At 72.6% G+C, this 56,261-nt stretch carries 55 protein-coding genes, 1 pseudogene and 1 riboswitch (1 of these 57 cut by a window edge); of the genes and pseudogenes, 32 read left to right on the top strand and 24 right to left on the bottom strand.

The features are described from left to right. From ACFSHS_RS21870 to uvrB, 3 genes are all read right to left on the bottom strand, one after another. Positions 1–135: the 5' end (the start) of a TerC family protein gene (locus ACFSHS_RS21870; RefSeq protein WP_376880835.1), read on the bottom strand. The gene continues 960 nt to the left of window position 1, outside the view; the window shows 135 of its 1,095 coding nt (coding positions 1–135); it begins with the start codon at positions 133–135; its stop codon lies off the left edge, out of view. Positions 136–384: 249 nt separating this feature from the next. Then, entirely contained in the window at positions 385–810 is a 426-nt protein-coding gene (locus tag ACFSHS_RS21865; protein ID WP_376880832.1) for an MmcQ/YjbR family DNA-binding protein, read from the bottom strand. An 84-nt stretch (positions 811–894) separates the two neighbouring features. Then, positions 895–3,012, bottom strand: a complete 2,118-nt coding sequence (gene uvrB / locus ACFSHS_RS21860) for an excinuclease ABC subunit UvrB (RefSeq protein WP_376880830.1) — start codon at positions 3,010–3,012, stop codon at positions 895–897. A 581-nt stretch (positions 3,013–3,593) separates the two neighbouring features. On the opposite strand from uvrB, the gene glgX reads away from it, so the two are divergent. The 3 genes from glgX (at position 3,594) to ACFSHS_RS21845 (ending at position 9,102) form a co-directional block, all read left to right on the top strand. Next, a complete protein-coding gene (gene glgX, locus ACFSHS_RS21855; RefSeq protein ID WP_376880827.1) occupies positions 3,594–5,705 on the top strand; it encodes a glycogen debranching protein GlgX in 2,112 nt (703 codons plus the stop codon). After that, positions 5,702–8,047, top strand: coding sequence for a malto-oligosyltrehalose synthase (gene treY / locus ACFSHS_RS21850; RefSeq protein ID WP_376880825.1), 2,346 nt, complete (start codon positions 5,702–5,704; stop codon positions 8,045–8,047). The genes glgX and treY overlap by 4 nt, the downstream gene beginning before the upstream one ends. Before the next feature lie 291 nt (positions 8,048–8,338). Next, positions 8,339–8,502: riboswitch (cyclic di-AMP (ydaO/yuaA leader) on the top strand. Positions 8,503–8,505: 3 nt separating this feature from the next. Then, positions 8,506–9,102, top strand: a complete 597-nt coding sequence (locus tag ACFSHS_RS21845) for a transglycosylase family protein (protein ID WP_376880822.1) — start codon at positions 8,506–8,508, stop codon at positions 9,100–9,102. Positions 9,103–9,209: 107 nt separating this feature from the next. Here ACFSHS_RS21845 and ACFSHS_RS21840 read toward each other — a convergent pair whose 3' ends face one another. The 3 genes from ACFSHS_RS21840 to ACFSHS_RS21830 are packed head-to-tail and all read right to left on the bottom strand — an operon-like array spanning position 9,210 to position 12,186. After that, positions 9,210–10,433, bottom strand: a complete 1,224-nt coding sequence (locus ACFSHS_RS21840) for an ABC transporter permease (protein ID WP_376880819.1) — start codon at positions 10,431–10,433, stop codon at positions 9,210–9,212. Next, positions 10,430–11,158 carry an ABC transporter ATP-binding protein gene (locus ACFSHS_RS21835; RefSeq protein WP_376880817.1) on the bottom strand — a complete coding sequence of 243 codons (729 nt, stop codon included), beginning with the start codon at positions 11,156–11,158 and terminating at the stop codon, positions 10,430–10,432. The genes ACFSHS_RS21840 and ACFSHS_RS21835 overlap by 4 nt, the downstream gene beginning before the upstream one ends. Next, positions 11,155–12,186: an efflux RND transporter periplasmic adaptor subunit gene (locus tag ACFSHS_RS21830; RefSeq protein WP_376880814.1), complete on the bottom strand. Its 1,032-nt coding sequence runs from the start codon at positions 12,184–12,186 to the stop codon at positions 11,155–11,157. The genes ACFSHS_RS21835 and ACFSHS_RS21830 overlap by 4 nt, the downstream gene beginning before the upstream one ends. A gap of 198 nt (positions 12,187–12,384) precedes the next feature. Here ACFSHS_RS21830 and treZ point away from each other — a divergent pair, with 198 nt between their 5' ends. Both treZ and ACFSHS_RS21820 read left to right on the top strand, forming a co-directional pair. Then, positions 12,385–14,139: a malto-oligosyltrehalose trehalohydrolase gene (gene treZ, locus ACFSHS_RS21825; RefSeq protein WP_376880812.1), complete on the top strand. Its 1,755-nt coding sequence runs from the start codon at positions 12,385–12,387 to the stop codon at positions 14,137–14,139. Position 14,140: 1 nt separating this feature from the next. Next, the gene (locus tag ACFSHS_RS21820) at positions 14,141–14,866 is read left to right on the top strand and encodes a dihydrofolate reductase family protein (protein ID WP_376880810.1); all 726 of its coding nucleotides are present in this window, start codon (positions 14,141–14,143) and stop codon (positions 14,864–14,866) included. Here the strand turns inward: ACFSHS_RS21820 and ACFSHS_RS21815 are convergent. Continuing rightward, positions 14,863–15,189 carry a GYD domain-containing protein gene (locus ACFSHS_RS21815; RefSeq protein ID WP_376880807.1) on the bottom strand — a complete coding sequence of 109 codons (327 nt, stop codon included), beginning with the start codon at positions 15,187–15,189 and terminating at the stop codon, positions 14,863–14,865. The genes ACFSHS_RS21820 and ACFSHS_RS21815 overlap by 4 nt on opposite strands. Before the next feature lie 205 nt (positions 15,190–15,394). On the opposite strand from ACFSHS_RS21815, the gene ACFSHS_RS21810 reads away from it, so the two are divergent. From ACFSHS_RS21810 to ACFSHS_RS21800, 3 genes are read left to right on the top strand one after another with little or no spacing between them, the layout of a single operon-like run. Continuing rightward, entirely contained in the window at positions 15,395–16,492 is a 1,098-nt protein-coding gene (locus ACFSHS_RS21810; RefSeq protein WP_376880805.1) for an ATP-dependent DNA ligase, read from the top strand. Between the two features lie 40 nt (positions 16,493–16,532). Next, positions 16,533–18,092 (top strand): alpha/beta hydrolase, encoded by a 1,560-nt coding sequence (locus tag ACFSHS_RS21805; protein WP_376880803.1) that lies wholly within the window; start codon positions 16,533–16,535, stop codon positions 18,090–18,092. 49 nt (positions 18,093–18,141) lie between these two features. Further along, positions 18,142–19,209 (top strand): DNA polymerase domain-containing protein, encoded by a 1,068-nt coding sequence (locus ACFSHS_RS21800; protein WP_376880801.1) that lies wholly within the window; start codon positions 18,142–18,144, stop codon positions 19,207–19,209. A 313-nt stretch (positions 19,210–19,522) separates the two neighbouring features. Here the strand turns inward: ACFSHS_RS21800 and ACFSHS_RS21795 are convergent, their stop codons facing one another. Next, positions 19,523–20,959: an MFS transporter gene (locus tag ACFSHS_RS21795; protein WP_376880798.1), complete on the bottom strand. Its 1,437-nt coding sequence runs from the start codon at positions 20,957–20,959 to the stop codon at positions 19,523–19,525. A 105-nt stretch (positions 20,960–21,064) separates the two neighbouring features. On the opposite strand from ACFSHS_RS21795, the gene ACFSHS_RS21790 reads away from it, so the two are divergent. From ACFSHS_RS21790 to ACFSHS_RS21765, 6 genes are all read left to right on the top strand, one after another. Then, positions 21,065–21,298 carry a zinc ribbon domain-containing protein gene (locus ACFSHS_RS21790; protein WP_376880795.1) on the top strand — a complete coding sequence of 78 codons (234 nt, stop codon included), beginning with the start codon at positions 21,065–21,067 and terminating at the stop codon, positions 21,296–21,298. Positions 21,299–21,357: 59 nt separating this feature from the next. Continuing rightward, on the top strand, positions 21,358–22,098 hold the full coding sequence (locus ACFSHS_RS21785) for an AmiS/UreI family transporter (protein WP_376880793.1): 741 nt from the start codon (positions 21,358–21,360) through the stop codon (positions 22,096–22,098). 54 nt (positions 22,099–22,152) lie between these two features. Further along, positions 22,153–23,406, top strand: coding sequence for a formamidase (fmdA, locus tag ACFSHS_RS21780; protein ID WP_376880790.1), 1,254 nt, complete (start codon positions 22,153–22,155; stop codon positions 23,404–23,406). A gap of 131 nt (positions 23,407–23,537) precedes the next feature. Continuing rightward, positions 23,538–24,797 carry a formamidase gene (gene fmdA, locus ACFSHS_RS21775; RefSeq protein ID WP_376880787.1) on the top strand — a complete coding sequence of 420 codons (1,260 nt, stop codon included), beginning with the start codon at positions 23,538–23,540 and terminating at the stop codon, positions 24,795–24,797. Positions 24,798–24,857: 60 nt separating this feature from the next. Further along, on the top strand, positions 24,858–25,130 hold the full coding sequence (locus ACFSHS_RS21770; RefSeq protein WP_376880785.1) for an FmdB family zinc ribbon protein: 273 nt from the start codon (positions 24,858–24,860) through the stop codon (positions 25,128–25,130). A 146-nt stretch (positions 25,131–25,276) separates the two neighbouring features. Next, positions 25,277–26,311: an alpha/beta fold hydrolase gene (locus tag ACFSHS_RS21765; RefSeq protein ID WP_376880782.1), complete on the top strand. Its 1,035-nt coding sequence runs from the start codon at positions 25,277–25,279 to the stop codon at positions 26,309–26,311. Between the two features lie 68 nt (positions 26,312–26,379). Here the strand turns inward: ACFSHS_RS21765 and ACFSHS_RS21760 are convergent, their stop codons facing one another. Next, positions 26,380–26,946 (bottom strand): DUF190 domain-containing protein, encoded by a 567-nt coding sequence (locus tag ACFSHS_RS21760; protein WP_376880779.1) that lies wholly within the window; start codon positions 26,944–26,946, stop codon positions 26,380–26,382. Between ACFSHS_RS21760 and ACFSHS_RS21755 the strand changes: the two genes are divergently transcribed. Next, entirely contained in the window at positions 26,891–27,166 is a 276-nt protein-coding gene (locus tag ACFSHS_RS21755; RefSeq protein WP_376881156.1) for a hypothetical protein, read from the top strand. The two genes, ACFSHS_RS21760 and ACFSHS_RS21755, sit on opposite strands and share 56 nt — an antisense overlap. 17 nt (positions 27,167–27,183) lie before the next feature. On the opposite strand, the gene ACFSHS_RS21750 is transcribed toward ACFSHS_RS21755, so the two are convergent. The 7 genes and pseudogenes from ACFSHS_RS21750 to ACFSHS_RS21720 form a co-directional block, all read right to left on the bottom strand. Further along, positions 27,184–29,910 (bottom strand): tyrosinase family protein, encoded by a 2,727-nt coding sequence (locus ACFSHS_RS21750; RefSeq protein WP_376881148.1) that lies wholly within the window; start codon positions 29,908–29,910, stop codon positions 27,184–27,186. After that, positions 29,910–30,164: a hypothetical protein gene (locus ACFSHS_RS21745; protein WP_376880777.1), complete on the bottom strand. Its 255-nt coding sequence runs from the start codon at positions 30,162–30,164 to the stop codon at positions 29,910–29,912. The genes ACFSHS_RS21750 and ACFSHS_RS21745 overlap by 1 nt, the downstream gene beginning before the upstream one ends. Before the next feature lie 565 nt (positions 30,165–30,729). Beyond that, the gene (locus tag ACFSHS_RS21740; protein WP_376880775.1) at positions 30,730–30,978 is read right to left on the bottom strand and encodes a hypothetical protein; all 249 of its coding nucleotides are present in this window, start codon (positions 30,976–30,978) and stop codon (positions 30,730–30,732) included. Between the two features lie 25 nt (positions 30,979–31,003). After that, complete coding sequence (locus tag ACFSHS_RS21735) at positions 31,004–32,344, bottom strand: FUSC family protein (RefSeq protein ID WP_376880772.1); 1,341 nt, start codon at positions 32,342–32,344, stop codon at positions 31,004–31,006. A gap of 28 nt (positions 32,345–32,372) precedes the next feature. Next, the gene (locus ACFSHS_RS21730; protein WP_376880770.1) at positions 32,373–33,887 is read right to left on the bottom strand and encodes an aldehyde dehydrogenase (NADP(+)); all 1,515 of its coding nucleotides are present in this window, start codon (positions 33,885–33,887) and stop codon (positions 32,373–32,375) included. A 48-nt stretch (positions 33,888–33,935) separates the two neighbouring features. Then, on the bottom strand, positions 33,936–34,058 hold the full coding sequence (locus ACFSHS_RS21725; RefSeq protein WP_376881153.1) for a hypothetical protein: 123 nt from the start codon (positions 34,056–34,058) through the stop codon (positions 33,936–33,938). 28 nt (positions 34,059–34,086) lie between these two features. Then, positions 34,087–34,287, bottom strand: a pseudogene (locus ACFSHS_RS21720) (ester cyclase); the annotation flags it as partial. 11 nt (positions 34,288–34,298) lie between these two features. On the opposite strand from ACFSHS_RS21720, the gene ACFSHS_RS21715 reads away from it, so the two are divergent. The 8 genes from ACFSHS_RS21715 (at position 34,299) to ACFSHS_RS21680 (ending at position 41,667) form a co-directional block, all read left to right on the top strand. Beyond that, on the top strand, positions 34,299–34,460 hold the full coding sequence (locus tag ACFSHS_RS21715; protein WP_376880767.1) for an IclR family transcriptional regulator domain-containing protein: 162 nt from the start codon (positions 34,299–34,301) through the stop codon (positions 34,458–34,460). A gap of 24 nt (positions 34,461–34,484) precedes the next feature. Then, positions 34,485–34,640 carry a hypothetical protein gene (locus ACFSHS_RS21710; RefSeq protein WP_376880764.1) on the top strand — a complete coding sequence of 52 codons (156 nt, stop codon included), beginning with the start codon at positions 34,485–34,487 and terminating at the stop codon, positions 34,638–34,640. Between the two features lie 927 nt (positions 34,641–35,567). Beyond that, entirely contained in the window at positions 35,568–35,852 is a 285-nt protein-coding gene (locus ACFSHS_RS21705) for a hypothetical protein (protein ID WP_376880762.1), read from the top strand. A gap of 841 nt (positions 35,853–36,693) precedes the next feature. Next, complete coding sequence (locus ACFSHS_RS21700; protein WP_376880760.1) at positions 36,694–37,020, top strand: hypothetical protein; 327 nt, start codon at positions 36,694–36,696, stop codon at positions 37,018–37,020. Positions 37,021–37,130: 110 nt separating this feature from the next. Further along, on the top strand, positions 37,131–38,087 hold the full coding sequence (locus ACFSHS_RS21695) for a hypothetical protein (protein ID WP_376880757.1): 957 nt from the start codon (positions 37,131–37,133) through the stop codon (positions 38,085–38,087). A 431-nt stretch (positions 38,088–38,518) separates the two neighbouring features. Then, positions 38,519–38,959 carry a heavy metal-responsive transcriptional regulator gene (locus tag ACFSHS_RS21690; protein ID WP_376880755.1) on the top strand — a complete coding sequence of 147 codons (441 nt, stop codon included), beginning with the start codon at positions 38,519–38,521 and terminating at the stop codon, positions 38,957–38,959. 365 nt (positions 38,960–39,324) lie between these two features. Beyond that, positions 39,325–41,205 (top strand): hypothetical protein, encoded by a 1,881-nt coding sequence (locus ACFSHS_RS21685; RefSeq protein ID WP_376880752.1) that lies wholly within the window; start codon positions 39,325–39,327, stop codon positions 41,203–41,205. A gap of 63 nt (positions 41,206–41,268) precedes the next feature. Further along, positions 41,269–41,667, top strand: coding sequence for a hypothetical protein (locus ACFSHS_RS21680; protein ID WP_376880749.1), 399 nt, complete (start codon positions 41,269–41,271; stop codon positions 41,665–41,667). Here the strand turns inward: ACFSHS_RS21680 and ACFSHS_RS21675 are convergent, their stop codons facing one another. Next, a complete protein-coding gene (locus tag ACFSHS_RS21675; RefSeq protein WP_376880747.1) occupies positions 41,668–41,907 on the bottom strand; it encodes a hypothetical protein in 240 nt (79 codons plus the stop codon). 11 nt (positions 41,908–41,918) lie between these two features. Here ACFSHS_RS21675 and ACFSHS_RS21670 point away from each other — a divergent pair, with 11 nt between their 5' ends. Beyond that, complete coding sequence (locus ACFSHS_RS21670) at positions 41,919–42,221, top strand: YciI family protein (protein ID WP_376881146.1); 303 nt, start codon at positions 41,919–41,921, stop codon at positions 42,219–42,221. A gap of 1,172 nt (positions 42,222–43,393) precedes the next feature. Next, positions 43,394–43,597 (top strand): cold-shock protein, encoded by a 204-nt coding sequence (locus ACFSHS_RS21665; RefSeq protein ID WP_040339721.1) that lies wholly within the window; start codon positions 43,394–43,396, stop codon positions 43,595–43,597. Between the two features lie 110 nt (positions 43,598–43,707). Here the strand turns inward: ACFSHS_RS21665 and ACFSHS_RS21660 are convergent, their stop codons facing one another. Next, entirely contained in the window at positions 43,708–44,187 is a 480-nt protein-coding gene (locus ACFSHS_RS21660) for a hypothetical protein (protein ID WP_376880744.1), read from the bottom strand. Positions 44,188–44,238: 51 nt separating this feature from the next. Here ACFSHS_RS21660 and msrB point away from each other — a divergent pair, with 51 nt between their 5' ends. Beyond that, positions 44,239–44,658, top strand: coding sequence for a peptide-methionine (R)-S-oxide reductase MsrB (msrB, locus tag ACFSHS_RS21655; protein ID WP_376880742.1), 420 nt, complete (start codon positions 44,239–44,241; stop codon positions 44,656–44,658). Between the two features lie 93 nt (positions 44,659–44,751). Here msrB and hemQ read toward each other — a convergent pair whose 3' ends face one another. Both hemQ and ACFSHS_RS21645 read right to left on the bottom strand, forming a co-directional pair. After that, positions 44,752–45,471: a hydrogen peroxide-dependent heme synthase gene (gene hemQ / locus ACFSHS_RS21650; RefSeq protein WP_376880739.1), complete on the bottom strand. Its 720-nt coding sequence runs from the start codon at positions 45,469–45,471 to the stop codon at positions 44,752–44,754. Then, positions 45,468–45,989 carry a winged helix-turn-helix transcriptional regulator gene (locus ACFSHS_RS21645; protein WP_376880736.1) on the bottom strand — a complete coding sequence of 174 codons (522 nt, stop codon included), beginning with the start codon at positions 45,987–45,989 and terminating at the stop codon, positions 45,468–45,470. The genes hemQ and ACFSHS_RS21645 overlap by 4 nt, the downstream gene beginning before the upstream one ends. A gap of 26 nt (positions 45,990–46,015) precedes the next feature. Between ACFSHS_RS21645 and ACFSHS_RS21640 the strand changes: the two genes are divergently transcribed. After that, complete coding sequence (locus ACFSHS_RS21640; protein ID WP_376880734.1) at positions 46,016–46,576, top strand: nuclear transport factor 2 family protein; 561 nt, start codon at positions 46,016–46,018, stop codon at positions 46,574–46,576. A gap of 248 nt (positions 46,577–46,824) precedes the next feature. On the opposite strand, the gene hemG is transcribed toward ACFSHS_RS21640, so the two are convergent. Both hemG and hemE read right to left on the bottom strand, forming a co-directional pair. Then, positions 46,825–48,198, bottom strand: coding sequence for a protoporphyrinogen oxidase (gene hemG / locus ACFSHS_RS21635; protein ID WP_376880731.1), 1,374 nt, complete (start codon positions 48,196–48,198; stop codon positions 46,825–46,827). Then, a complete protein-coding gene (gene hemE, locus ACFSHS_RS21630) occupies positions 48,195–49,307 on the bottom strand; it encodes a uroporphyrinogen decarboxylase (protein ID WP_376880729.1) in 1,113 nt (370 codons plus the stop codon). Before hemE ends, hemG begins: the two co-directional genes overlap by 4 nt. A 116-nt stretch (positions 49,308–49,423) precedes the next feature. On the opposite strand from hemE, the gene ACFSHS_RS21625 reads away from it, so the two are divergent. The 5 genes from ACFSHS_RS21625 to ACFSHS_RS21605 all read left to right on the top strand — a co-directional run bounded on the left by ACFSHS_RS21625 (position 49,424) and on the right by ACFSHS_RS21605 (position 54,055). Then, the gene (locus ACFSHS_RS21625; RefSeq protein ID WP_376880726.1) at positions 49,424–50,065 is read left to right on the top strand and encodes a DUF3000 domain-containing protein; all 642 of its coding nucleotides are present in this window, start codon (positions 49,424–49,426) and stop codon (positions 50,063–50,065) included. A gap of 192 nt (positions 50,066–50,257) precedes the next feature. Beyond that, positions 50,258–51,445 (top strand): HRDC domain-containing protein, encoded by a 1,188-nt coding sequence (locus tag ACFSHS_RS21620; protein ID WP_376880724.1) that lies wholly within the window; start codon positions 50,258–50,260, stop codon positions 51,443–51,445. A gap of 123 nt (positions 51,446–51,568) precedes the next feature. Further along, the gene (locus ACFSHS_RS21615) at positions 51,569–52,123 is read left to right on the top strand and encodes a SigE family RNA polymerase sigma factor (protein ID WP_376880722.1); all 555 of its coding nucleotides are present in this window, start codon (positions 51,569–51,571) and stop codon (positions 52,121–52,123) included. Continuing rightward, positions 52,120–53,607, top strand: a complete 1,488-nt coding sequence (locus tag ACFSHS_RS21610; protein WP_376880719.1) for a hypothetical protein — start codon at positions 52,120–52,122, stop codon at positions 53,605–53,607. The genes ACFSHS_RS21615 and ACFSHS_RS21610 overlap by 4 nt, the downstream gene beginning before the upstream one ends. After that, positions 53,600–54,055, top strand: coding sequence for a hypothetical protein (locus tag ACFSHS_RS21605; RefSeq protein WP_376880716.1), 456 nt, complete (start codon positions 53,600–53,602; stop codon positions 54,053–54,055). The genes ACFSHS_RS21610 and ACFSHS_RS21605 overlap by 8 nt, the downstream gene beginning before the upstream one ends. 70 nt (positions 54,056–54,125) lie before the next feature. On the opposite strand, the gene ACFSHS_RS21600 is transcribed toward ACFSHS_RS21605, so the two are convergent. Both ACFSHS_RS21600 and ACFSHS_RS21595 read right to left on the bottom strand, forming a co-directional pair. Continuing rightward, on the bottom strand, positions 54,126–55,412 hold the full coding sequence (locus tag ACFSHS_RS21600) for a sugar ABC transporter permease (protein WP_376880714.1): 1,287 nt from the start codon (positions 55,410–55,412) through the stop codon (positions 54,126–54,128). 4 nt (positions 55,413–55,416) lie between these two features. Continuing rightward, positions 55,417–56,261: ATP-binding cassette domain-containing protein (locus ACFSHS_RS21595; protein ID WP_465252834.1), on the bottom strand; the 845-nt coding region annotated here is incomplete at its 5' end.

Genomic DNA, 56,261 nt, shown 5'->3' with positions numbered 1-56,261 from the left:
GTAGACCGCTGACCAGACCGCGGACTCACGCAGCGACGGGGCGTGCGGCGTGCGCACGTGCCCCACGAGATCGAAGAGGAGCATCCCGACGATCGCACCGATCGTGAGAGCCCAAACCCAGAAGGGGACGTCCAATGCAAACCTCCGGATGACTGGCGAATACGTCAGCTCCGGAGGTCTCTCCCGCCGCCCCTCGTAGGACGACCGACAGCACCGGGGGCCGCTCGGGCCCCGTAGTGACGACGCTGCCGCTGGGGATACTCCCCTCCAGCGAGACCCGGTTCGACGCAGGCGACATCGGCTGCGGGTGACCCGGGTTCGTCGCGACAACGTATCAGGCGGCGCCGGTGTTCCGGTTCGCGCGGGGAGACCGTGGGCGGGTCGTCAGCTCCCCCGGACGCCTGCGGGTCGACGGCTCCTGGGCAGTGCGGCCACGGCGGCGTCGTAGGAGGCGTCGATGAGGTCGCGGACCTCGTCGTCGGGGACCGGGCCGGTCCAGTCGACGGTGTTCCAGCCGTAGCGGCCGACGTAGTGGCTGATGGTGACGACGCCGGGATAGCGGTTCCGCCACTCGGCGGCCTCGGTGGCGTCGCGGCCGCACTTCACGCTGACCGTGCCGCCCCCCAGGCCGATGAAGGCGAATCCCTTCCCGCCGACCTTGGCGACCAGTTCTCCCTCACCCCAGGGGTAGGTCTCCTCAGCCCCGGGCTTGCCGAGGCAGTAGGCGATCAGTTCGTCCCGGTCCATGCCCACCCCTCCCCGGTCGATCATCGGCACGTGGCGGGGTGACACGCCGACGACCGGCACCACCCGCCGATGATCGACTCCAGGCGCGGGGCGCGTCCAGACGGCGGCGAACGGAGGGGACGCGCGTGACCGCGACCTGGGGTGGCCCTACGCGTGCGCCGCGTCCAGCTGGCGGAGCTCCTTCTTCAGTTCGCTGAGCTCGTCGCGCAGCCGGGCGGCGACCTCGAACTGCAGCTCCCGGGCGGCCGCGAGCATCTGCTCGTTCATCTGCGTGATGAGGTCGGCCAGCTCGTTGCGCGGCAGACCCTGGACGTCGATCCCCCCGGCCTTGGCGCCCGCCTTCTTCGACGAGAGCCCCGGCACGGGTGACTTGCCGCGGGACTGCTGCCGGCCCGAGCCGCCGATCAGCTCCACGGACTCGGCGTCCTCGGCCTCGCGGTAGATGCCGTCGAGGATGTCGACGATCTTCTTCCGCAGCGGCTGGGGATCGACGCCCCGCTCCTTGTTGTAGGCGATCTGCTTCTCCCGCCGCCGGTTGGTCTCCTCGATCGCCTGCGCCATCGAGGGGGTGATCTTGTCGGCGTACATGTGCACCTGGCCGGAGACGTTGCGCGCGGCCCGGCCGATCGTCTGGATGAGCGAGGTCCCGGAGCGGAGGAAGCCCTCCTTGTCGGCGTCGAGGATGGCGACGAGGGAGACCTCGGGCAGGTCCAGGCCCTCGCGCAGCAGGTTGATGCCGACCAGGACGTCGTACTCCCCCTGCCGCAGTTCGCGCAGCAGCTCCACCCGGCGGAGGGTGTCGACCTCCGAGTGCAGGTACCGCACCTTGATGCCGAGCTCGAGCAGGTAGTCGGTGAGGTCCTCGGCCATCTTCTTGGTCAGCGTGGTGACCAGGATCCGCTCGTCCTTCTCCGTGCGGAGGCGGATCTCGTGGACCAGGTCGTCGATCTGCCCCTTGGTCGGCTTGACCACCACCTCGGGGTCGACCAGGCCGGTGGGCCGGATGACCTGCTCGACGAACTCACCGCCGGTGCGCCCCAGCTCGTAGTTCCCCGGCGTGGCCGACAGGTAGACGGTTTGGCCGATGCGGTCGGTGAACTCCTCCCACTTGAGCGGCCGGTTGTCCATGGCGGAGGGGAGCCGGAAGCCGTGCTCGACCAGCGTCCGCTTGCGGCTCATGTCGCCCTCGTACATCCCGCCGATCTGCGGCACGGTCACGTGCGACTCGTCGATGACCAGGAGGAAGTCGTCGGGGAAGTAGTCGAGCAGGCAGGCGCCGGCCGTGCCGGGGGCCCGGCCGTCGATGTGCCTCGAGTAGTTCTCGATGCCGGAGCAGAAGCCGACCTGGCGCATCATCTCGATGTCGTAGGTCGTGCGCATGCGCAGCCGCTGCGCCTCGAGCAGCTTGCCCTGCTTCTCGAGCTCCGCGAGCCGCTCCTCCAGCTCGGCCTCGATGCTCGTGATCGCCCGCTCCATGCGGTCGGGCCCCGCGACGTAGTGGCTGGCCGGGAAGACGAACAGCTCCTGGACCTCCCGGACGACCTCACCGGTCAGCGGGTGCAGGTAGTACAGCCGCTCCACCTCGTCGCCGAACATCTCGATCCGGACGGCGAGCTCCTCGTAGACCGGGAACACCTCGATCGTGTCGCCCCGGACCCGGAAGGTGCCCCGGGTGAAGGACAGGTCGTTGCGGGTGTACTGCTCGGTCACCAGGGTGCGCAGCAGCTCGTCGCGGTCGCGCTCCTCCCCCACCGAGATCTTCAGCGCACGGTCGACGTACTCCTGCGGTGTGCCCAGGCCGTAGATGCAGGAGACCGTGGCGACCACGACGACGTCCCGCCGGGTGAGGAGGGAGTTGGTCGCCGAGTGCCGCAGCCGCTCGACCTCCTCGTTGATCGAGGAGTCCTTCTCGATGTAGGTGTCGGTCTGCGGGACGTAGGCCTCGGGCTGGTAGTAGTCGTAGTAGGAGACGAAGTACTCGACGGCGTTGTCGGGCAGGAGCTCGCGGAACTCGTTGGCCAGCTGGGCGGCGAGTGTCTTGTTCGGCGCCATGACCAGCGTGGGGCGCTGCACCTGCTCGATCAGCCACGCCGTCGTCGCCGACTTGCCGGTGCCGGTGGCGCCGAGGAGGACGACGTCCTTCTCCCCCGCGTTGACCTTCTCGGCCAGCTGGCGGATCGCGGCCGGCTGGTCGCCCGAGGGCTCGAAGTCGCTGACGACGCGGAACTGCCCCTGGGTGGGCCGGATGTCGGTGGTCGCGCGCACGGCACGACGGTACGACGCGGGTGTGACAGAACGGGCCGGAGCAGCCGCTGCGCCCGCTGGTGCGCCCCGGGCGATCGGGACGCGTCGGCTACTTGTCCTCACCACCGCGCGCCCCTAGCGTGCCGGGTCGCAGGAGCGGTTCTCCCGGGGACCAGCGCCACCCGCACGTCGACGGGCGAGGTCGGACCCCGGGTCACGGCGTCCGGCCCTCCGTGGTCGTCGACCGTGGCCGCCCGGCGCCGAGACCGCCGCCGCGGCCCTCGCCGGACCTGCGCACGACGCCCCCCGCGGCCCGCCCGGGGGGCGTCGTCGTCCCCGGGCTCACGGACGGACCGGTGCCCCGGACATCCGGTACCGGTCCCCGGGTCGATACCGCCCGGCCGCCCTTCTGCCGCGGCAGCGCGGCCGGCGTCCGGACTCACACCCGACGCAGGTGTGCGGAAGGCTGCGGAGGGGCACTCGACGCACCGCCCACCCCGCACGCCTTTTCCGCACCACCCGAGAACCGGCCCCGCGCCGACCGTGCGCGGGGTCCACCGGCCCTCGACCGAACGGGGGCCTTAGCAGGAGGAACACGCAGCATGACCCAGGTATGGCCCGGCAGCGCCTACCCCCTCGGGGCCACGTACGACGGCACCGGCACGAACTTCGCGATCTTCAGCGAGGTCGCCGAGAAGGTCGAGCTGTGCCTCTTCGACGACGACGGCAACGAGGAGCGCATCCGCCTCCCCGAGATGGACGGCTACGTCTGGCACGCCTTCCTGCCCGGGATCCATCCCGGCCAGCGTTACGGCTTCCGCGTCCACGGGCCCTACGACCCGTCGCAGGGCCTGCGCTGCAACCCGAACAAGCTGCTCCTCGACCCGTACGCCAAGGCGATCGACGGCCAGATCGACTGGGACCAGTCGGTCTTCGGCTACGACTTCGAGACCAAGGAGCGCAACGACGAGGACTCGGCGCCGCACATGCCGAAGTCCGTGGTGGTCAACCCGTACTTCGACTGGGGCGTCGACCGCCCGCCGAAGACGCCGTACAACAAGACGGTCATCTACGAGGCCCACGTCAAGGGCCTGACCATGACCAACCCGCGCATCCCGGAGGAGCTGCGGGGCACCTACGCCGGCGTCGCGCACCCGGCGACGATCGAGTACCTGCAGGAGCTCGGCATCACCGCCATCGAGCTGCTGCCCGTGCACCAGTTCGTCCAGGACGACACGCTGCAGCAGAAGGGTCTGCGCAACTACTGGGGCTACAACACGATCGGCTTCTTCGCCCCGCACAACGAGTACGCCAGCAACACGACGGCCGGGCAGCACGTGCAGGAGTTCAAGGGCATGGTCCGGGCCCTGCACGAGGCGGGCATCGAGGTCATCCTCGACGTCGTCTACAACCACACCGCCGAGGGCAACCACCTCGGACCGACGCTGTCGTTCCGGGGCATCGACAACCGCACGTACTACAAGCTCGTCGAGGGCGACGAGCAGCACTACATGGACTACACCGGCACCGGCAACACGCTCAACGTCCGGACGCCGCAGTCGCTGCAGCTGATCATGGACTCGCTGCGCTACTGGGTCACCGAGATGCACGTAGACGGCTTCCGGTTCGACCTGGCCTCCGCCCTGGCCCGCGAGCTGCACGCCGTCGACCGGCTGGCGACCTTCTTCGACCTGGTCCACCAGGACCCGGTGGTCAGCCAGGTGAAGCTCATCGCCGAGCCGTGGGACGTCGGCGAGGGCGGCTACCAGGTCGGCAACTTCCCGGCCCTGTGGACCGAGTGGAACGGCAAGTACCGCGACACGGTGCGCGACTTCTGGCGCGGCGAGGGCGGCACCATCGGCGAGTTCGCCGACCGGATCTCCGGGTCCTCCGACCTCTACCAGCACTCCGGCCGGCGTCCGGTGGCCAGCATCAACTTCGTCACCGCGCACGACGGCTTCACGCTCAACGACCTCGTGTCCTACAACGAGAAGCACAACGAGGCCAACGGCGAGAACAACAACGACGGCGAGAGCCACAACCGCAGCTGGAACTGCGGCGTGGAAGGGCCGACCGACGATCCGCAGATCCTCCAGCTGCGCGCCCAGCAGCGACGCAACTTCATCGCCACCCTCATGCTCAGCCAGGGCGTGCCGATGCTGCTGCACGGCGACGAGCTCGGCCGCACCCAGGGCGGCAACAACAACGGCTACTGCCAGGACTCCCCGCTGACCTGGATCGACTGGGAGAACGTCGACGAGGGGCTGCTCGAGTTCACGAAGAAGGTGACCAGGCTGCGGACCGAGCACCCGACGTTCCGCCGGCGCCGGTTCTTCCACGGACGGCCGGTCCGGCGCGGGCAGGGCGAGCCGGTGGCCGACATCGACTGGCTCACGCCCGAGGGCGAGCAGATGAACGACGAGGACTGGGACGTCGGCTACGCCAAGTCGCTGGCGGTCTACCTCAACGGGCTCGGGATCCGGGAGACGGACGAGCGCGGCGAGTACGTCCGCGACGACCACTTCTACCTGGCGTTCAACGCTTCGCACGAGCCGATCCAGTTCACGCTGCCCGGGGACGACTACGCCCAGCAGTGGACGACGGTGCTCGACACCGCGCAGATGCACGAGGTGGAGCCGACCGAGCTGAAGCCGGGCGAGACGGTGACGGTGCAGGGCCGCTCCATCGTCGTCCTCACGGGACCGGCACTGTGAGCGACCCGGTCCAGGGGCCCGGCGGCGACCGCCGCCGGGGCGTGCCGGCGGCGACCTACCGGCTGCAGATCCACGCCGGCTTCCCGCTGGAGGACGCCGCCGAGGTCGCCGGGTACCTGGCCGACCTCGGGGTGACCCACGCCTACTCCTCTCCCCTGCTGCGCTCCGCGGAGGGCAGCAACCACGGCTACGACACCGTCGACCACGCGCACATCGACGAGACGCGCGGTGGCCGGCCGGGCTTCGACCGGTTCGTCGCGGCGCTCCACCAGCACGGCCTCGGTCTGGTGCTGGACCTCGTGCCGAACCACATGGGCGTCGACGACCCCGCGGCCGCGCCGTGGTGGTGGGACGTGCTCCGGCACGGGCGGGACAGCGCCCACGCGGCCGCGTTCGACATCGACTGGGACTTCGGGGGCGGCAAGGTGCGCATCCCGGTGCTCGGCTCGGCGGAGGACGTCGAGAAGCTCGAGGTCGTCGAGACCCCCGACGGACCGGAGCTCCGGTACTACGACAACCGTTTCCCGCTCGCCCCCGGCACCGGGGAGGGAACGCCTCAGGAGGTGCACGCCCGCCAGCACTACGAGCTCGTGGACTGGCGGCGAGCCGACAGCGACCTGAACTACCGGCGGTTCTTCGCGATCAACACCCTCGCGGGCCTGCGCGTGGAGGACCCGGCGATCTTCGACGCCACGCACCAGCTCGTGCTGCAACTCGTGCGGGAGGGCGCCGTCGACGGTCTGCGGATCGACCACCCTGACGGCCTCGCCGATCCCAAGGGATACCTCGAGCGACTGGCCCGGCTGTCCGATGACAGGTGGACGGTCGTGGAGAAGATCCTGGAGCCCGGCGAGGACCTGCCCGAGTCGTGGAAGGCGGCCGGTACGACCGGCTACGACGCGCTGACCGAGGTCGACCAGGTGCTGGTCGACCCGGGCGGGGAGCCGGCGCTGACCGCCCTGGACACCGAGCTCGCCGGCGGAGCCGTGGACTACCAGCAGCTCGTCCACGACTGCAAGCGGGAGGTCACCGACGGCATGCTGGGCTCGGAGGTGGCCAGGCTGGTCCGGGTGATCGGTGAGCTGCCCGGCATCGACCGGGCGCAGCAGACCGAGGCCCTCGCTGAGCTGCTGGCGTGGTTCCCGGTCTACCGCAGCTACCTGCCCGACGGCCGGGAGCACCTGGACGCCACGGTGGCCGCCGTCCGGGAGCGGCGGCCCGATCTCGCCGCCGCCGTCGACGCACTGCACCCGGTGCTGTCGCAGGCCGGCACGGAGGCCGCCACGCGGTTCGAGCAGACCAGCGGTCCGGTCATGGCGAAGGGCGTGGAGGACAGCGCCTACTACCGGTGGGCGCGGTTCGTCGCGCTCAACGAGGTCGGCGGCGACCCGGCCCGCTTCGGCAGCACCGTCGAGGAGTTCCACGCCGCCCAGCGGCGCCGGGTCGAGCGCTACCCCCGGTCCATGACGACGCTGTCCACTCACGACACCAAGCGCAGCGAGGACGTCCGCGCCCGCCTGGCCGTGCTGGCGGAGCTGCCCACCGAGTGGGCGCAGCTGGTACGCCAGCTGCTGCACCGGCACCCGCTGGCCGACCGGTCGCTGGCCCACCTGGTGTGGCAGAACCTCGTCGGCGCCTGGCCGCTCTCCCGCGAGCGGGCGCACGCCTACGTCGAGAAGGCCGCCCGCGAGGCGGGGACCTCGACCACCTGGACCAATCCCGTGCAGGAGTTCGAGGAGCAGCTGCACGCCCTGGTCGACGCCGCGTTCGACGACGAGGCGACGCACGGCGCGATCGAGGACGTCGTCGCCCGGATCGCGCCGTTCGGCTGGTCGAACTCCCTGAGCCAGAAGCTGCTGCAGCTGACGATGCCCGGCGTCCCGGACGTCTACCAGGGCACCGAGCTCTGGGACTTCTCCCTCGTCGACCCGGACAACCGCCGCCCGGTCGACTACGCGCTGCGGGGAAAGCTGCTGGCCGACCTCGACCGTGGCGAGGTCCCGGCGGTGGACGAGACCGGCGCGGCCAAGTTGCTGGTGGTGTCCCGGACGCTGCGGGCCCGGCGCGACCACCCCGAGTGGTTCGCCGGGTACGAGCCGGTCGAGGTCACCGGATCGGGCGCCGAGCACCTGATCGCCTTCGACCGCGGCGGGGTGGTCGCCGTGGCGACCCGTCTGCCGGTCAAGCTGGCCGCCGAGGGCTGGGGCGACACGGCCCTGCAGCTGCCCAACGGCGCCTGGCGGGACCTGCTCACCGGTGAGCGGCTCGTCTCCGACATCGCGGGGGTGGCCGCCGACGTGCTCCTGACCCGCCTGCCGGTGGCCCTGCTGGTCCGCGACTGAGAAAGGACCCCGTCCTCCCCACCCTTCGCAGGCTCAGGGTGGGGAGGACGGGCCTCGACCACCGCTCGCGAGCTCGCGGCGGGCCCCTGCACGGCGGCCTGACGGGACGCAGCGCGGTCGCCCGCGAACGGGGCGAGGTCGTGCCCCGGCGTGGCGGCGCCACGCCGGGGCGAATCGCCCGAATTCGTTCCGTCCGGCGGGCCGGGTGCCCCAGCGACCTCTAGCGTCGTCCGGGCGCCCGGGCCTTCCCGGCCGGGCGCGAGGCCCGGACCGCCCAACCCCGTCCGCCGGAGCCTGCATCCGACCTCACCCAGGACGGGGGCGGGGGACCCACTTTCCCGGCGCGCACGCGCGCGCCTCGGGGTGAAGCCGCACCGTGCGCTCCACGCACGGCGGCCGGGCACCGATTCGCCCGAACCCGACAGCTCACCTCGCCGGCGGTGATCGGAGGATCACCCATGTCCGAGCACTACTCGATGACGCGCGCCCTCAACCGTTCCATCCGCGGGGGCGCCGTACTCCTCGGCGCCGCGGCGATCGGTGTCGGTGTGTTCGCCGCGCCGGCTGCGGCGGCAGAGCACAACTGGGACGGCGTCGCCGAATGCGAGTCCGGCGGCAACTGGAGCATCAACACCGGCAACGGCTACTACGGCGGCCTGCAGTTCAGCCAGAGCACCTGGGAGGCGTACGGCGGTCTGGAGTTCGCGCCGCGCGCCGACCTCGCGACCAAGGAGCAGCAGATCGTGGTCGCCGAGCGCACGCTGGACGGCCAGGGCGTGGGCGCCTGGCCCACCTGCGGTAAGTACCTGACCGAGAACACGGCCGCCGCCCCGGCCGAACCCGCGGCGGCACCCGCGCCGGCTCCGGCCGAGCCCGCCGCTCCGGCGTCCACCTCGTCCTCGGGCGGCACCTACACGGTCCAGCCCGGCGACACCCTGGCCGAGATCGCCGCGGCCCAGGGCGTCGAGGGTGGCTGGGAAGGCCTGTGGGCCCTCAACCGCGACACCGTGAGCGACCCGGACGTGATCTACGTGGGTCAGCGCCTGAAGGTCTGAGAAAGGACCTCCTCGCCCCCGCTGCTCGCACGCTCGCGGCGGGACCCTGCGAGGAGGCCGTCCTGCCCCCGCTGCCAGCGACCTGGTGGCGGGGGCGGGGGGCCTCCTCAGAACCGGATCGCGTCGATCACCTTCGCGCGGACGGCGATGATCGCCGGCAGCAGCCCGGCCAGCGCGCCGACCGCGGTCGCCGCCACCATGCCCTCCACCGCGGCCGCCACCGGGAAGCCCGGCATGTCCGCGATGGGGATGCCGTTGTTCAGCAACCGCTCGAGCGGCAGATTGCGGACCAGCACGATCGACGCGCCCACGGCGAACAGTCCCGCCAGGGCGGTGGCGCAGACGCTCTCGAGCATGACGGCGGCGAAGATCCGGCCCGACGTGGCGCCGAAGCTGCGGCGGACGCCGATCTCGCGGATCCGCTGCCGGACGGTGACCAGCCCGATGTTGAGCACGCCGAGACCACCGAGGATCAGCACCACCGTGCCCGCGCCCCGGATCGCCAGGCGCAGCATCGCGATCGTCTGCTCCGCCCCCTGGGGGTCCATCCGGTAGGCGTCCACCTGCACCCCGGGCAGCTGGAGCTGCAGGTCGTGCCGCACCGTCTCGATCACCTGGTCGGCCTGCTCGGCCGGCACCCACAGCTCCAGGGTCGTCGGACCGGTGTACATGGCGGTCGCGGGGTCCACGGTCCCGGCCTGGTCCCACGGGCCGGCGGAGCGGTCGATGCGATAGGCGATGAGCTCCTGCTCCCAGCCCGCGCGGACGACGCCCACGACGGTGGCCCGCACCGGGTTCGGACCGCCGATGACCACGGTCGGCCGCGACGACAGGTCGGAGAAACCGAGCGCGGCGAGAAAGGCCTCGTTGACCACGATCGACGGCGACAGGTTCGCCCGGTCGCCCTCCCGCAGCCAGCGGCCCTCCACGGGCTCGATGCGGTGCAGGTCGCCGTAGTTGGGCGACACCCGGCGGGTCTGCACGCGCACGGTGCCGTCGGGCATGCGGAAGAGGGTCTCACCGATGGAGATGCTGGCCGCGGTGGTGATGCGGTAGCGCTCGACCAGGTCGGCCACGGCGCCGTCCCACTCCTCGCCCGCCGCCGGCAAGCCGGTCGTCGGGTCGTACGCGGAGACGGCGACCGTCGCCGCCCGGCCTCCCTCGCGCTCACCCACCTCCTGCTGCACCTGCGCCACCATCAGTCCCAGCGCCGTTACGCTCGTCATGGCGAACACGGCGAGGAAGACCCCGACCAGCGAGAGCAGCACGCGGGTCTTGTGGACCCGGACCTCCTCCCACGCCTCGGCGAGGGTCCCCAGCACGCCCGTCACGACGCCCCCCGGTCCGAGGTGGCCGCGCCCAGGGCGCCCTCCTCGACGAGCGGCGAGAGCCGGCCGTGGTCCAGCCGGAAGCGCCGGCCGGCCAGCGCGGCCACATTGAGGTCGTGGGTGATGGTCACCAGTGCGGCGCCGTTCTCGGCGGCGGCCCGCGCGAGGAGGGCCATCACCTGCGCCCCGGTGTCGACGTCGAGGGCGCCGGTGGGCTCGTCGGCCAGGACGACCCGCGGCCGGCGGACCAGCGCCCGGGCGATGGCCACCCGCTGCTGCTCACCGCCGGAGAGCCGCTCGGGCACCTGGTCGGCGCGGGCGCCCAGGCCCACGAGCTCGAGCATCTCGCGGGCCGTGCGCCGCCGCCGGAGGTAGTCGCGGCCCCGGGCGTAGAGCAGCGGCGCGGCCACGTTCTCCGCGGCGGTCCGCCGGGGCAGCAGGTTGAACTGCTGGAAGACGAAGCCGAAGACCTCGCCGCGGAGGCGCGACCGGCGACGGGCCGACAGCCGGTCGGTCGGCTCGCCGTCGAGGAGGTACGTGCCGCCGGTCGGGGTGTCCAGCAGTCCCAGCAGGTTGAGCAGCGTCGACTTCCCCGACCCCGACCGCCCCACGATGGAGACGTGCTCGCCCGGTGCGACGTCGAGGTCGACGCCGGTCAGGATGGGCAAGAGGCTCTCGTCGGGGAGCCGGACCTCGCGGCTGATCCCCCGCAGCTCCAGGAGGGTCATCCGACCGGCCCGCCCATCATCGGGTCCTCGACCGGGGTGTCGTCGGGAACCGGGACGAACTGCAGCACCTGCTCGCCCTCGGTGAGGCCCTCACGGACCTCGATCTGCTCGCCGTCGCTGAGCCCGAGGGTGACCGTGCGCTCCTCCTGCGTGCCGTCCTCGCCGACGACCCACACGTTGCCGGTCTGCACCGACCCCTGGACGGCGGTGATCGGCACCACCAGCACGTTCTCGGCGACGCCGGCCTGCACGCGGACGGTCGCCCCCATGCCGGCGAAGACGGTGACCCCCGGCGGCACCGCGCAGCGGGCCGTCGTGCCTCCGCCCGGGCTGCCGCCCGGTGCCGGGACGCCGCCCGTGCTGTCCGGCTCCTCGGCCGTGGCGGGTGCGGCGGCCAGAGTGAGGCCGGTGCAGGTGAACGGCGCCGGGCCGCCCTGCACCTCCACCTCCGCGGTCGACGGCGGGGCCAGCAGGCGGAACTGCTCGGCCTGCGTGAGGGTCGCGGTCACCGACAGGGTGCCGGGGGTGATCGCGCCCACCTCGTCACCGACGGCCACGATCTGGTCGACGAGCACATCGAGCGTGGTCAGCTGCCCGGTGCTGGGCGCCGTCACCGTCGCGGTGCGCACCCGCGGAGGGCGCGGCGTCGACGTCGGGTTGCCCTCGGCGTCCGTGCCCACGACGGGCTCGAGCTCCTCCTCGTAGCGGATGTCCAGCAGCGCCTGCCCGGCGGTGACCGTCGCCCCCTGGGCGACGAGCACCCGGCGCACGGTTCCCGCGGCCGTCGCCTTGACCGGGACGGCGGGGTCGGCGACGACGGTGCCGGTGACGGACACGGTGTTGGTGACCGTCCCCCGCGAGACGGGGACCGGTGGCGAGTCCAGCTCGAGCGTGGGCGCCCCCGGCCCCTCGGCGCCGGCCGGTTCCCCGCCGCCCCCGCGGAAGGCGAGCACGACGAGGGCGACGGCGATGACGGCCCAGACCAGCAGGCGCAGGGCAGGGAACACGACGGTGCGGACGACGGACATGCACGCTCCTTGCGCGCTCGGGTACCCACCGGTACCGGTATCGCGGAACCGTAGTGGCCCCATCTGCGCGCGTCGTCCCTCCGCGGACCGACGCGCCGCACGACCGGGGGTTGAGGGCTGCCCGGGGGGGAAGGATCGACCGGCCAGCCCACCGGGTGCGGGTTCCCGCCCGCCCCACTCCCAGCCGGAGGTACCTGCATGTCCGCTCCCGTCGAGTTCGCCGTCTGGGCGCCCCTGCCCGAACGGGTGCGGGTGCAGGTCGACGGCGCCGTGCACGACATGCGCCGGGACGACGGCGGCTGGTGGCGGGCCGAGGTGGCGGCGGGCCCCGACGCGGACTACGGCTTCCTGCTGGACGACGACGACACTCCCCGTCCCGACCCCCGGTCACGGCGTCAGCCCGAGGGCGTGCACGGGCTGTCCCGCCGGTTCGACCCGAGCTCCTACGAGTGGGAGGACACCGCGTGGACCGGGCGCCCCCTGGCTGGCGGCGTCGTCTACGAGCTGCACGTCGGCACCTTCACCCCCGAAGGGACCCTCGACGCGGCCATCGGCCGGCTGGGTCACCTCGTCCGGCTCGGGGTGGAGTTCGTCGAGCTGCTGCCGGTCAACGGGTTCAACGGCACCCACAACTGGGGCTACGACGGGGTGCTCTGGTACGCCGTCCAGGAGGAGTACGGCGGCCCGGCCGCCTACCAGCGGTTCGTCGACGCCTGCCACCAGCAGGGCCTGGGGGTCATCCAGGACGTGGTCTACAACCACCTGGGGCCGTCCGGGAACTACCTGCCCGAGTTCTTCCCGATCTTCGCCGAGGGAGGGTCCAACACCTGGGGCAACTCGATCAACCTCTCGGGTCCCGACTCCGACGGGGTGCGCCGCTACATCCTCGACAACGTGCAGATGTGGCTGCGCGACATGCACGTCGACGGCCTGCGCCTCGACGCCGTCCACGCCCTCGTCGACGAGCGCGCGATGCCCATCCTCGAGCAGATGTCGGTCGAGGTCGACCGGCTGTCGGTCGCCCTCGGCCGCCCGCTCACGCTGATCGCCGAGAGCGACCTCAACGACCCTCGGCTGGTCACCCCGCGCGCCGGCGGCGGCAGCGGGCTGAGCGCCCAGTGGAGCGACGACTTCCACCACGCGCTCCACGCGACCCTGACCGGGGAGGACCAGGGCTACTACGCCGACTTCGCCGAGGCCGGTCTCGCCGGCCTGGCGAAGACCCTGACCGGCGCCTTCCTCCACGACGGCACCTGGTCGAGCTTCCGGCGCCGGTCCCACGGGCGTCCGGTGGACACCGCCATGCTCCCCGGCTGGAAGTTCCTCGGCTACCTGCAGGACCACGACCAGATCGGCAACCGCGCCGTCGGCGACCGGAGCTCCGCGCTCCTCTCCCCGGGCCTGCTCGCCGTCGGCGCCACCATCGTGCTCACCAGCCCGTTCACCCCGATGCTCTTCATGGGCGAGGAGTGGGGGGCGAGCACCCCGTGGCAGTTCTTCACCAGCCACCCGGAGCCCGAGCTCGGCAGGGCCACGGCCGAGGGCCGGATCGGCGAGTTCGCCGAGCACGGCTGGGACGCCGACGTCGTGCCCGACCCGCAGGACCCGGAGACCTTCACCCGCTCCAAGCTCGACTGGTCGGAGCTCTCGGAGGAGCCCCACGAGCGGCTGCTCGCGGTCCACCGGTCGCTGCTGGCGCTGCGCCGCGCCCACCCCGACCTGGTCGACCCGGACCTGTCGGCCGTCCAGGTCGCGTGGGACGACGCCGACCGATGGCTGGTCGTGCACCGCGGCGCGCTCCGGGTCGTGGTCAACCTCGCCGACCAGCCGCGTGAGATCGACCTGGACCGGCCGGCGGGCGAGGTGCTCTTCGCCACCGCCGAGCTGCCCGAGCTCGACGGCGCGACCGTGACCCTGCCGGCCGAGAGCGCGGCCGTCGTCAGCACCCGCTGACGTGCGCCGGCTCCTGCCCGATCCGGCAGAGCTGGACGACGCCGCGCTCGTCGAGGCCTACCGGCTGCCGGGCGGGCGCTCGCTGCGGGTGAACTTCGTGGCGTCGCTCGACGGTGCGATCACCGTCGACGGCGTCAGCGAGGGGCTGGGCTCCCCCGGCGACCGCCGGATCTTCCGGGTGCTGCGGGCGCTGTCGGACGCGGTGCTCGTCGGCCACGGCACCGCGGCGGCCGAGGGCTACCGGCCGATCACCGCCGACTCGGCGGTCGGCCGGCTGCGCGCGTCCCTCGGCCGCCCGCCGACCGCACCGGTCGTCGTCGTCTCGCACCGGGCCTCGCTCGACCCGCGCACCCTCCTCGTCACCGGCGCCGTCTCCCCCACCGTCCTCGTCACCTGCGAGGCGGCGGATCCGGTCCGGAGGCAGGCGCTGGCCGCGGCCGGCGTCGCCGTGCTGGTCTGCGGCGGCGAGACCGTGGACCTACCCCTGGCCTGCGACCGGCTGGCCGACCGCGGACACGAGCAGCTGCTCTGCGAGGGCGGTCCGCAGCTGCTGCGGGCCGCCCTCACCGCCGGACTCGTCGACGAGCTCGACCTGTCCATCTCCCCGGCACTCGTCGGCGGCGAGGCCCGCCTGCTCGACGCCGCGCTGCCGGGGGTGCAGCGGCTGCGGATGAGCCAGGTGCTGGAGGAGGACGGGGTCCTCTTCACGCGGTACGCGGTCCGCTAGGCACCCGGCGGGCGATAGGTGATCCCCCGGGCCGTGCGGAGGGCCGCCAGGGTCTCCTCGACGCTCAGCAGCACCGTCGTCTCGAGATCCGTCACGGCCCCGCCGCTGCCGATCGCCAGCGCCACGGCGGCCATCGAGACGTCGTCGGGGGCCTCCCACAGGGTCAGCCCGTCCTGCGGGCCGAAGGCGTACCAGAAGCCGTGCAGGGTGCCGCCGACCGATTCGATGTAGGTGCGGGCGGCGTTGCGGCGGTCCTCGGGATTGGCGATGAGCCGCGCCCAGGTCTCGGGGGTGTAGCGGAACCGGGAGAGATAGAGCGGCATGGTCGTGCCTCCTGATCGGCCCCCCGCAGCCCGACGCTAGGGGCCGGGCAGGCCGGTGGTCGAGGGTTCTCGACGCGCCCGGCACGCGGTCGACGACACCGCCGCCGTCCGGCCGCCGTCCGCACGCTGCGGCACGAGGACGGCGGCTCCACCGCGAGGGTCGCGAACATGATCGAGGTCGGCCCGGGCTGCTTGGATGACCGGCATGGATCTCCCCGTGCAGCCGCCGGTGAAGCCGATGCTGGCCAAGGCCGCCACCAGGCTCCCCACCGGGGACGGCGTCTTCTACGAGCCCAAGTGGGACGGGTTCCGCTGCATCGTGTTCCGCGACGGCGACGAGGTGGAGCTGGGCAGCCGCAACGAGCGCCCGCTGACCCGCTACTTCCCCGAGGTGGTGGCCGCGGTCACTGCCAACCTGCCCGAGCGGTGCGTGGTGGACGGCGAGATCGTCGTGCCCCGGGGCGACCGGCTGCACTTCGAGGACCTGCTCCAGCGCATCCACCCCGCCCAGTCGCGGGTCGATCTGCTCGCCGAGCAGACACCGGCCTCGTTCGTCGCCTTCGACCTGCTGGCCCTCGGCGACGAGTCGCTGCTCGAGACGCCCTTCGCCGAGCGCCGCGCCCGGCTGGAGCAGGCCCTCGGCGGCGTCCGGCCACCCGTCTACGTCACCGCGGTGACCCGGGACGCCGGTACCGCGGAACGCTGGTTCCAGACCTTCGAGGGGGCGGGTCTGGACGGCGTCGTCGCCAAGGCTCCGGACCTCCCGTACGGTCCCGACCAGCGGCTGATGACCAAGGTCAAGCACGTGCGCACGGCCGACTGCGTGGTGGCGGGCTTCCGCTGGCACAAGAGCGGCCCGATCGTCGGCTCGCTGCTGCTGGGCCTCTACAACGACGCCGGCGACCTGCAGCACATCGGGGTCGCCGCGTCCTTCCCCATGGCCCGCCGGGCGGAGCTGGTGGAGGAGCTGGCGCCCTACCGCGAGGACGCGCTGGAGAAGCACCCGTGGCGCGACTGGGCGAACGCCGACACGAGCGCACTGGAGGGCGAGCACCGCATGCCCGGCGCGGTGAGCCGCTGGAACGCGAAGAAGGACCTCTCGTGGGTGCCGCTGCGGCCCGAACTCGTCGTCGAGATCAAGTACGACCAGCTCGAGGGCCGTCGACTTCGTCACACCGGCCAGTTCCTCCGCTGGCGACCCGACCGGGACCCGCTGAGCTGCACGTACGACCAGCTGGAGGTCCCCGTTCGATACGACCTGGCGGAGGTCCTGGCAGGGGGCGGGCCCGCTGATCGGCAGTGATCGTCTGCAAGCCCCCGGCCAGGCTCCTAGGCTCGTGATCATGCGTTCGCCCCGCGGCCGGCTGGCCGTTCCGTCGACCCTGCTCGCCCTGAGCCTGGTGCTGGCCGGCTGCACGTCCTTCGCCGACGCGGGCGGGGACGAGCCCGCCGCCACCACCTCGGCGGCACCCGAGCCGGAGGCCGCGCCGATCGAGTGGACCGACTGCAACGAGCAGATCCAGCAGCTCATCGCCGGCCGGCCCGGCAGCGACCGCGACCTCTCCTTCGACTGCGGGCGCACCGAGGTGCCGATCAGCTACGACGAGCCCGAGGGCGCGACCCTGCCGCTGTTCCTGGTCCGCGCCGTCAGCGGCACGCGGACCGACCGCATCGGCTCACTGATGATCAACCCCGGCGGGCCGGGCGCCTCGGGGGCCGACGCGGCCATCAGCCTGGCCCTCCGGCTGCCCCCGGAGGTCCTGGCCCGGTTCGACATCGTCGGCTTCGACCCGCGGGGCGTGGGGCTGTCCACGCCCGTGGAGTGCATCCCCGACGAGCGCAAGGAGGAGATCATCGCCGCAGAGCCGCGGCCGGTCACCGACGAACAGCTCGACGCCGCCTTCGCCCTCGCCCGTGAGGTGGCCGAGGGCTGCGCGGAGGAGTACGGCGACGCCCTCGGCACCTTCAACACCGTCGACACGGCCCGGGACATGGACCGGCTGCGGGAGGCCCTCGGGGACGAGCAGCTGACCTACCTCGGCTACTCCTACGGCACCACCCTGGGCTCCACCTACGCGGAGCTGTTCCCCGACAAGGTGCGCAGCCTGGTGCTCGACGCCGCCGTCGACCCCGACGTCGCCGCGGTGGAGGACGCCGAGCAGAGCGCCGCCGCCTTCGAGGCCGGCTTCGACGCCTTCGCCGCCAACTGCGTCGGGCTGCTGGCCGGCTGCCCGCTCGGCGCCGAGCCCCGCCAGTTCGTCGAGCAGGTGCTCGGCCAGGCCGCGCAGACGCCGATCCCCAGCAGCGAGCCCGGCGAGACCCGCCAGGCCACGCCCGGCGTGGTCATGACCGCGGTCCAGGCCGCGCTCTACGACACCGGGTCCTGGCCGCAGCTGGCGCAGGGGCTGGCCGCGGCGCGGAACGGGGACGCCAAGGGCCTGTTCTCGCTGGCCGACAGCTACTCCGGGCGGCTGGAGGACGGCACCTTCTCGAACCTGTTCGACGCCAGCATCGCGATCAACTGCGCCGACAGCGACGAGCGGCTCGAGGAAGCGGAGATCCGCGAGCTGGCCGCCGAGTGGAACGCGAAGTACCCGCTCTTCGGCGCGGGCGCCGCCGCCGGACTCTACACCTGCTCGGTGTGGGAGGCGGAGCGCACGCCGCTGCCCGAGCGCGACGCCGAGGGCAGTGCACCGATCCTGGTGGTCGGCACCTCCGGCGACCCGGTGACGCCGCTGCCGGGCGCCGTCGACCTGGCCGAGGACCTCGAGTCCGGCGTGCTGCTCACCTGGCAGGGGCAGGGGCACACCGCCTACCCGAAGTCCGAATGCGTGACCGCGGCGGTCAACGCCTACCTGATCGACCTCACCGTGCCGATGGACGGGCTCACCTGCCCTGCGTGACACTGCCCGTCCGTGTGCAGAGGCTCGTCGCGGTGAGGGAGAGCGCCTGATGGCCAGCAGCAAGGACGCCGTCGTCCTGGACGTCGACGGCCACGAGGTGCGCGTCTCCAACCCGGAGAAGCCGTACTTCGCCGAGCGCGGGATCCGCAAGATCGACGTCGTCGAGTACTTCGTCGCGGTCGGCGAGGGCATCCTGTTCGCGCTCAAGGACCGGCCGACGACGCTGGAGCGCTGGCCGGGCGGGGTGTTCGAGGGCGCCCGCATCTCGACGCGGGTCGACAACACCGGTGACGCCTTCTACCAGAAGCGCGTGCCCAAGAACGCCCCGCCGTGGGTGCCGACCGCGCACATCACCTTCCCCAGCGGGCGGACGGCGGACGAGATCGCGCCCGATTCCGTGGCGGTGGTGGCCTGGTGCGCCAACCTGGGAACGCTGACCTTCCACCCCTGGCCGGTCGACAAGAGCGACGTCGAGTCGCCGAACCAGATCCGCATCGACCTCGACCCGCAGCCGGGCACCGACTTCTCCGACGCCGTCTTCGTGGCGCCGCACGTGCGGGAGCTGCTCGCCGAGTTCGGGATGGAGGGCTGGCCGAAGACCTCCGGTGGCCGCGGGGTGCACGTCTACGTGCCGATCCAGCCGCGGTGGACGTTCACCGAGGTCCGCCGGGCGGTGATCGCCTTCGGCCGGGAGCTGGAACGCCGCCTGCCCGACCGCGTGACCATGTCGTGGTGGAAGGAGGAGCGCGGCGAGAAGATCTTCATCGACTACAACCAGATGGCCCGGGACCGCACGATCGCCTCGGCGTACTCCATCCGCCCCAAACCGCACGCCCCGGTCTCCGCGCCGGTGGACTGGGACGAGCTGCCCGACGTCCATCCCACCGACTTCGACGTCCTGACCATGCCCGAGCGGTTCCGCGAGGTCGGCGACAAGCACGCCGGGCTGGCCGGGCACGCATTCGGCATCGAGCCGCTGCTGGAGCTGGCCGAACGGCAGGAGAAGGACGCCGGCCTCGGCGACCTGCCGTATCCGCCGGACTACCCGAAGATGCCCGGGGAGCCGATGCGCGTGCAGCCCAGCCGCGCCAAGGGCCGGACCAGCCAAGACGTGTAACTGTCCGACGGACGGCGGCTACCCCGGTGGGTGGAGAACGGGTGCACAGCGCTCCCTCACCTGGAACCCGCCTCGACCAGGCGCCGGAACGACCACGTGAGCATGTCGTGGACCCCGGAACGGAAGGGCGGATGTCCGCCCTTCCAGTCCCGATCGACAGCTTCGTCAACGAGTCGCGCGAGGTGGAGGCAACCCTGGGCGCTGGGCGCGGCCACCCCGGGGTGCGGTGGGGACCAACGAGTCGTCTCCCCAGCGCCTGGACGCCCTTCCCACCGGGCCGCGGGAAGGCCTCTCCGCCCGGCGCTGGGTCGGGTCAGGCCTGCCCGAGTGGCGGAGGGGCCAGCAGGAGCAGTGCGAGTAAGGCAGGGATCAACGGCACGGCGACCACCAGCACCACCTGGGCACACTGGCCGCCCGCTGTGAGTGCGCCCCCGACGACCGGTGCCAGGAGGCCGGCACAGCCCCAGGCGGTGAAAACCCGGCCGTAGGCCCGGGGAAAGGCTCGGGCTCCGACGCGATCTGCCGTGGCTGCGGGGACGAGGGCGGACACCGCCCCGTAGGCCAGGCCGGTGCCGGCGAATGCGGACAGCACCAGCCAGGGCGCCCTCGGCCCGGCCAGCCCCGCGACCGACGCCGCAGCGACGGCCAGCGCCGCGGCCAGGGCTGGGCGGCGGCCGACCCGGTCCGACCACCAACCAGCGACCAGCCGTCCGCCGAGGTTGCCCGCAGCCAGCAGGGAGACGGCCGAACCGGCCGCAGCAGGGCCCAGTCCACGTTCGGCAGCGAGCGGAGCGGCGGAGGCGAAGACGAACAGACCCGGCGCCGACCCGCCGGCGAAGAGCACCCAGAGGGGGACGACGGTCCGGCGGTCCACCGACCCCGGCGCGGGCGGTGGATCCGACCGGTCGCCCTGGTCGCCGCGGTCGGCCCGGTCGCCCCAGTCGTCCGGGACCAGGGCCACCGCTCCGGCCAGCAGGCACACCACGACCAACGCCAAGCCGGCCACGCAGGCCCGCCAGCCGAGGACCGGCACCATCCGGGGGCCCAGCACTCCCAGCAGCACCGGGCCGGCGGCGAAGGCCGCGACGACGACGCCGGTCACGGCCCCCCGGCGGGCGGGAGCCAGCCGCGCGGCGAGCGCCACCGAGACGCCGTAGGCCAGGCCACTGGCGGTACCGAACAGGAGGGCGACACCGATCCAGAGGGCCAGCGGCCGGTCCCACGACGCAGCCATCCCCAGCCCCGCGCCGGCTCCGGCCGCAGCAAGGCCGAGCAGCCGACGGGGGGCCCAGCCTCCGCAGCCCTCGCCCCACGCCGAGCAGCGCGACGGTGAATACGGCGATCGCCGCGGCGAACACCGCCTCAGCGGTGCCGGCGGACGCGCCGACGTCGGCCACCGCCGGCACGGCCACGAGACTCCAGCCGAAGAGCGTGCCGACCGCGAGGTTCGCCACCACCCCCGCGGCGGCGGTCCGCTCCACCCGACCTCCCTGGCTGCGCAGCCGGTGGACGCCCCACCGTCGCGGGCCTGGGACCGCCCGTCAACCGGCCGGTCACCACCTGTCCCACCGCCCGGACCGGCTCGGGGAGCTCGCCCGGCACGCTCGTCATCGGACGCTCGTCGACGCGGCGACCCTCCGACCGCTGCGTCACGACGCGCCGTCGGCGTCGTCCTTCGAGCAGGGCAGGGAAGAGCCCGCGCCACACCACCTTGACCGACCGCGCCGGTCGGCGAAGGGTCCGCCTCCATCCCAGGGGGACGCAGGACCCGTCGGGGGCACTGCCGCGGAGGTGTGACATCGCCGTCTACGTCTACCGGTGTCCCGAGCACGGCCCGACCGAGATCAGCTGCGCCATGGGTGCTGCCACCGCGGTCGTCCCGTGCCCCGTGTGCGGGGCCGTCGCCGGGCGGGTCTTCACCCCTCCCCGGCTCGGCCTGGGGTCCCCGGTGCGGCGGGCGCTGATCGAGCGCACGGAGCGCAGCAGCGAGCAACCCGACGTCGTCGCCGCCCCGCCGCCCGGCCCGCACGGAAGACGCCGGGCGGACGTCACCCGCAATCCGGCCCTGAGCCGGCTGCCTCGTCCATGACGGACGTCGGCGCATCGACACGGGGACCGTGACCGGACCTACGGAGGGGGAAGACCCAGATGGCCAGCGTCGGTCTGCTGTACGTGGGAGCGGTCCTGATCGTGAACGGCCTGATGCTGCTCGGCAGGGTCGACCCCCGGGCGGCCGCGCCGCTGAACCTCTTCGTCGGCGCGCTACAGGTGCTCACCCCGACCTACCTGATCTTCACGTCCGGCGGGGACCCGGACACGATCCTCGGCGCCTCGGGCATCTACCTGTTCGGGTTCACGTACCTGTACGTGGGCCTCAACCTGCTGGGTGGGCTGGACGGCACGGGCCTGGGCTGGTTCTCGGCGTTCGTGGCGGGGTGCGCCGTGGTCTTCGCCGGGCTGAACTTCGGCCGCCTCGACGACCCCGCCTTCGGCGTCATCTGGTTGTACTGGGCGGTCCTGTGGCTGCTGTTCTTCCTCGTGCTCGGGCTGAAGCGGGAGGAACTGACCCGTTTCACCGGCGCCATCGCGATCGTCGCGGGCGTCCTGACCTGCGCCGTCCCGGCCTTCATGCTCCTGACCGGCGTGTGGCAGGACAACCGGCGGACGGCGGCGATCGTGCTCGCCGTCCTCCTCCTGCTGTCCCTGGCCCTCTACCCGCGGCTGCGCGGGCCGGGCGTGCCGGCGGGCCCCGAGCCGGCGCCGGAGCTGCGGGAGGGCGATGCGGCCGGGCAGGGCGCCGCGACCGCGACGACGCGGGTCCCCGGCGACGCCGCCGAGCGACAGCCCGCGCGGAAGTCCACCGACGCGCCGTCCCACCAGCGGAGGTGACGCGCCGATCGACGAGCCGCCCCATCGCCGTGCACCGAGACCAGGAGGCAAGCCATGCCCGACGTCGTCTTTCCCCTCGACTCCAGCAAGAAGTTCACCGACCAGAAGTACCTGGGCCACAACCGCTGGCACCCCGACATCCCGACCCAGGTGACCGTCCGGCCCGGCGACAGCTTCCGAGTGCACTGCCGCGAGTGGTTCGACGGCGCCATCCACAACGACGACTTCGCCGACGACGTGCGGGACGCACCGCTGTCGACGGTGCACGTGCTCAGCGGCCCCATCGCGGTGGAAGGTGCCGAGCCCGGTGACCTGCTGATCGTCGACATCCTCGACGTCGGACCCATCCCGCAGGAGGACTCCGGTCCGCTCGCCGGGCAGGGCTGGGGCTACACGGGCATCTTCGCCACCCGGAACGGCGGGGGCTTCCTGACCGAGCAGTTCCCCGACGCGTACAAGGTGATCTGGGACTTCTCCGGGCAGACCGCGACGTCCCGGCACGTCCCCGGGGTCTCCTTCACCGGCATCGTGCACCCCGGGCTGATGGGTACCGCACCCTCGGCGGACCTCCTGGCCCGCTGGAACCGCCGGGAGCAGGCGCTGATCGACACCGACCCCGACCGGGTGCCCCCGCTCGCCCTGCCCCCGCTGCCCCAGGACGCCGTCCTCGGCGGCCTGGAGGGCGCGGAGTACGACCGCGTGGCCGGGGAGGCGGCCCGGACGGCTCCGCCGCGGGAGAACGGCGGGAACCAGGACATCAAGAACCTCACCAAGGGCAGCCGGGTCTTCTACCCGGTGTTCGTCCCCGGCGCGAAGTTGTCGATGGGCGACCTGCACTTCTCCCAGGGCGACGGGGAGATCACCTTCTGCGGTGCTATCGAGATGGGCGGGTTCATGGACCTGCACGTCGACCTGATCAAGGGCGGCATGGAGACCTACGGGGTGAGGGAGAACGCCATCTTCATGCCCGGCAACGTCGACCCCCGCTACGAGCGGTGGCTGGCCTTCTCGGGGACGTCGGTGACGCTGGACGACGAGCAGCGGTACCTGGACTCGCACCTGTCCTACCAGCGGGCCTGCCTGCACGCGATCGACTACCTCACCAGGTTCGGCTACACCCCCGAGCAGGCCTACATGATCCTCGGTGCCGCGCCGATCGAAGGCCGGCTGTCCGGGGTCGTGGACATCCCGAACTCCTGCTCCACGGTCTACATCCCGACCGCGATCTTCGACTTCCCGGTCACCCCGTCGGCGTCCGGCCCGGCCCGGATCGACCCCGGGATGGGCGTACCGAAGTCCAGCTTCTGAGGACGGCGACGCTCCGGACGGCGGAGGACGTCGACCGCCCGAGGTGCCTGGTCCTCGACCGGGAGGAGGCCCCTACCTACCCCTGCACCGCACCGTCCGTCCTGTCCGCAATGCCTCCTGGAGGAGTTCTCGTGCCCGACGTCATCTTCGAGATCAACCGTGACCTGAGCGTGTCGATGCGCGACCAGACGGTGCCCGGCCACAACCGCTGGCATCCCGACATCCCGCCGGCCAACACGGTTGCCCCGGGAGCGACGTACCGGATCGAGTGCAAGGACTGGACCGACGACCAGGTCCGCAACAGCGACGACGCCGACGACATCCGGGACATGAACATCGACCCGTGTCACGTGCTGAGCGGCCCGTTCGCGATCGAGGGCGCCGAGCCCGGCGACATGCTCGTGGTCGACATCGTCGACATCGGCCCTTTCGATGTGCAGCCGTGGGGCTACACCGGGATCTTCGCCAAGGAGAACGGCGGCGGGTTCCTCACCGACTACTCCCCGCAGGCGTCCAAGGCGATCTGGGACCTCGACGGGATCTGGACGACGAGCCGGCACGTCCCCGGCGTGCGCTTCATCGGCAACTCCCACCCGGGACTCTTCGGCTGCGCACCCTCCCCGGACCTGCTGGCGGAGTGGAACCGCCGGGAACAGGCGCTCATCGACCTGAACCCCGACCGGGTCACCGGCGACATCCCGGCGCACGGCGGCGAGACACCCGGCGCTCCGCAGGTGCCGGCCCTCGCCCTCCCCCCGCTCCCCCACGACGCCCTGCTCGGGACGCTGAGTGGCAGCGACTTCGAGCGGGTCGCCGCCGAAGCCTGCCGCACCATCCCGCCACGGGAGCACGGCGGCAACGTCGACATCAAGGACCTCGGCGTGGGAAGCCGGGTCTTCATGCCGGTGTTCGTGCCCGGGGGCCTGTTCTCCATCGGCGATCTGCACTTCGCCCAGGGCGACGGGGAGATCACCTTCTGCGGGGCCATCGAGATGCCCGGCTTCATCGACCTGCACTTCGACCTGATCAAGGGCGGGATGGACCGCTACAAGCAGTCCATGCCGTTCTTCAAGCCCGGCCGGGTCGGCCCCAACTACTCGGAGTTCATCACCTTCGAGGGGATCAGCGTGGAGGACGGACGCAACTACTACATGAACGCGACCGTCGCCTACCGGCAGGCCTGCCTCAACGCCATCAACTTCCTGATGCCGGCCATGGATTGGACCTTCGAGCAGGCCTACCTGTTCCTCGGTGCGGCCCCGGTCGACGGCCGGATCGGTGGCGTGGTCGACATCCCCAACAGCGCGGTCTCGATCAGCATCCCGTTGTCGATCTTCGACCGGAACATCCTCCCCGGAAGCGCCGGCGGCCGGGACCTGCTCGCTGACTGACCAACCAGCGGTCCGGGGCGGTCGGCCCGCCCCGGACCGTGCTCCGGAGAGGAACACCGCGTGCCGCTCTACGAGTTCCGCTGTCCCGATTGCGGGCCCTTCGACCTCCGCTGCGACATGCAGGACGCCGCGGACACGGCGCCGTGCCCGTCCTGCACCCAGCCGGCCCAGCGCCGCTACAGCGTGGGAGTGGGCCGGCCGCCCGCCGGCGCGCTGCGCGATGCAGGACGAGCCGACCGCGCCCGCCTGGACCGCGCACGCAGCGGGGAGCCGCTGGTCACCGGGCCGCCGTCCGGCCGCCGGCTGCCCCGGGCCGGTGGCCACCGGCATTGAGCGGACGGCGGTCCACCCGGCTGGTCCGCCCCGCACGAGCGCGTCCCTCGCGGACGAAGGATCGTCCGCCGCGTCTCACGACGCCGTCGAGGACGACGTCCTGGAGGACGCACCCGGCCACCCCTCACCGAGCCACCGGAGTCGTCATGCCCATGCCCACCGACCACGAACTGTTCGACCTCGGCGACGTCGTCCTGCAACGGGGCGCAACCCTGCGCGGAGCCCAACTGGCTTACAAGACGTACGGCACGCTGAACGCCGACAAGTCCAACGTGATCGTCCATCCGACGTGGTACAGCGCCTGGCACGACGCCAACGAGTGGACGATCGGGAAAGGCAAGGCCTGCGACCCGGACGAGTACTTCGTCGTCGTCCCCAACCAGCTCAACAACGGCCTGTCGTCCTCCCCCAGCAACACACCGCCGCCGTACGACGGGCCGAACTTCCCCCCGGTCACCTTCTACGACCAGGTCGAGGTCCAGCACCGGCTGCTCACGCAGAAGTGGGGCATCGAGTCGATCGAGCTGGTCCTGGGGTCCTCCATGGGTGCGGCGCAGACCTACCAGTGGGCCGTCAGCCATCCGGAGATGGTGAAGCGGGCCGCGCCCATCGTCGGCGCGTCGATCACCAGCGAGCACAACCAGGTCTTCCTGAAGAGCCTGCGCGCCACCCTCACCGCCGATCCCGTCTTCAACGCCGGGCGCTACTCCCCCGGCGCCCTGCCCACCGTCGGCCTCCGTGCCTTCGCCCGCATCTACGCCGGCTGGGGGCTGTCCCAGGCCTTCTACTGGCAGCGCGAGTACCGCAACATCGGCTTCTCCTCCCTCGAGGACTTCCTCGTCGGGTTCTGGGAGGGCTTCTGGCTCGACGACCGGGACCCGAACAACCTGCTCGGCATGCTCTGGACCTGGGAGCACGGTGACGTCGGACAGACCCCCGGGTTCGACGGCGACACCGAGGCCGCACTCCGATCGATCCGCTGTCCGCTGCTGGCCATGCCCGGGAAGACCGATCTGTACTTCCCGCCCGAGGACGAAGAGTGGGCGTCGCAATTCATCCCGAACGGGGAGGTCCGGGTCATACCGAGCATCTACGGTCACTTCGCCGGCCTGGGCAACAACCCCGCCGACAACGACTTCATCGACCAGGCGCTCAAGGAGTTGCTGGATCGCCCCGCCTGAGACCAGCGGGCGGCGTCTCGCAGGCGTCCCGCCGTCGCCGCGAACGTCAGCCGACGGCGCCGCCGTCATCAGGCACAGCGGTCAGGTGACCACGTGCCCAGGGTCCAGCCGAGGCCGACGGCGCCGAAGCCGCCCAGCAGGCGAACGTCCACGACGTTCGCCGCCGCGTAGAACCTCGCCCGGTCCTCCAGGAGCCGCAGGATCTCGTAGCGGACGTGCTGTAGGTGGTGAGTGCTGTAGGTGGTGAGTGCGCCGCAGAAGCCGACGCCGATCGCAGCGCCGACCGCAGGCGGCAGATGGGTGCTCATCGCGGTGAGCCGGCCGAGCAGGAACGAGCCGATCATGTCACCCGTGGGCGTGCCCCAGGGGAGAACTCGTTCGTGACGACCTTGCACCGCCCGGTCGGTGAGGTACCGGGCCGGGGCGCCGATCGCCGCGCCCAGGGCCACCCAGGGCACCGTCATCCCATCGCCCGTCCGGCGTGGTGCACGACGCGGACGTCCTCCACGAGCACCAGCCCGTCGACGACGATCCTTCAGGTCTGGGAGTAAGGCCTCGATGCGCTCGGCGGTGTCGACGATGACCACCGAGATCGGCAGGTCCTCGGCCAGGCTGAGGATCCGGGTCGAGTGCACCCCACTGCTGGCGCCGAAGCCCTCGATGCCGCGGAAGACGCTGGCTCCGAGCCCCAGCGCTGTGCGCGCGATGCACGATCTCGGCGTAGAGCGGGTGGTGGCCCACGGTGTCCGTCTCGCCGACGATCACCGTCAGCCGCTGCGCGGGCTCACCTCCTCGTCGAGCGCGGAGGGCGCTCATCTGTGTCCGGATCCGCTGGCGTCGACGCCCGTGAAGTGAGGCCGCAAGGGCACGGCTCACCGGCCCGCCGTGTCCGCTGCCGTGGCCTCAGCGAGCAGACGGCGCATGACCTCCTGATCCAGCACGTTGATGGTGATCTGCGGTCGCTCCTGACCGCGACGGGGCTCCGGTGACGGCATCTCGGTCTCCGGCGACGGCAGCGGCTTGTCCCCTGTGGGTGGCGGCTCATCGCCCCCGCGCCAGACGGATGCGGTGAAGAACTGCTCGCGCGTGAAGGGCTGGCCACGATGGGTCAGTCCGCGGACCAGGAGTCGGAAGTGATATGCGCCCGGCGCCCTGAGGGGGTGGACGAACTGGAACGTCCCGGCATCGTCCTGCTTCGGCCGAGCTCGCTCCACCTGGCCGTCCGGCCAGACGATCTCGACCTCGGCGGACGCCGGGCCGCGCATCGGCAGGCCGAGCTCGGTCAGCCGAGCGGAGAGGAAGGCCTTCGCGCCCGGTTCGCGGCTCTTCTGGACCAGCCGGGCGACCAGCCGGACGTCGGACTCTGCGTGGACGGCCAGGGTGTAGGGAACACCGTGGGCCGTGACGTCCCGCACCGCCTTGGGGTTGTCGCGCAGCGTCGCCAGATACCTTTCGAGCGCGGCATCATCCACCTTCAGGACGGCGGTCCATCGCCCGGCCCGATCGAGCGTGCCGTTCGTGGCGACCGGCAGGCGCAGGCGCCAATACGACACGCGCTCCCCCATGACGTAGGACGCTCCCGTGGAGGTCAGGGTGCCGGGCGTCAGTTCGACTCCAGACGGCGCCTGGAGCGACAGGTCCACGACACCAGGCCCGGGAAGGAGCACGACCACGTCGGCGTCGACGTCGTGGTCGGTCAGGGAGAAGGTGTGGTGGTGCTCCGCGCCAGGAGCCAGCCGGCCTTCGGGGTCGACGACGATGTCGGCGTTGGTCACCCCAGCCAGGATCTGCAGGAAGTACTTGCTCAGGCGCAGCGTGTCCACGACCGGCGTGCCAGTCATGGTCAGGTATCCGCCGGTGCCGGCCGTCAGTGCGTCGAGCGCGCTCGGATTGAGGTACTCGGGCGTGCCGACGCCGATGGCGAAGACGCGGGAGTTGACAGGCGAGGCGATGTCGGCGATGTAGGTCGGCGTGTTCTCGTAACCGTCGGTCAGGACGACCACAGCGGTGCTGTCGAAGCCGGTTGAAGAACTGAGCAGGCCCTGGCCCGCCGTCACGCCGTCGCCGACCGACGTCGTGCCGCCGGGTGAGAGGGTGCCGATGGTGCCGCGGGCGCTGATCCGTCCGGATCCGAACGGAGCGCCACCTGCAGGGGTGATCGCCATGTCCGCTGTCGCGTCACCACTGAAGCTGGCCACGCCGACGCCGTCGGCGTCGTCCAGGAGATCGACGAAGATGGGCGCCGACTGCCTCAGCACGTCCATGCGCTGCTGGCTGTCGCCAAGGCCGGCGTTCTCGGCCATGCTGCCGGACCGGTCTAGCACCAGTGCCGCCGCGACCTTGGGCTTGTCGACCGTCAGGGCGGTCACGGGAACGGTCCACGACTCCGTGGTCTCGAGGCACTGGACCGTCACGGTGGTGGACGCGCTCGCACCGGCTGTCGTGCCCGTGTAGGAAACCCAGAGACGCAGCTCGCCCTCGTCCGGGCCCGTGGCCGGGTCGAACACGGCTGTTGTACCGAAGGGCGTGCCGAACCCGGCGCCGGGGCCCCCCGCTGCGGGAATCTGCACCGTGGCCGTGCCCGCGCAGGCCCGGGCCGTGAGGACGACGGCCGCGACGGAGGTGTGGCCTTCGGCGACGCCCGGAAAGGTCACCGACGGGGTCGCGAGCTCCACCAGAGGCTTGTCGGTGTCGTGCAGGTAGCCACCGAAGTCATAGCTCTTGAGCGTGAGCCGCGGCGTGTAGGTCTCCGGCACGCCGGCATTCCACGGCGGGAACGACGAGGCGGGATTGCCGGGCTGGGCCTGCGTCCCATCCCACGGCCACAGGGCGTTGTCAAGATTGTGCCGATTGGGCGGCGTGGGCCACGTGGTCGCCGGCGTGAGCCCGTCGTAGAAGTAGTCGGCCGCCGGCTGCCCGGCCGGGTACGGCAAGCCCGGGTTAGCGGCCAGCCACGCCTCTTTCCTCCGCTGCTGCCACTGGGACCAGATCCGGTCGACGTTGGCGTGCAGGAGGAAGAAGAAGGGGTCGTTGACGGCGGTGGCGAAATCGGCTTGGTCGTTCCCTGGGTCACCACCGAGCCAGACATGCGCCGCGCCGTGGGCGGCGTTCTCCAGCGCGCGCCGGAAGCCAGGCGCTCCTGGGACGGATTGGTAGGTCGTCTGGTCGAGCGCGTCGGTGACGCTCTGAGCCGTGACCGGCGTGCTGGTGATGCCGAAGTTGTCCCGGCGGATCGTCCAGGTCTTGGTGGCGCCGTCCTGGCCAGTCCAGCTGAGCGTGACCGTGCCGTTACCTCCGAAGAGGTCGCTGTTCCAGATCAGCGTGGTGCCGGTGGAGTCGACGTTGCTGCTGGTGAAGTCCCAGTAGGGCAGAGTGACCGTAGGATCGACCGAGATCAGCTCGTCCTCGAACTCCTTCAGCATGACTCGGTGCCAGGGAAGGAAAGCCGGCCCGAAGTGGCCGAGGTTGCTCACGAAGGCGTGAAAAGCGATGTACCGCTGGTAGCGGCCCTGCTCGTGCAGCCGAAAGACGGCGTTGCGAAACTTCTGCCGCTCGGCCGCGGTGAGAGTGGCCACGTTGCGGCGGCACCGGAGAACCATCACGAACCCTTCTTCCGCCTCTTCAGCGACTTCAACTTCGGGTCGGTCAACGCAAGTTGTGCGTCGACGACGAGTTCACCGAGTTCGCGTAGCGCGGGCGCGGAAAGGAATGTGTACCTGCTGGTGAACATCCCGGGATTGGAGGGATCCGGCGTGACGTCGATCGGCTCGCCGTTCACGACAAGCTCCTCGCTCCCGTCGTCCTTCTTGCGCACCTCGATGGTGGTGCTGCGGTACTGCGCAGACTCCGACATCGACTGTGACCTTCCTGATCGGTAAGGGCGTCGCAAATCGGGGAGACGGTCGGGCACAAAGTACGGCGGTCGGTGTCACGCTCACGTCACCGTCGTGTCACCCCTTACGAAGTGCCTATCCGCCGTGGGGAGGCCGATCGAGCCGGCCATGTCGAGGTCTCCCGCGTGCTGCGGGGTCGCGGCGGTGACTCCCAGGGCGTGAGGACGTCCCCGCGCTTGCAGGGGAGGGATTCGTAGGCCCCGACGTCGGCCAAGCCCTCGCAGACCAGGGTGGTCCAGGACCTCAGCCGCCCGGTTCCCCGTTGATCTGCGCCTTCTTCTCGCGCCGTCACCCAGGCGCCACACCCACGGCGCCTCCCCCGCCTCTCGCCGCCCGGACGCCGGGCGACTGCGCCATGGTGGCGGGGTCGGACGGGTCCGATCATGGCCAACAACACCACGATGCCCCCCGACGGCACGGTGCAGCCGACGGACGGCCGCCAGCCAGACCCGCACATGTGGGTGCTGCAAGCGCGCGTCGGCGCGCGGCGGGCGGAGCCGCCCTCCAGTGTTTCTGCAGTCCGGGTCAGGCGGCGGGGTCGAGGACCACCGTGTGGCCGAGGCGTTCGAGTCGGGCCACCAGCCGTCGGGTCTGCGCGTCGTCGTTGCGCCGGCATAGCCAGTCGGCGCGGAGATCGGCGTAGGGCTCGTCGCGCTGCAGCATGAAGTAGGCCGATACGAGGATGGAGCGGGCGACCGCGACGGCCGCCCGGCTCATGCCGCGCCGGCTGCTGAGCCGGACCGACTGGGCCGAAGGATGGCTCTTGCCCTTCACCGGCCGACCGAGCCGGCCGCCTCGATCATCGATGTCGGCGCGTCGACGCAGGTCGGTCGGGCTCGTACGCCTCGAGAGCCATGAGGCCGCGCTGCACACCGACCACCACAGCACTCAACGGCAGCAGGGACCGGTCGCCGGACAGAGAGCCGAGCCGCTGGACCAGCCGGGTCAGCACGTCCATGGCGGCGTTGATGCGCTCGGTCCGCGGGTCGGGCGCCGTCCCGTCGGCGGAGTGGTAGGGGGTCCGCAGGACGCCGGCGAGCGCGGTGAGCGCAGCGCTGAGCAACTGGGCGGTGCCGACGTCGGTCTCGTCCCCGCGACGGTGCGGCTGCAGTTCGGAGACGAGGGCGGTGAGATCGTCGATGAGGACGGCGACGCGGTCGAGCGCTCGTGACTCCGCGCGGATGCGCGCTGCGGCCTCCTGCCAGCGGCGCGCCCTGGGGTTGGCTTGCCGCGCACGCTGCACGAGGGCCTCGGCGCGGCGCATCCGGTCCAGTTCTGGACCGAGCGTCGCCATCCATCGTCTCTCCTCGGCCGGTGAGGGGACCTCATCGCGGGCCAGCCGGGCGGCCATGTGCTCGAGGTGCCGCGCGAGCATGTCGCGGGTGCGAGCGATCTGCTCCACCGCCTGCGTCAGCTGCAGCGGGGGGAACAGGACGGTGGTGACGATGACCCCGACCGCCGCGCCGAGGAGGGTGAGGCCGGCATAGCGCAGCACGTAGGCGCCGGGGTCCTCGGCGCCCACGGTGAGCATGAGTACGGCGGCGAAGCTCACCCAACCGGCCTGCTGGCCGAGCAGTCCCCACCTCTCCACCCCGATCGCGAGCGCCACGAGCAGCGCGATGGTCAGGGAACCGGGCAGGGACGGGGTCGCCTCGTAGACGAGGACGGCGAGGCCGAAGCCCAGCATGATCGCGAGCACGGCCCGCCACGCCGCGCCGGCCGAGTCGGCAACGGTCGGGTGGACGGCGATCACGGCGCCCAGGGGCGCGTAGTACGCGTAGTCCGACAGCAGCGGCGGCAGGAGGACGGCGACCTGCCAGGCGAGCCCGGCAGCGATCGACGCCCGGACGCCGCGTTGGATCGCGGGCCGGCGTAGCAGCGCCCACGCGCGTCCGCGTGCGGGCGGCCGAGCTGGCGGTCTCGCTCTCCTACGCCGGGTCCGTCCGAGCCTGCTCAATGCTGTCCCGTTCCTGATATCCGGTCCCGTATCGGGGTCCGACCCGCCGCTTCCGGCGGGACCCCTGACATGCCCCGGGGCGTCCTGTGGGTCCGGACGCCCCGAGGATCGCTGCCTTCGCGGCCCGACTGCCGCATGTCCGACGTGCCACGGACCCGAGCTGCAGGCCGGCTCGACAGCCACCCTCAGTGGACCACGCGGACCGGGTCGCTCACGTGGGCAGGTGGAGCACGCCGTTCACGCGCCGCGGGATACCCAGGAAGCCGTCGGTGAGCTCCTCGGGGAGCAGCTCCTCCGGCGCCCCCTGCCAGGTCACCGGCCGGAGGAAGCGGCGAATCGCCGTCGTGCCGACCGACGTGTGCTGGGAGTTGGTGGAGGGCCACGGGCCACCGTGGTGCTGGGCCCTCGAGACGGCGACCCCGGTCGGGTAGGCGTCGTACACCAGCCGCCCGGCGCGGGTCCGCAGCTCCTGCGACACCGCCAGCGGCAGGTCCGTCTCTCCCTCACCACGCAGCACGGTTGCGGTGAGCGAGGAGGGCATGGCGTCGAGCGCCGCGAAGAGCTCCCTCTCGCCGTCGTAACGGGCGACGACGGCGATCGGTCCGAAGCACTCCTCGGTAACCTCCTGCGGCAGATCGCGGGCCGACGTCGTCAGCAGCCTCGGCACCGCCTCGAAGCCCTGCCCTGACGGCTCCCCGCCACGCGCCGCCTCCTCGACACCCGACGCCGCGGCGAGGTGATCGGAGATGCGACCGTACGAGCGGGCGATGCCCTCGTTGAGCAGCACCTGCGCGCCGATGCCGCCCACCGCCCCGGCCATGGCCTCGACCAGCCGGTCGCCGTCGGGGCCGGCGGGCACGAACGCCAGACCGGGCTTGGTGCAGAACTGGCCGGCCCCGAGGGTGGACGAACCGACCAGCTCGCGGCCGATCCCGTCACCGCGCTCGGCCGCCGCCTGCGGCGTGACCACGACGGGGTTGAGGCTGCTCAGCTCCCCGAAGAAGGAAATCGGGTCGGGACGCTGGTCGATGATCCGCATGAGCGCCTTGCCGCCGCCGACGGAGCCGGTGAACCCAGCTGCGCGGATCGCCGGGTGCGCAACGAGGTCGGCACCCGCCTGCTGCCCGTACACGATCCCGAGCGTTCCCTCCGGGGCGCCGACCTGACGGGCGGCTCGCACCAGAACGTCGAAGCACAGCCGCGCCGTCGCCGGGTGCGAGCTGTGGGCCTTGACCACCACCGGGCAGGCCGCGGCGAGCGCCGAGGCGGTGTCTCCGCCGGGCACGGAGAAGGCCAGCGGGAAGTTGCTGGCGCCGAACACCGCAACCGGGCCGACCGGCACGAGCACGCGGCGCAGGTCGGGGCGGGGGCCCATGGCGGTCTGCGCGACGTGGTCGATGGTCGCCTCCAGGTAGCTGCCCTCCTCCAGCACCTCGGCGAACAACCGCAGTTGGTGGCAGGTCCGGGTCAGCTCGCCGTTCAGCCGGGTGGTGCCCAGCGCGGTCTCCCGGTCGGCGACGGCGACGACGTCGTCGCGCCGCCCCTCCAGGGCATCCGCGAGTGCCCGTAGCAGCGCCGCCCGGCCCGGGCGGCCGAGCGCGTCGAGGCCGGGGGCGGCGGCCAGCGCGGCCGCGCACAGCCGGTCGACCTCCTCGGTGGTGGTTCCCGGCGCAACGACCTCGACGGTCTCGCCGGTGCGCGGAGCGGTGCTCACGACGTCGGTCATGGGAACTTCCTCAAGGAGGTGCGGACGGAGCGGCCGGTCTTGGCGAGGTCACTCATCGCCCACCGTCCAGATGCTTATGGCGCTGAGAAGCTCCCACGGGTCCCACACGACCCACTCCTCCGCCAGCAGCCCGTCGGCGAACCGGCAGAAGCTCGCTCCGATGACCGTCACCGTCCGCTCGGTGACGGCACCCCATGAACGAGCCGGTGTGGGTGCCATGGCTGCGCCGGCGAATGGCCACCATGTCACCCTGCTCGACGCTCTGCAGGATGTCCGTGTCGAGGTCGGGGAAGGCCGCACGGGATTGCCCGATAGCCCGGCGGAGCATGTCGACGTCCTCGTCGCCGGACTTGGTGTGGCGGACGTAGTCGGGTGCGAGGATCCTCTCGAAGGCCTCCACCTCACGGCAAGGTGCTGCTCGCCGAGATGCCGGTCGAGAAGGTCATCGCGATGCTGCCCGAGAAGCTCGAGGCCTACACCGCGAACACCATCACCGACCGCACCGTCCTGCTCAAGGAGCTCGAGCAGGTCCGGGAACAGGGCTTCGCCATCATCGACAACGAGCTCGAGTAAGAACTCATCTCGCTGTCACGACCGGTGCGCGACTCGTCCGGGACCATGGTGGCGATCTTGACCCTCAACGATCCCCGCTACCGCTTCGGCCGCGCTCGCATGCCCGAGGCCCTGCAACAGGTGCAGGAGATCATCGATCGGCTGGTCGACGTGTTCTGGCAGGACTCGGCAGCCGACTGACACGTCCAGCACGGTCCGCCGCCGGGCGTACGCGACGGGGACGTCGGGGACCTTCGGTGACCCGGAGAGGGTGAGGGCCCGAAGTCGAATGCGTACGTGTCGACGGGCGGGCATCCCCTGACGATGACACGGTCGAGCAGGCCCAGCGCTGCAGCGCCGCCACCCCCGGGGGATGGATCAGGTGGGTGGAGATCGTGTCGCTGGGGAAGCTCGCACGGTCGACGACCAGGACCTGGTGGCCGTAGCGGGCCAGCAGCATCGCGGTGGAGCACCCGGCGCACGGGCGCCGACGACGATGGCGTCGTCCTTGTTCGCGTGCATGTCCCACCGCCCAGGCAGTAGAGCCGGGATCCCGGACATGGCGGATGTCAGCGTGTGGGACGTACTGCCGGCTCGGTGCGGGAGCCGCCCCGGCGAAGGCGCCCGGCAGCACGGGAACCTGCGCTCTCGGAGCCGTCCAGGACACCCGGCGACCCGTCACGAGCGAGGGCGGGTGTCTCGGCCGACCGGCTTCCTCGCTGGGCCGCACGTGCGTCGGCGCAGCGGGCAGCTTCGGCGAGCAGGCACCGAGAACGCTGTTCATGGCGGCATGACCGCAGGTCACGGGCGGCGTGGGACGACGGGCCGGCGGGCGAGCGCACGCGTCACTCTCGCGGACACGGAGACACCGACCGTGGCACGACGACCGGCGCCCACGGCATCCCTCCCGCCTGCGGCAGGTCGTCGGGACCAGGCGATCCAGCAACACCCGGCACCGCCTGACGGCACTCCCCTCGCCGGGCAGAATGGAACCCGTGTGTCAGAGGTCACGGCACGGACACGCTGTGGTGTGGCGCGCCGTGTTGCGGGCGTGACGCGCGGGACTCTTGCGCCCCGGCCCACCACGGACGGCGTAGGGGCCAGGCTGATGAGGAGTTGAGTTCGACGATGTTCGAACCCTGGATGTGCTCCGGCGGCAAGCACCTGGCCCCGACGACGGGCGGGTCCTGCCCGTGCGGGATGGTCACCCGGATCCCCGCCCCCGCGCGGCCCGCTGTCGGACCCTCGCCCGAGGTCCGCGCCTTGCTGGTCCAGTGCCTGGACGACGGGTCCGAGGCCCTCGAGGCGGCGGCCTCCGGGCTGCTCCGCGAGCGGGCCGATCGGCTGATGGCCGCGTTCGCCTCGGCCGGGCTGGTGCTCAGTGCGGGGGCGGTGAACCGGCTCGCGGCCTGAGCGTTCGGTTCTTGTCGGACGATCGGGCCGCCGGCCGAAGACCGCTCGCGCGCCCGGTCGAGCCGGTCGGGCGGGTCAGCCACTCCGGCCTCCAGCCGGCAGGCGCCTCGACCGGCTCCGAGCGGCCTGCCGGCTGTACAGGCGACGACGTCGGCGACCGTCGGCCCTCGGCGGGAGACCGCCGAGGGCCGAGTGGCTCGACGGGATCGCAGCGCACGGCCGCGCGCGAGGCGGACGCGTGGCGAGGAGGGGGGAGCACCTCGTCCCCGGCGTGCGGATGCGTTCCGTTTCCTCGGTTTCGGGAGAATAGTTGCGCGGCAGCGAGGAGTCCGTCGTTCCCTGTATCCCCACCCGGCGTGGCCGACTCCTCCTGAGCAAGTCCGTAGATGGGGCCGCGATGTCCGTACGTGGGGTGGCGTGGATAGCGCTGGTGGTGCTGACCGTCTCCTGCGGCGCCGAGGCGGACACCGGCGCCGACACCGTCGCGGCACCGTCCGCCACGTCGACCCATGCGTCCCCTGCTCCCGGCGCGACGCCGCCACCAGCGCACAGCGGCGATCCGGCGCCGGCCCCTGGCCCGGCGCCGCTCCCTGGCCCAGCGCCCGATCCCGGGCCCGCGTCCGATCCCGGGCCCGCGTCCGATCCCGGGCCCGCGCCCGATCCCGGGCCCGCGCCCGATCCCGGGCCCGCTCCCGGCCCCGCGCCGGCGCCGCTGCCGCAACCCGAGCCCGCCCCGGCGCCCCAGCCCGATCCCAATCCCAACGCGCCGCCGGATCCCGCCCCGGGACCGCCACCCGATCCCGATCCGGTCCCCGACCCGAACGCCAATCTGCCGGCCGGGGTGGGACTGGACATCCCCGACCTGAGCTCGGACCTCCGTGATCGGGACGGCTGGGAAGCGAACGCAGCGGACGCATGCGTTCAGGCGGGATTCCGCGCCGACTGCGTCACGTTCGCCTACTCCTACTTCGCGACGGACGGCGACGGAAACGGCCGGACTCGGATCGACGACCCCGGCACCGACTATGAGCCCACGTACGCAGCCTGTCCGGTCGAGTCCATCACCCCGCCCACGGGGGAAGGCACCGAGCCGATCCCGGTCGGCACGGAGATCGCCATCGTGGTGGTCTGCACGTTGCCCGAGGCACAGCCGGACGCCGTGCCGTGAGCGGTGACGGCCGAACGACCGCCGAGGCCCGGCGGACCGGCGGCCTCGAACCGCCCCGGCCGTTCACCGGCCCGGAATCCCGAGAGGGGGACGGGGCAGGTGTGCCTCCCGTGGACACGCGGCAGACCGGCGCGTCGGTGGCCCCGGAGAGCGCGCCGGGGTCACAGGCCGTGGAGTTCGAGGCCGTCGAGGTCCTGCCTCGGGCCCTGCGGCTCCTCGGCTCCGTCGTCGCGCCGACCACGCTGGTCACGGCGCTGCTCTTCTACTTCGGTCTGCTCTACGCCGTCGGCTACTACCGGTTCTTCGGGGTCAACTTCACGGTGCTCGACCTGCCGTTCCAAGGCATCCTCATCCTCAGCGCGAGCACGGGGATCCTGCCGTTGGCCGTGCTGGCCACGGTGACGCTGCTGGCCGTGTGGATCTACCAGTTGCCCCTGGACGGCCTGGTCGGAGTGCGTCGGACGGTCGTCGCTCGTGTGGTGCTGCCCGTGTCGGCCGCCGTGGGGACGCTGCTGCTCGGGCTGGTGCTCGCCGACGTCCTGCTCCGAGGGCCGGTGTTCCCCCGAGGTCTCGGAGAGGCACGCGGTCTGAGCCTCGTGGGCGGGTTGCTGCTGTTGATCTACGCAGCCCGGCTGAGGGGTGCGGTTCGTCCCCGCCGCGGAGGGAACCGCGTCCCGCGGGCACCGCAGGCCCTGACCGCCGTGAAGTGGGGCAGCCTCTTCGTCCTGTTCAGCGTCGGCATGTTCTGGGCGGTGGGGAGCTACGCGATCCGCGTGGGCACCACTGACGCGAGCAGTCTGGCGGCTGGGCTGCGGTGCGTCGCGGACGTGGTCGTGTACAGCGAGAAGGACTTGAACCTGACCCATGCGACGGTCCAGGAAGAGGTGTCCGGCGAGCCGGGGTCGGGGTACGTCTTCCGCTACTCGGGGCTGAAGATCGTCCCCCAGGCCGGGCCGAACTACCTGCTCGTCCACGCGGACTGGTCGCGCGCCTCCGGTCCGGCGATCTTGCTGCCACGCTCGGACGCCGTACGGCTGGAGTTCGTGCCGGCGCCCGTAGCCTGCTGATCACGTCGACACGAGGTCTCGTCCCAGGGGCGGACGGTCCGGGTCGCCACCACGCCGGTCAGGCCGACCGGGTCGCCCGCGACGGCCCCCCTGGTGACGGTGGCCACCGAGTTCCCGTTCACCGGCTTCTCGAAGGTCCCCTCCACAGAACCCGCGGCCGAGGAACTCCCCGTGCCGCTCCACGTGGGGGGATTGCAACTCGCCGAGCGGGCGAGAAGCCCCCAACAGCGCGGTGGTCATCCAGACGGCGTTGTCGCGCGCGCCAGGAACTGCCGGTCGCTCACGTCTTCCTCGCGGGGCTGGGCGGCACGGGCATCGGCTCACCAAGCATTTTCGGCGCGCATGCGTCCTCAGTGCAGTCCAGGCGGCACAGGGCACGAGCCGCCGCAGGCTTGACCTTGGAGCGTGCTCCAAGGTCTAGCGTCCGTGCCATGACTCCCACCGCTGCCCGAGCGCTGCGCGTGTCGGACCTGGCGACGGCCGTCGGGGTGCGGCCAGACACCGTCCGCTACTACGAGCGGGTGGGGCTCCTGCCGCCTCCCAACCGCACCCCGGGGGGCTACCGCACCTACGACGAGGTCGCCGTCGACCGCCTCCGGTTCATCCGGGGTGCGCAGCGACTCGGTCTGCGCCTCGTGGACATCAGGCACCTGCTGGCCGTCCGGGACACCGGGGCCTGCCCCTGCGAACCGGCCGAGCAACTCCTCCTGCGCCGGCTTGCGGAGGTGGACGCAGAGATCGCGCGACTGACCGCGCTTCGCACGGAGATGGCCGCGATGGCCGCCGCGCTGCCGGCGACCGAGTGCGCTTCGCCGAGCCCCGGTAGCTGGTGCCCGCCGACGGAGGGAGGTGACCTCACATGCTCCTGCTGACCTGCATCTGCGACGAGTCGTGCGACTGCGACTGCGGCTGAGCGCCGGTGCATGACGGCGGGTGCCGGGACCCGGGCCGGTACCCGTCCGAACGGCCGGTGAGGACCCGTCCTGCTACGGCCAAGCCTCCGGGGCACGCGCGCCGAGCACTTCCCCAGCGTCGTCCGACGCGAGCGGCTCACGACGTCGTTCCACGGCACTCGGGTCGGTGCCAGGCTTGACGAGGACCTCCGTCGACGGCCGCGTCGGCGGCGCGACCGGACATCGCGGTGACCGGGAGGCGACGGCACCGCGAACCACACGACCTCTCATCGCCGGACGCGGTTCCCGAGCGGTCGACCGTGAGATTCGGAGGACCGCCGGCCATGACCGAGTCCTCACCGGAGAAGGCTGCGGAACGCCGTTCGGGTCAGGCGCCGGAGCCGCTCCGGTGGGTGCGTGACTTCCTTCGTCGTCACCTGCCCCGCGGGATCGTGCAGCTGGTCATCGCGCTCTGCGCCGTCGCGCTGCTCTCCTGGCTGGCGTTTCTCCGTTTCCCCGGCGCCGCGATCTCGGAGCCGGACTACCTCACCACGCTGCTCCAGATCGTTCCGTCCACGGTCGTAGCCGTGTTCGTGTTCGCCGCCGCGACCGTGTTCGTGATCGCGCAGGTCATCCACTCGCCGCTCGGCTCCCGCGGGGTCGAGGTGCTCCTGAGCAGCAATCGCAGTCACTTCGTCCTGGGCACCGGCGTGCTGCTGCTGATCGCCAGCCTGCTGTTCGCCGTCAGCGCTCCCGACGTCCCACGCGGCGGTGAGCTGCCCCCGGCCGCCACGGCCCTGGCCACAGGGCTGGCTGCGGCGACGGCCCTGTACGCCGGCTTCGCGGTCATCCTCATCTTCGCCTTGCTGCGAGACTTCGTGCAGCCCGAGCGGTATGCCGAGAGACTGTGCGGCTCCCGCGAACGCCGGTACCTCCGGTCCGAGGACGCGTACCAGCGGATCCGCACGATCCGGCAGTGGTTGCGCACGGCCTGCGGGAGCGGGGAGAGCCGTGACATCACGTTGTGCCTCGTGGCCCTGAGGAACCTGGTCGACTGGTACGTCGACTCGGTCACCGATGAGAGGAGGTCTCCAGAACGCCGCACGAGGTTGCGTGAGCGCCCCCCGGGCGAATACGAGACGACGGGGACCGTGGTCCGGACGCACTGGAAGACGATCTGGGACGCACCGGGCGCGGCAGCGCGGGAAGGCACCGGGGTCGACGGGACGCCGGCGAGGAAGGACACGCCGGCCGAACCGGAGTCGGGACACACGGAACGCACGTCGAGCCACCAGCCACCGGAAGGGGATGCGACGGCGGAGGAGCGACAGGAGGAGAAGAGGCTTCCGGGTTGGTTCGGTGGTGAGATCGGCCGCGCGGCCGCCCGCTCGCTGGAAACCGGGATCCGAGGGAGGACGCTCCTCGTCCGGGACGCGGACAGGATCCTCGGGACCATGTGCTGGGCGACCATCCGCTTCCACGAGGCCGAGCTCACCGAGGAAGCGGCGTACCTGGTCGACCGCATCGCCGAGATCGGCCTGTTCCACCAACTGGCCGACGAGAAGCTCTACCAGACCTGGTGCACGCAGAGCAGCGCCTTCAGCCTCGTGAAACTGGCCGACCGGCTCCGGGACGAACCCGCACGACTGCAGCTGCCGCCGGAACACGGGGAGACGGCGGCCGAAGTCCCCCGAACCCCGCCGCACAGTCTTCGGGACCGGGTCCTGGTCGGATGGTTGCTGATCAAGTACGACCAGGCGATGTGCCGCCAGGTGCCCCGCGGGCAGACCGAGGCGGGTCGGAGTGCCATGACCCCGGACGAGGCAGGCACGACCAGCGACGGACGGCGGCGACTGCGGCGGCTGCGGCGGGTCTGGATCCGGGTCACGGGGGCGGGAGCTCCCGCGGACCGCCCGGACGAGGTCGTCGCACCGGCCCCGGACGACGGTGAACCCGATCTGTGCGAGAGCGACCTGCGCGCCACCCTCGGGAGGAGTCCGGACACGGCGGTCGTCACGCAGCTCGCCCGTCGCCTGATCGACGACCTGTCGTGGTTGGAGACGCTGCAGCTGGAACGGACACGCGTCCTCCACGGACAGGACCCGGTGGACGTGCGCAGCCTAGAGTCCTTCCTCGGCGCGATGATCGAGCGGCTCAGCCCGTCCGAAATCGGTGACGGGCACGGTGGCCGTGGGCAGCGACTGATACGTCATCCCGACGGGTGACGTCGACGGACCCGGGCGCCGGGATGCCTCCAGCATCCGGGGCATCCGGTCGATCCGCCACGGGTGAGGGTCTCGTTCCTGGTCTACGGCGTGCTGTACGTCGTCCTCGAGACGGTCGGGTACCAGCTCGAGCAGATCGGGTGGGCCGAGGTCTCGGCGCTGGACGTGGCGACCGCCGTCACCGATGCCCTCCTCGCCCTCGCCGTGTGCGCCGCCGTGCTCCTGGCGCTCGACCTGGGGGCCCAGCGGTGGCGTCGGTCGATGGCGGCCTGGCGCACCGAGCAGTTCGGCGAGCACGGTGAGATCTGGGGCGAGCGGACCGGCGGGACACCATGGCGGCCGCCGCCACTGGTCATCAGCGCCGAGCGGGTCGAGGAGGCGCCGGAGCCGACCCGGTACCGCGGCAACCCCTACTCGTTCGCCGGTCACCGCTTCCCGGAGAACCCGGGCACCCTGCTCTAGTCAGAGGACGGCGAGCAGCAGCGACCGTGCGGTCAGCGTGTGGGCGAAGACGGCCGGGCCGGGCTCCCTCACGAGCTCGGCCAGCGCGCCGACCGCGTCGACCGCTGCCCCGGCGTCGGCCAGCCGGTCGCCCAACACCGCGTCGAGATCCGCGTCGTGCAGGTCCTCGACGTCCCGCAGGGCGAAGGGGACGTCGTCCTCGGCGGTGTGTCGGGCAGCGGCGGCGACGGCGGTCTCCATGACGGCATCTCCTGGCTCGGCGGGGCGCCGGGTCCTCCCGGCTGGGAAGGACTCTGCGGACCCGGTCGCAGGGCCGCGCCGAGAAAGCCGCAGGAATCACGCAAGACGCCGCCCGCGACGGCCGCCAGGATGCCGGCCATGGAGTACGTGATGATCTACCGCGCGGTCGGGAGCCGATGAACGGGGACGCCATGGGGATCTTCACCAGCCGGGAGGCGGCCGAGGAGTTCGTCGCCGGCGATCCGTTCGTGGTGAACGGAGTCGTCGCCAGCTGGTCGGTCCGCCCGTGGAACGAGATCCTGCAGTCGTCGTGAACGGGCAGGGTCCCGATGCGGTGCGCGCCGGGGCCCTGACGGCTCGCCGGCCTACCGGCGTACTCCGGGCACGGCGGGTTCGGCGCGGCCGACGCCGACGTGTCCTGCGTGACGGCGCGCAGCGCGTCGATCCGGCCGTGGCCGAATTACTTGTCGTAGCCGGGCAGGCCGATGTCCACCGTGCTTCCCTGCAGCTAGGCCTCCACCTGCTGGGGCGACATCTCGACGTCGCCGTCCGGGCCGAGCCGGCCGTACTGGCTGACGATCAGCGCCGCGACGCCGACGGCCTGCGGAGCGGTCATCGACGTCCCCTCGATGCAGACGTAGCCGGCGGCCGGCAACGTGGAGGGGATCGTCGTGGTGCAGTCACCCGTCGTGCCGTGCCGCCAGGGGCGGCGACGTCGGCCCGACCCACGCCGTAGTCGGAGTAGGAGGCCTTCTCGGACTGGCGCCCCAGCGAGGTCACGCCGATGACGCCCTGGGTCTCAGCGGGGACGACCTCGCACTCGTTCGGCATGGGCAGGCCGTCCTCGTCGACCGGGTGCGCGAGGTCCTGGTCGGAGTCGCCCAGCGCTGCGACCGGGGTCACCCCTGGCTGCGCGCGTACTGGACCGCCCGCTCGACCGCCCGGCGGAAGGCGCGCTGCACCGGGTCGGTGTTGCACTCGAACTCGGTCGACGGCTCGAACTCGTTGTCGTCCACGTAGGAAGTCGGGGTGCCGCCCGTCGACGCCGCTGTCGAGGATGCCGACGTCGACGGCCCGCGATCCGGCCTGCACCGCGTGGGCCTGCTCCGTGCGGATCTGCTGCATGTCCACCGAACAGCAGTCCGGCGGCCGGGGCGGTGGATCGGGGACGACGTCGCGATGCTCGCTCCTGGGTATCGATGCGGGTGGGCGCCTCCGCACGGCAGGGAACGGGTCACCGGCCGACAGGAGACGGTCCGGGTCGATCAGGTCGTCACGCGCCGCTGCCGTCCGGTCTCCCCGCGTGACGCCGCCACCCCGCAGGACCGGCGCCCGACCGGGAGCGCGGGAGGGGCCGCAGGCGCAACCGCAGGTCACGAAGCGATGCCAGGTGTTCCGAAGGGGCACTTACGGCTAGGGTGGCGGCATCGGGAAGGCCCTGCGCTATGGCAGGACCCCGATGCACCACCACAGCTAGGAGCGAGCAATGCCCGAAGGAACAGTGAAGTGGTTCAACGCTGAGAAGGGGTTCGGCTTCGCCACCCCCGACGGTGGCGGACCGGACGTCTTCGTCCACTACTCGGCCATCCAGACCAGCGGGTACCGCTCGCTCGATGAAGGCCAGCGGATCGCGTTCGACATCGAGCAGGGCCAGAAGGGCCCGCAGGCTGCGAACGTCACCCCGCTCTGATCACCTGATCAGCACAGCGCCCCCGCCCGGTCCTCCGGGCGGGGGCGCTGTCGTTCCGGCGGCCCGAGGACCCCGACGGTCTGCACGGGCCCCCACCGTCGTCCGCGCGCTCAACGGGCCCGCGGCACGTACCCGCCGATCAGCGCCGACATCAGGAGGGCCCCGTCGTGCTCGCCGACGGCCGCGGCCGCGTCGGCGAACGCCCGCCAGCGTGCCCGCTCGACCTCGGTCGGCGCGTTCTCCGCCCGGGCGGTCAGCTGCTGGAGCAGCCGCTCCCACTCCCCCTGCGGCGTCGGCCAGAGCCCGGCCAGCCGGCGCGCCTCACCGGAGATCGCGGTGATGCGGACGATGTCCCCGGCGTGGTTGGTCAGCGGCTCGATGTATCCCGCCGACGCCAGCGCCTTGGCCGCAGCGATCACCTCGGCCTTGGGCAGCCCGCTCGCCGGCACGACCGAGCCGAGCAGGTAGGGCGCGCCCCCGTGCTTGGGCTCGTCGACCAGGCGGGCGATGGCCCGCAGGACCGGCAGGTCACGGGTGAACCAGACGTCGGGGAGCGCACCGCCCGGGGCGGTGGGGTCGGGGGAGGTCACCGGCCCAGTCTGCCCCGGCTCCTCCCGCGCCTCGCGCCGTACCGTGGAGGCATGACGACGTCCGCATCGCAGCAGCCCAAGGTGCAGAAGACCGACGACGAGTGGCGGGCGCAACTGTCGCCCGAGGAGTACGCCGTGCTCCGCCAGGCGGGCACCGAGCGCCCCTGGACCGGCGAGTACGTCGACACCAAGACCGTCGGCGTCTACGAGTGCCGCGCGTGCGGCGCGGAGCTGTTCCGCTCCGAGACCAAGTTCGACTCGCACTGCGGCTGGCCGTCGTTCTACGAGGCCTCCGCCGAGGACAACGTCCTCCTCCGCGAGGACCGCAGCCACGGGATGATCCGCACCGAGGTGCTGTGCGCGACCTGCCACAGCCACCTGGGACACCTGTTCGACGACGCCCCGCAGACCCCGACCGGCGATCGCTACTGCATCAACAGCGTCAGCATCCGCCTGCAGCCGGCCGAGTAGTTCGCTCGTGCGTCGATACCCCGGCTCCTGCGGTGCCGCAGCACCGCAGGAGCAAGGGGTGCCACCGCAAGAGCGGTCCAGGCCACGAGGGGTCTAGGCGAGGTCGGCGACGAGCTCTGCGATCGACTTCCGGACGCCGGTGTAGAACGGCACCTCCTCGCGGACGTGCCGCCGGGCGGTCGAGGCCCGCAGCTCGCGCATGAGGTCGACGATCCGGTGCAGCTCGTCGGCCTCGAAGGCCAGCATCCACTCGTAGTCGCCGAGCGCGAACGAGGCAACCGTGTTGGCCCGCACGTCGGGGTAGCCCCGCGCCATCTGCCCGTGCTCGGCCAGCATCGCCCGGCGCTCGACGTCGGGCAGGAGGTACCACTCGTAGGACCGCACGAACGGGTAGACGCACACGTAGCGGCGGGGCTCCTCGTCGGCGAGGAACGCCGGGATGTGGCTGCGGTTGAACTCCGCGGGGCGGTGCAGGGCCATCTGCGACCAGACCGGCTCCAGATGCCGGCCCAGCGCGGTGCGGCGCAGCCGGGTGTAGGCCTCCTGGAGCGCCTCCGGGGTCTCGGAGTGCCACCAGACCATGACGTCGGCGTCGGCCCGCAGGCCCGCGACGTCGTAGACGCCACGGACGACGACGTCCTTGCCCGCCAGCTCGTCGAGCAGCGCGGTGACCTCGTCGGCCGCGGCGGACCGCTGGTCGTCGGCCAGCGGCCGGGCCAGCCGGAACACCGACCACATCGTGTAGCGGATGGTGGCGTTGAGCTCGTTCGCCCGCTTGCCGATGCTGCGTCCGTCGCTCTGCTGCTCGCTCATGCGTCCATTGTCCCCGCGCCGGGTCGGGGGCCGAGCACACCCTCCAGCAGCGCAGTCCCGGGAGCGCTCCGCCCGCCCGGGCCGGCCGACACCGCCACGTCGTCGGAGCGCAGCGGCTCGCCGCATGCCGAGCAGCAGACCGTCGGCGTGGTCCGCGCCCCGCACCCCACGTGCGCGACCAGCAGCGGCGGCCCGCCGTCCGGCGTCATCCACCGGTCGCCCCAGGCGGTCAGCGCGAGCAGCACGGGAACCAGCTCGCGCCCGGCGTCGGTCAGCAGGTACCGGTGCCGGACGGGACGCTCCTGGTAGGCCTCTCTGGCGACCACTCCCCCCTCCACCAGCTTCGCCAGCCGGTCGGCGAGGAGGTTGCGGGAGATGCCCAGGTCGTCGACCAGCTGGTCGAACCGGTCCAGGCCGAGGAACAGGTCGCGCAGGACCAGCGGTGACCACCAGTCCCCGACGACCTCGAGGGACCGGGCGAGGGAGCACTGCATCGCGGCGAAGCTCGTCTGGCGCACAGCTGGGAGAGTAGTAGGTTGCGAGATTGAACTCACTGGTCGAGGAGGTCACGGTGCCACAGGAGAATCCCCTGCCCGCCCAGGACGTCATCAGCCGCTGGCGCGCCGCCGTCGAGTCGGGAGACGCAGACACGGCCGCAGCGTGCCTGGCCCCCGACGTCGTCCTGATCTCCCCGCTCACCGACCGGTTCCGGTTCACCGGACGCGATCAGGCGCACGCGGTGCTGACCGCGGCCTTCACGGTCCTGGACGACATCCGGTTCCACACCCAGGTGCGCGACGGGGCAACGGTCGCACTGGTCGCACGGGCGCACGTCGGACCGCAGGCGCTCGAGGAGGCACAACTGCTCCGCCTCGGCCAGGACGGCCTCGTCGAGGAGCTCACCGTCTTCGGGCGGCCCCTCCCGGCCGTGACCGGTCTCATGGCCGCCCTCGGGCCGGTCCTCGCCCGGAACGGGGGACGCCGTGGCCTCGCGAGTCTCCTCGCGGCGGCCACGGCGCCCCTGCACGGGATGGCGCGCTTCGGTGAGCGCCGCATCGTTCCGCTCGCTGATCCTGGACCGCCGCCCCGCGGCACGGCTCCGTAGCCGCGAGGCGGGCGGTCAGCGCTGCGTCGTACCGGTCTCCCGGCGGCCCCGCAGGATGGGGGCGTGCGCGTCGCGGCAGTCGCCGCAGTAGGCCATCCACACGTGGTGACGCAGGCAGCGCGCGGGTGGTCGGTCGTCGGATGGGTTGCGGTCGTTCGGGTGGTGCACCGTTCTCACCCCGTGCTCAACATCGGCCGGCTCCTCCCGATGCCCGGGGGCAAGGTGTGCTCCGCCACGGCGCACCGCGGTCAGAGCAGCGCGTCGACCGCGTGCTGGGCGTCTCGGATGCAGGCGGGGACGCCGACGCCGCGGAAGGCCGCTCCGGCGATCGCCAGGCCCGGCACCTCCCTCACCGCGGCGCGGACGGCGTCGACCCGCGCGGGGTGCCCGACCAGGTACTGCGGCAGCCCACCGCCCCACCGCACGAGCCGCGTTTCCAGCGGGCGCGGCCGGTCGAGCCCGAGCAGCTCGGCCACGTCCGCGACGACGGCCGCCGTGAGGTCCTCGTCCGAGCGCTGCAGCTCCGCCTCGTCGCGGAACCGGCCGATCGACGAGCGCACCAGCAGCGCCCTCCCGCCGCCCAGGTGCGGCCACTTCGCCGACGACACCGTCACGCCCTTCACCAGCCGGCCGGTCACCGGCGGGACGAGCAGGCCCGAGCCCGCGTCGACGGGCTGTGCGGGGAAGGCCATCGCCACCACCGCCATCGACGCGTACGGGATGCCCTGCAGCGGCTGCACCGCGCCCGGCGCCACGTCGCCGAGCACGCGGGCCGCCTTCGCCGCCGGCGCGGTCACCAGGACGGCGTCCGCCGTCATCCCCTCGGGCGCCGCGGCCGGCCCGACCGACAGCTCGAACCCCACAGCCGTCCTCCGGAGCCCGTGCGCCGGGGTGCGCAGCCGGACGTCGGCCCGCGAGGCGGTGACGAGCGCCTCCGGTAGCACCCCGATCCCGTCGGCGACGGTGGCGAACACCGGGCCGTCGCTGTCGCCGCGGCTGCGCACGCCGGCGTCGCGAGCGGCGGCCGCGGCCGCGAGCACCGACCCGGCCCCGGGCAGCCGCGCCGCCAGCGCGGGCATCGTCGCGGCCAGGGACAGCTCGTCGGCCCGGCCGGCGTACACCCCGCCCAGCAGCGGCTCGACCAGCCGGTCGACCACCTCGTCCCCCAGCCGCTCGCGCAGCAGGGCCCCGACCGCGACGTCGCCCTGGACGCGCAGCGGCGGCAGCCCGGCCTCCGCGCGCACCCGGGCCACCCCCTCGGCGGAGAGGATCCCCTCCAGCCCGTCGGCCGTCGCCGGAACCCCGAGCACGGTGCCGGCGGGGAGCGGGTGCCGCCCGTCGGGGAGGACGACGGAGGCCTGCGTGGTGGCCGGGGCCACGAGCCGGTCGCCGAGGCCCAGGTCCTCGACGAGCCGCACCGCCTCCGGTACGCGGGCCAGGACAGCCTCGGGACCGGTGTCGTACCAGTGCCCGGCCAGGCGCACCCGGTGCAGCTTGCCGCCGACGCGGTCGCCGGCCTCCAGGACGACGATCTCGTCGTCGGGCCGGCGCCGCCGCCACTCGAACGCCGCGGTGAGGCCGGTGATCCCGGCCCCGATCACGACCAGCCGGCGGCGGGTCATCCCGCGGGGGTGGTGGGGCCGGCCGGGGTCGCAGTGAGCTCGTGCACCAGCTCCACGACGTGGGTGAGGACGTCCGGGTCGGTCTCGGGAAGCACCCCGTGGCCGAGGTTGAAGATGTGGCCGCGCGCCGCGCGGCCCTGCTCCACCACCCGCCGCACCTCGCGGTCGACCGTTCCGCGGTCGGCGAGGAGGACGGCGGGGTCGAGATTGCCCTGCAGGGAGCGGGCCGGCCCCACCCGGCGGGCGGCCTCGTCCAGCGGCACCCGCCAGTCGACCCCGACGACGTCGGCCCCGGCGTCGCCGATCAGCGGCAGCAGTTCCCCCGTGCCCACGCCGAAGTGGATCCGGGGGACGTCGCGGTCACCGAGCCCGTCGATCACCGCCCGCGAGTGCGGCAGCACCCGCTCGGCGTAGTCGACGGCCGACAGCACGCCGGCCCACGAGTCGAACAGCTGCACCGCGGACGCCCCCGCGTCCACCTGGGCGCGCAGGAAGGTCGCCGCGGAGACCGCGAGCCGGTCGAGCAGTCGGCTCCACGCCTCCGGCTCGGCGTACATGAACGCCTTGGTGCGGGCGTGCTCCTTCGACGGGCCGCCCTCGATCAGGTAGGTGGCGAGGGTGAACGGCGCGCCCGCGAAACCGATCAGCGGGATCGGGCCGAGCTCGGCGACCAGCTGCCGGACCGCCGTCTGCAGGAAGGCCAGCCGCTCCGGCTCGAGCGGCGGCAGCGCGTCCACGTCGGCCACCGAGCGCACGGGTGAGGCCACGACCGGCCCCACCCCGGCCTTGATGTCGATGTCGACGCCGGCCACCACCAGGGGCAGCACGATGTCGGAGAAGAGGATCGCCGCGTCGACGCCGTGCCGGCGGACTGGTTGCAGCGTGATCTCGGTGACCAGGTCGGGGTCCTGGCAGGCGGCCAGCATCCCGGTGCCCGCCCGCAGCGCCCGGTACTCCGGCAGCGACCGCCCTGCCTGACGCATGAACCAGACCGGCGTCCGGCTCACCGGCAGCCCGCGGGCGGCCCGGACGAGATCCGGGATCTCCGGGTCCGGGGTTCCGGCGGTGGTCGGGGGAACCGACCGGGCGGGGTCAGGGGCGGCAGTCACGACCGCCGATCCTCCCAGACGGCCGGGGACCGGCGGAGCGCCGACCGGATCCGGCGTCCGGGAACCTCTGCGGCGCGTCGGGCGCGGTGTGCTATCCGGCGGCCTACCCTGCGAACGTGGAGCCGACCAGCCTGGCCAGTGCCGGGAACCGGGGCAGCGACGCGGGCGGGGCCGAGCCCCCGGCCGAGTTCCGGGCCGCCCTGGAGGCGCTCGCCACCGTCCGAGCCCGCCCCGAGATCGTCCTCGAGCAGATCCCGGCACCGCAGCGGCTCGCGCCGTTCGCCCACGCGGTCGCCGCCCGGGTCGCCGAGCCCGACCCCGACGGCGCCGACGACGACTTGGAGATCGCCAGCGCGCGGTTCATCGTCCTGTACGACCCCGAGGGCCACGAGGCCTGGCGGGGGACGACGCGCTGCGTGGGCTATCTCTCCGCGGCGACCGACGAGGAGCTGGTCGACGACACCATGTTCTCCGAGGTGGCCTGGAGCTGGCTGACCGACGCCCTCAGCGAGGCGGGCGCGGAGCACCACGCCGTCGGGGGCACGGTCACGCGCACCGCCTCGACGCGGTTCGGCGACCTCGCCGGGCCCGAGCACACCGTCGACGTCGAGATGCGCGCGTCGTGGACCGCCGACGACACCGCGCTCGACCGCCACCTGCAGGCGTGGCTCGACGTCCTCGGCAACGCCGCCGGGCTCCCTCCGCCGGGAGTACGGCTGCTGGGTCCCTCCGACCGCCCCGGCGGCGAGACTCTCTAACATCGGAGAGCCAGCCGGGCGCGAGCCCGCTGCGCCGGCGCCCTCTCCCCCGGTCCGCGCGATGCCGCGCGGATGCATCCGGGAGCCGGCGGCCCGACCGACGAGGACCGGCAAGAAGGTGGACGGCAACTGAGCACCGAGCCCACTCCCTCCCCGGCGGGGGACGCCGCTCCAGAGGCGTCCCCGCCCGCGGTGCCTCTCCTCGCTCCCCGCGACGGCCTGCCGCCGGTCATCGAGACCTCGACCCAGCTGGTCGAGTACGCCGAGGTGCTCCGGGCCGGCACCGGGCCGGTCGCCGTCGACGCCGAGCGCGCGTCCGGTTACCGGTACGGGCAACGGGCCTACCTGGTGCAGCTGCGCCGCAACGGCTCCGGTACCGGCCTGATCGATCCCGTGCCGCTGCCGGACCTGTCGGTGATCCAGGACGCGATCGCCGACGAGGAGTGGGTCCTGCACGCGGCCAACCAGGACCTGCCGTGCCTGGCCGAGATCGGCCTCGTCCCGGGACGGATCTTCGACACCGAGCTCGCCGCCCGGCTGGCGGGCCTGCCCCGGGTCGGCCTCGGCGCCGTCGTGGAGTCCCTGCTGGGCTACTCGCTGCAGAAGGGGCACTCCGCCGCCGACTGGAGCACCCGGCCGCTGCCCGAGGAGTGGCTGGTGTACGCGGCCCTGGACGTCGAGGTGCTCATCGACCTCCGCGACGCCCTGGCGGCGATCCTCGAGGAGCAGGGCAAGACGGAATGGGCCCGGCAGGAGTTCGAGGCGATCCTCGCCGCGGGCCCGCCGCCCCCGAAGCCCGACCCGTGGCGGCGCACCTCGGGCGTGCACGGGCTGCGCAGCCGGCGGCAGCTGGGCATGCTCCGCTCGCTGTGGCAGGCCCGTGACGACATGGCCCGCCGCCGCGACATCGCGCCCGGGCGCGTGCTCCCCGACTCGGCGATGGTGTCCGCCGTCCAGGCCGACCCGAAGGACGAGGGCGCACTGCTGGAGCTGCCGGTGTTCCGCGGACGGGCCAACCGCAAGCTGGTCGGCACCTGGTTCGGCGCCATCGCGCGGGGCCGCGCCCTGCCCGAGTCCGAGCTGCCGGTGCACAGCCGGTCGGGCGACGGCCCGCCGCCGGTCAACCGGTGGGCCGACCGTGATCCGGCCGCCGCCAGCCGCCTGCAGGCCGCGCGCGCCGCACTCGCCGGGCTCTCCGAGAAGCATTCGGTGCCGGTGGAGAACATCCTGTCGCCCGACCTGGTCCGCCGGCTGATGTGGACCCCGCCCGAGCCGCGCGACGCCGGCGCCGTCGCCGAGGCGCTGCGGGCGGGCGGGGCGCGGGAGTGGCAGGTCGAGCTCACCCTCGACGTCCTCACCGCCGCGGCCAACAAGGCCTGAGCGACCTCCTCTCCCGCCTCCGCGCGGTGCGCGAACCGTCGTTACGGGATCGTGACGGGCCGGCTGTGGGTCCACCGGGCACGCTGCTGCGTGTAGGCGGCACGGGCGGCGAGGGGGACGGGCGTGGGCGGCGGGGACGAGGACCCGGGTGGGGGCAAAGACTCCTTCCCCGACTTCGTCACGCGGCAGCAGCAGGCGCTCCTGCGGCTGGCGTTCCTCCTCGCCGGCGACCGTGGCCATGCGGAGGACCTCGTGCAGACGGCGCTGATGAAGACCTACCGGCACTGGGACCGGATCATCCGGCGCGGTGACCCGTCGGCGTACGTGCGCCGCACCCTGGTCACCACGCACACCAGCTGGCGGCGCCGCGCCTGGCACCGCGAGCAGCCGACCGGCCGGCTGCCCGACCTCCCGGCGGCCGAACCCGGCGACCGGCTCGACGCCGGCGAGGAGCTCCGCCGGGCCCTCGCCGCGCTGCCCCCGCGGATGCGAGCCACGGTCGTCCTGCGCTACTACGAGGACCTCTCCGAGCTGCAGACCGCCCGGCTGATGGGCTGCTCGGAGAGCACGGTGAACACCCAGGCCGCCCGCGGCCTCGCCCGGCTGCGCAGCGCGCTGACGGGCCCGCGCGCCGCGGAGGACGGGGCCGGGGTCCTGCACCGGGAGCAGTCCCGATGACGTCCGAGACCGAGCTGCGGGCCCGGTTGCACCGGCTGGCCGAGCGCGCCGGGCGCCCGTCCGCCGACGGGCGCGTCCTCGCCGGGAGGATCGCCCGGGACAGCGCCGACCGGAGTCGCCGGCGCCGGAAGCTGCTGGCCGGCGTCGCATCCGTGGTCCTGCTCGGCGTCGCCGTCCCCCGGCTGGTCGGCTCGGGACCCGAGGGCGCGGTGCCGGCGTCGGGCCCGGTGTCGGCACCGGCTCGCGACGTCGCGGGCGGAGCCGCGGCCACGGGCGGGGACGCCGCCCTCTTCGAGGCGCCGACCCGTGGTTCCCTGGCCGGCGACCAGTCCTTCGTCGACGCGGTCCGTGCCCTGCCCTGGACCCCCGTACCGCCACCCGCGACGCCGGACGGGATCCCCAACCACGTGCCGGACCCGCCTCTGGAGACGCGTTCCGTGGTCTTCGCCGGAGAGGTGTCCGGGGAGCACTGGGCCCTGGTGATCGGACGGGTGTCCACGCTCGCGCCCGACATGGCGGGCCTGCCCAGCGGGGCCACCGCCCCGCGGCAACCGGTCGCGGCGTGGTTCGCCGGGCCAGCCGACGCCGGGCCCGGCGGGATGGTGCTGCGGGGCGGCCCGGGCGGGTTCGGGCCCGACTGGCCCCTGGCGATCACCGACACCCGTACCGGCGCTCTCGTCGTGGTCGGCTTCCCGGGCGACGTCGTCGAGGTCTCCCCGCGACCCGAGATCGCCGCCGACGGCAGCACCTCCCGGGAGTGGCGGGAGGTCGAGACCGTCGACGGCGTCGCCATCACCCGGGTGCCGCCGTTCGCGCGGGCCTACGACATGTCGACGTCCTACCGCGTGTTCCGCGCCGGCCGGCTCGTCGCCCGGGACATGCCGTGGTCCTTCACCTCGGACCAGACCTCCCCGGACGTGCCGGTCGAGTACCCCCGCGGCCGCCCGTCGGAGCTGGGCGAGCAGGCCGCGCAGTCCGCCGCCGAGCACGTGCTCGCCGAGGTCGGGCTCTCCCCCGCGCAGGTCGACATCACGGCCCAGTGGGTGGGCAGCGTGCCCGCCGGCGAGCCCGGTCAGGCCGCGGTCGTGACCGTCACCCTGCCCAGCGGCGCGATGGTCGTCGAGGCCCAGGTGCTGCTGCCGGAGCAGCCGGGCGGCGGAACCATGGGCGGGTTCTGCGGACAGGCCGTGCTCCCCGCCGGCCCGCCGGCCGAACGACGGGTCCAGGCCCTCGCCTGCGAGGTCGTCGACTACACGACCGGCGCCCCGATGAGCACCAGCCTGGTCGTCGTCGGCCCCCCGGAGGTCACGCTCATCCGCACCTACGACGAGGACCGCACCTTCCTGACCGAGCACGCGGCAGTCGACGGCGTCCTCGTCGTCCCGCTGCCCCTGGGCACCGAGACGGTGGAGGCCGTCACCGCGGCCGGGGTGACCCTGGGCCGGGTCGACGTCCTCGGGCACACGGCGGACTTCGGTGACTGACCGGATCCGGCGCGCCGCCGTCCTGACGGTCGTCACACTGACGACGTGCGCCTGCGGCGCGGCACGGCCGGCCCCGGACGCCGGGGGGCCGACGGAGGACCTCTTCCCCCTGCCGTCCGTACCTGCCGACCCGGGGCCGACCTTCGAGGTGCGACCGCCGCCCCCGCCGGTGAGCTGGGCCGACGGCGGCCGTCGCCTGGCCGTCACGACCTGGGGCAGCTCGAGTTGCCCCACCGGCCCGGGCGACGTCGAGGTCGTCGGCGCGCGGGAGGTCCGGGTGGAGATCACCTTCCTGTTCCCCGGCCGGGATCCGTGCACGGCCGACGTGGCACCGCGGACGACCGCCGTCGACCTCCCCGAGGGCGTCACCGCCGACCAGCCGCTCACGGTGGTCCTCGACCACGACGGCGAGGAGGAGCGGGTGGAGCTGCCGCCCGCCGACGGATGACCCGGCGGGCGGCCGACCCCGCTTCAGGGCCCTCCCCGGCCTGCGAGGGGTGGGGGACGCGGGGTCCTGTTCAGTGGCCCGTCGCCGCCGCCCGGCGCCGGGCGAGAGCATCGACGCTGGCGGCCAGCAGCAGCACGCCACCGGTGATGATGAAGTTGAGGTACGCCTCGGTGCCGAGCAGGCCCAGCCCGTTGGCGATGATGGCCACCACCAGGCCACCGAGGACCGCGTCACGCACGCGGCCCCGGCCACCGAAGAGGCTGGTGCCACCGATGACCGCGGCACCGACCGCGTACAGCAGCGTGTTGCCGCCACCGGAGCCCGGCGCGACGGAGCCCAGCCGGGCAGCCGCCACGATGCCGCTGATCGCCGCCAGCGTCGAGCCGATGACGAAGACGGCCACCTTGATCCTCGTGACGTTGATGCCGGCCCGACGGGCGGCCTCGGCGTTGCCACCGACCGCGTACACGTGCCGGCCGAAGGCGGTACGGCCCAGCACGAAGGTGAGCAGCAGCAGCAGGATGATCACCAGCGGTACCGCGTACGGGATGCCGGCGAGCACCACGCCCACGGCGGGCGCCCGGTCGACGCTGAGGACGGCGGTGACGAGGACGATCACCAGGGCCATCACCCCGACGCGCAGCAGCACCGCGGCGAGCGGCTGGTGCGCCAGCCCCTTCGCCCGCTGCGTGCGCCACCGGTTCAGCTGCAGCGCGGCGTAGAGCGCCGCCACCAGCAGCGCCAGGATCCAGCCGAGCGTCACCGGCAGGTTCCGGTCGCTGATGGCCGAAATGACCGGGTCGCGCACCGGCACGGTGCCCCCCTCGCCGATCAGCCGCAGCGTGAAACCCTGCCAGCCCAGGAAGAGGGCCAGGGTGACGACGAACGACGGGATCCCGATCAGCCCCACGAGACTGCCCGTGAACAGGCCGATGACGACGCCGGTGAGGATCGCCGCCACCACGGCGACGTACCACGGTGCGCCCGCGTCGGCGAGCAGCTTCGCCATGACGGCCGCGCAGACCCCGCTGACGACGCCGGCGGACAGGTCGATCTCGCCGAGCAGCAGGACGAAGACCAGGCCCATCGCCAGGATGATGATCGGCGCCGCCTGGTCGGCCAAATTGGCCATGTTGCGCGGGGTCAGGAACGTCTCCGGCCGCAGGGCGAAGAAGAGCAGGCCCAGGACCACGATGCCGAGGATCGCGGGCAGCGCGCCGAGATCACCGCCGCGGACCCGGTCGATGTAGGCCCGGACGGTGCCGCCCAGGGAGTCGGCCGAGCGGTCGGCCTCGAAGCCGGACGGGGCGCCACCGGGCTCCTGCTCGCTGGTGGACGCGGAGATCGTGCTCGACATGGTTCTAGACCTCCACCGCGGCGACTTCGGCGGGGGCGATGCCCACGTTCCCGGACCGGCCCGCCGTGATGAGCTCGATGACCTGGCTGCGGTTCACCTCGGAGATCGGGATGTCGGCAGCCATGCGGCCGAGGTACAGGGCGGCGACCCGGTCGGCCACCTCGAAGACGTCGACCATGTTGTGGGAGATGAAGACGACCGCGTGGCCGGTGTCCGCCAGCCGCCGCACGAGATCGAGGACCTGGCGTGTCTGGGCCACGCCCAGGGCGGCGGTCGGCTCGTCCAGCACGACCAGCTTGGACTCCCAGAGCACCGCCTTGGCGATCGCGACCGTCTGCCGCTGACCACCGGAGAGGCTGGAGACGAGCTGCCGCACGGACTTGAGCGTGCGGACCGACAGCTTGCTGAGGGTGTCGCGCGCCGCCTGCTCCATGGAGACCTCGTCGAGGAGCAGGCCGTTCTTGCGCTCGCGGCCGAGGAACATGTTCTGCACGACGTCGAGGTTGTCGGCCAGCGCCAGGTCCTGGTAGACGACCTCGATGCCCAGCGCGGCGGCATCGCGGGGTCCGGAGATCGAGACCGGCCGGCCCTCGAAGAGGATCTCGCCCGCGTCGATGGGGTGGATGCCCGCGACCGACTTGATCAGCGTGCTCTTGCCCGCCCCGTTGTCGCCCACCAGCGCGGTGACCTGGCCGGGGTAGACCTTCATGTTGACGCCGTGCAGGACCTGGATGGCGCCGAAGCTCTTGTCGACGCCGCGCAGTTCCAGGGTGGGGGTGCCGTCGGCAGGACGGTCGGTCGGTGCGGACACTCCGGGCCTCTCGGTCACGCTCGTCACGGATGCGGCAG

It is taken from the genome of Blastococcus deserti (assembly GCF_042682525.1).
GTDB classification, from domain to species: Bacteria; Actinomycetota; Actinomycetes; order Mycobacteriales; family Geodermatophilaceae; genus Blastococcus_B; species Blastococcus_B deserti.
The sequence above is the reverse complement of the archived record's forward strand: the minus strand, read 5'-3'. Positions and strand labels throughout refer to the sequence as shown.

Bases quoted from the DNA above. Each gene is read 5' to 3' on its own strand.
- glgX (WP_376880827.1), top strand. From the start codon at position 3,594: ATGACCCAGGTATGGCCCGGCAGCGCCTACCCCCTCGGGGCCACGTAC.
- ACFSHS_RS21845 (WP_376880822.1), top strand. From the start codon at position 8,506: ATGTCCGAGCACTACTCGATGACGCGCGCCCTCAACCGTTCCATCCGC.
- ACFSHS_RS21835 (WP_376880817.1), bottom strand. From the start codon at position 11,158: ATGACCCTCCTGGAGCTGCGGGGGATCAGCCGCGAGGTCCGGCTCCCC.
- ACFSHS_RS21830 (WP_376880814.1), bottom strand. From the start codon at position 12,186: ATGTCCGTCGTCCGCACCGTCGTGTTCCCTGCCCTGCGCCTGCTGGTC.
- treZ (WP_376880812.1), top strand. From the start codon at position 12,385: ATGTCCGCTCCCGTCGAGTTCGCCGTCTGGGCGCCCCTGCCCGAACGG.
- ACFSHS_RS21815 (WP_376880807.1), bottom strand. From the start codon at position 15,189: ATGCCGCTCTATCTCTCCCGGTTCCGCTACACCCCCGAGACCTGGGCG.
- ACFSHS_RS21810 (WP_376880805.1), top strand. From the start codon at position 15,395: ATGGATCTCCCCGTGCAGCCGCCGGTGAAGCCGATGCTGGCCAAGGCC.
- ACFSHS_RS21805 (WP_376880803.1), top strand. From the start codon at position 16,533: ATGCGTTCGCCCCGCGGCCGGCTGGCCGTTCCGTCGACCCTGCTCGCC.
- ACFSHS_RS21800 (WP_376880801.1), top strand. From the start codon at position 18,142: ATGGCCAGCAGCAAGGACGCCGTCGTCCTGGACGTCGACGGCCACGAG.
- ACFSHS_RS21795 (WP_376880798.1), bottom strand. From the start codon at position 20,959: ATGGAGGCGGACCCTTCGCCGACCGGCGCGGTCGGTCAAGGTGGTGTG.
- ACFSHS_RS21790 (WP_376880795.1), top strand. From the start codon at position 21,065: ATGGGTGCTGCCACCGCGGTCGTCCCGTGCCCCGTGTGCGGGGCCGTC.
- ACFSHS_RS21785 (WP_376880793.1), top strand. From the start codon at position 21,358: ATGGCCAGCGTCGGTCTGCTGTACGTGGGAGCGGTCCTGATCGTGAAC.
- fmdA (WP_376880790.1), top strand. From the start codon at position 22,153: ATGCCCGACGTCGTCTTTCCCCTCGACTCCAGCAAGAAGTTCACCGAC.
- ACFSHS_RS21765 (WP_376880782.1), top strand. From the start codon at position 25,277: ATGCCCATGCCCACCGACCACGAACTGTTCGACCTCGGCGACGTCGTC.
- ACFSHS_RS21755 (WP_376881156.1), top strand. From the start codon at position 26,891: ATGACCACCGAGATCGGCAGGTCCTCGGCCAGGCTGAGGATCCGGGTC.
- ACFSHS_RS21750 (WP_376881148.1), bottom strand. From the start codon at position 29,910: ATGGTTCTCCGGTGCCGCCGCAACGTGGCCACTCTCACCGCGGCCGAG.
- ACFSHS_RS21745 (WP_376880777.1), bottom strand. From the start codon at position 30,164: ATGTCGGAGTCTGCGCAGTACCGCAGCACCACCATCGAGGTGCGCAAG.
- ACFSHS_RS21730 (WP_376880770.1), bottom strand. From the start codon at position 33,887: ATGACCGACGTCGTGAGCACCGCTCCGCGCACCGGCGAGACCGTCGAG.
- ACFSHS_RS21705 (WP_376880762.1), top strand. From the start codon at position 35,568: ATGTTCGAACCCTGGATGTGCTCCGGCGGCAAGCACCTGGCCCCGACG.
- ACFSHS_RS21690 (WP_376880755.1), top strand. From the start codon at position 38,519: ATGACTCCCACCGCTGCCCGAGCGCTGCGCGTGTCGGACCTGGCGACG.
- ACFSHS_RS21685 (WP_376880752.1), top strand. From the start codon at position 39,325: ATGACCGAGTCCTCACCGGAGAAGGCTGCGGAACGCCGTTCGGGTCAG.
- ACFSHS_RS21675 (WP_376880747.1), bottom strand. From the start codon at position 41,907: ATGGAGACCGCCGTCGCCGCCGCTGCCCGACACACCGCCGAGGACGAC.
- ACFSHS_RS21665 (WP_040339721.1), top strand. From the start codon at position 43,394: ATGCCCGAAGGAACAGTGAAGTGGTTCAACGCTGAGAAGGGGTTCGGC.
- msrB (WP_376880742.1), top strand. From the start codon at position 44,239: ATGACGACGTCCGCATCGCAGCAGCCCAAGGTGCAGAAGACCGACGAC.
- hemQ (WP_376880739.1), bottom strand. From the start codon at position 45,471: ATGAGCGAGCAGCAGAGCGACGGACGCAGCATCGGCAAGCGGGCGAAC.
- hemG (WP_376880731.1), bottom strand. From the start codon at position 48,198: ATGACCCGCCGCCGGCTGGTCGTGATCGGGGCCGGGATCACCGGCCTC.
- ACFSHS_RS21610 (WP_376880719.1), top strand. From the start codon at position 52,120: ATGACGTCCGAGACCGAGCTGCGGGCCCGGTTGCACCGGCTGGCCGAG.
- ACFSHS_RS21600 (WP_376880714.1), bottom strand. From the start codon at position 55,412: ATGTCGAGCACGATCTCCGCGTCCACCAGCGAGCAGGAGCCCGGTGGC.